Origin of the sequence: Sulfitobacter sp., assembly GCF_036961165.1 — a bacterium.
Taxonomy (GTDB): domain Bacteria; phylum Pseudomonadota; class Alphaproteobacteria; order Rhodobacterales; family Rhodobacteraceae; genus Sulfitobacter.
Window position 1 is genome coordinate 1 of the sequence record NZ_JBALVJ010000025.1, and the last position, 51,229, is coordinate 51,229.

Here is a 51,229-nt window from a genome sequence, read left to right on the forward strand (position 1 = left end):
TATCACGCTGGATTCATGTGGTGAATCCTCGGGGCACGATTTGTGCAACAAAGCCCCTATAAGTGAGAATGTGTCATTCTCGCCGCCGGATGTTGACATTAAGGTGATCGACTGCTCACCGTACCGAAGGACCCTTCTTTCACTTCTGATCAGATTGGATGTCATGGGTCAAAACACGAGACCAACTTCCCCCAATCGATCAGAGTGTCCCAAAAATGGTTCGAACTTTTGCCATTTAGGTCCACCAAGCGCTTTTACAAAGTAAAAGCGCATCGTCCCGACAGTGACTTTGCACAGCAAAGAACACGAAGAGGGCTAAATCCCATAACATCAACCGATCAGACCACCACTTCGCACAGCACTACTGCCTTCAAAATTGAACGGCTGGATGCGACACCGGAGCGCATCCAACCCGATGTGCGGTTAGGGCGAGATCAGGATCGCGCGAAAATCATTCACATTGGTGCCCGTGGGCCCAGGCACAAACAGCGCACCTGCCGCATCGAAAGCACCCCAGGCATCGTTGCGGCGCAGCGCGTTGGCCGGATCAATGCCTGCCGCTCGCATCCGCGTGGCAGTAGTGCCATCAGCAAAGGCGCCTGCGTTGTCTTCTGATCCGTCGATGCCGTCAGTATCAGCTGCAAGCGCCGTGATCCCCTGAACCCCGTCGATCGCCTGCGCAAAGCCCAGCAAAAAGGCTGTATTGCGCCCACCTCGCCCGTCCTTGTGGCGCAGGGTCACTGTTGTCTCGCCGCCCGACAGAATCACCACTGGCGCCTTAAAGGGGCGACCTTGCGCTATGACTTCACGCGCGATGGCCGCGTGCATCTGACCAATCACCTCGGCCTCCCCCTCAATCGCGTCCGACAAGATCACCGCAGGCATCCCTTGGGCTTCGGCTGCACGCGCGGCGGCCTCCAGCGAAATCCGGGCTGAGGCAACGACCCGCACTTCGTTGCGCGCAAAGACAGGGTCATCGGGCAGCGGCGCGGGTTGCAGCCGATCCAGAACGGCTGGCGGCAGGACCAGACCGCGCGCTTCGATCATTTTTAGCGTATCAGCCAGCGTGACTACATCCGGCACCGTGGGGCCAGATGCCACCTGCGCCGGATCGTCCCCCGGCACGTCCGAGACGACAAGGCTGACCACCCGCGCTGGATGCGCCGCCGCTGCAAGGCGCCCACCTTTGATGCCGCTGGCGTGTTTGCGGATTGCGTTCATCACGCCGATCGGCGCGCCAGATGCCAGCAGTACCTCGTTCAAGGCCTGCTCGTTAGCCAGTTCCAGTCCTTCTGGAGGGCAAGGTAGCAATGCCGATCCGCCGCCACAGACCAAGGCCACCACCAGATCGTCAGGCCCCAGTCCCGCCACCGCGTCAAACAACGCTTGGGTGGCGGCAAGGCCGGCACTGTCCGGAACCGGATGCGCCGCCTCCATCACGCGAATCTGACGTGTGGGGCAGGCATAGCCGTAGCGCGTGACAACCACCCCGCTTAACGGGCCATCCCAAAGATCCTCAAATGCTGCAGCAAGTTGCGCAGCACCCTTGCCCGCTCCGACAACGACGGTTCGTCCCTTAGGCCGCGCAGGCAGGTGTTGTGCCATTGCTGCATGTGCATCCGCCGCGGTGACAGCCGCCTCGAAAAGGCCTGTCAAAAAAGCCTGTTTCCCAGCATCAATCATTCCACGAACTCCGCCCGCAAGGCGACCTTTTGCACCTTACCCATCGTATTGCGCGGCAGCGCTTCCACCACGCGGTAATCACGCGGCTGTTTGAAGCGCGCAAGCGCGATAGCTGCTGCCGCTTTGATCGCGTCTAGATCAATCTGCGCACCCGCTTCGGGCACCAGCACCGCCAGTGGCACTTCGCCCAAATCTGCATGAGGCACGCCGATCACGGCGCTTTCCAGTACACCCTCCTGCGCGTCCAGCACCAACTCCAGCTCTTTGGGGTATATGTTGTAGCCGCCCGAAATAATCAGATCCTTGCCGCGCCCAACGATTGTCACGTAGCCGTCAGCGTCCTGCACCCCCAGATCGCCGGTGATGAAAAACCCGTCTGGCCGCATGTCTTCGGCGGTTTTCTCGGGCATATTCCAGTATCCCTGAAAAACATTCGGCCCGCGCACTTCGACCACGCCAGTCTCTCCGCGCGGCAGTTCCGTCCCGTCTGCATCTGCGACGCGAAGCTCCACATCCGGCAGGGGTAACCCCACAGTGCCCGCGCGGCGGTCACCCTCATAGGGGTTCGATGTGTTCATATTGGTTTCAGTCATGCCGTAGCGTTCAAGGATGCGGTGGCCTGTGCGCTGCTCGAACGCGATATGCGTATCCGCCAGAAGCGGCGCTGAGCCAGAGATAAACAACCGCATCTGCTCTGTCAGCGTGCGGTCAAACCGCGCATCGTCCAGCAGTCGAGTGTAGAACGTCGGCACACCCATCATGGAGGTCGCACGCGGCATCCACGCGATTAGCTGGTCGATATCGAGCTTTGGCATGAATACCATGGCCCCGCCCACCGTCAACATCACATTGGTTGCCACAAACAGCCCGTGCGTGTGAAATATCGGCAAGGCATGCAGCAACACATCATCGCGGCTGAACTGCCATAGCTTGGTCAGCGTGGCGGCATTGCTGATCAGGTTTTTCTGACTCAACATCGCGCCCTTTGATCGGCCTGTCGTGCCAGAGGTATAGAGAAAAGCAGCCAAATCATCCTCGCTCCGCGTGACCGTCTGGAATGTGTCCGGCTGCACATCCGCGCTGTCACTCAGACTACCGCCAGTCGCGTTCAGCGTGGCAAAGGCCGCACCGCTGTCCTGCGCCACGGCGTCCAACTCGGACACGCGCGTGGGGTCACCGACCAAAAGCGCCGCTCGGCTGTCGCTCACGAAATAGGCGACCTCGGCGGCTGTGTAGGCCGTGTTCAGCGGCAGAAAGATCGCGCCAAGCTGCGCACAAGCGGCATAAAGCGCCAGCATATCAGGGCATTTCTCAACCTGCACGGCCACTCGATCCCCAGTAGAGGCCCCATGCGCCCGCAACGCATGCGCCAGTTGTGCAGCGCGACGCACAAAAGCCGCATGGGTGATGATGCCCCCCTCTGGCAGCAACAAAAACGGCGTGTCTTTGTCAGCGTGCGGCGCAAACATCGTGTCATAAAGCGGATTATTCATCGTGCGGGCCTTCATATGATTTGCCCCACCTTAGCCCAGCCATTCGTCAGTGAAAATCACGCGATTTCGGGATCACACGTACATCACGCGGATGCTTGCGCCCGCCGCCCACATGACCGGGCAGCGGACGGGTGGCGTGATCTCCGCGCACCTGCGTTGCGGGAACCCGGTCTTGCGACAAAGCATCCAGCCGCTCGGTGCGGTCCTCAAGCCGGTCCGCGACTACGTGGATCACACGGCCATCGGTTTGCACCCGACCATGCACAACCAACAGCCGCGCCGTCATGATCAACGCGCGAAAATGCTCAAACAGTTTGGGCCAGATCACAAGGTTCGCCACCCCGTCCTCATCCTCTAGCGTGATAAAACAGACGCCTTTGGCACTACCCGGTTTTTGCCGCACCAGCACCAACCCCGCGAGAGAGACCCGCTGCCCGTGGGCCATGTGGATCAGGCTATAGGTGCCCGTGAACCCTTGCGCGCGCAACGAGGTCCGGAAAAAGCTCATCGGATGTGCTTTGAGACTTAGGCGCAGGGTCTGGTAATCCGCCACTACATGCTCTGCTTGCGCCATTCCGGGCAAGGCCACCTCCGGCTCCGGCCCTTCGCCTGCGGCTTCTGCATGTTCAAATATCGGCAGGCTGGGCGCATCCCGCAGCCCTTGCGCCTGCCACAACGCCTGCCGCCGGTCGATCCCGCAAGAGCGGAAAGCATCCGCTGCGGCCAGCTTGCCAATCATCCCGCGGTCCAGCCGCGCCCGCGCCTTGATATCTGCCACATCAACAAACGGATCGTTCCGCGCGGCCATCATGCGCCCCGCTGCTTCCTTGCGCATCCCGTCCACTAGCCGCAAGCCAAGACGAAGCGCGAACCCCTCTGCGCAAGGCTCCAACGTGCAATCCCAGTCCGAGTAATTGACATCGACGCCGCGCACTTCCACGCCATGCTCACGCGCATCCCGTACAATCTGGGCAGGCGCGTAGAACCCCATCGGCTGACTGTTGAGCAAGCCACAGGCAAAGGCCGCCGGATAATGACACTTCATCCAGCTTGAAACATAGACCAGCTTGGCAAAGCTGGCCGCATGGCTTTCGGGAAAGCCATATTCGCCAAAGCCCTTGATCTGGTTGAAACACCTTTCGGCAAACTCGCGGGCATAGCCCCGCTCAGTCATCCGCCCCACCATCTTTTGCTGTAAAAGCTCAATCGTTCCGCGCGAGCGGAAGGTGGCCATGGCTTTGCGCAGCTCGTTTGCCTCTTTCGGGCTAAACCGTGCGGCATCAATGGCTATTTTCATTGCCTGTTCCTGAAAGATAGGTACGCCCAATGTCCGACCTAGGATCTTGAGCAGCTCGTCCTGCGGATACTCGGGCCCCGGCGCAGGATAGGACACCCTTTCAATCCCCTGACGGCGGCGCAGATAGGGATGCACCATATCGCCCTGAATAGGGCCGGGCCGCACAATCGCCACCTCGATCACCAGATCATAGAACCGGCGTGGGCGTAGCTTGGGCAGCATCGCCATCTGGGCGCGGCTTTCTACCTGAAAGACGCCCAGACTGTCGCCTGCGCACAGCATGTCATAGGTGTCTGCATCATCACTAGGCACGCTCGCCAGATCATGCTGCACCTCGTAATGCGCCTCCATCAGATCAAACACCTTGGCGATGCAGGTCAGCATCCCCAGCGCCAGAATATCGACCTTGAAGATACCCAGCGCGTCGATGTCGTCCTTGTCCCATTCGATAAAGCTCCGCTCCGGCATCGCGCCGTTACCAATCGGCACCATCTCCGTCAGGGGGCGTTCGGTGAGGATGAACCCGCCCACGTGCTGGGACAGATGCCTCGGCATCCCCGTCATCTGACGTGCCAAAGCAATAACGCGGCGCAGGTAGGGGTCGGACAGGTCCATCCCTGCGTCTCTCACCCTCTCGTCGCCCATTTGCGCCTCAAAGCTGCCCCAGACAGTGCTGGCCAGTTTCGAGGTCACATCCTCGCTCAGCCCCATCGCCTTGCCCACCTCGCGAATGGCCGAGCGGGGGCGGTAGTGGATCACAGTCGCACATAGCCCTGCCCGATCCCGCCCGTATTTGGCGTACATGTACTGGATCACTTCCTCGCGGCGTTCATGCTCGAAATCCACGTCGATGTCGGGCGGCTCGTCACGCTCTTCGCTGAGGAACCGTTCGAAGAGCACATCATGTTCCTCGGGGTCGACGGCTGTAATGCCCAGACAGAAGCACACCACAGAATTGGCCGCCGATCCGCGCCCCTGACACAGGATGGGCGGGCTGGCCTCTTCGCGTGCAAAACGCACGATGTCGTTGATCGTCAAAAAATACCGCGCAATCTTTTTCGAGCGGATGAGATCGAACTCCTTCTCGATGATAGCGCGCACACGGTCTGTCACACCTTCGGGATAGCGCCACGCCGCACCCTCCCAAGTCAGGCGTTCCAGCTCTTCCATCGCGGTGCGCCCCTGCGGCACGATCTCATGCGGGTATTCGTATTTCAGGTCATCCAGACTGAAGCGGCAGGCGTCCGCCACAGCCCGCGTGGCAGAGATGGCATGGGGCCACTGCGCAAACAGGCGGCACATCTCGGCGGGTGGTTTGAGATAGCGCTCGGCGTTCGCCTCCAATAAAAAACCCGCCGTATCAATCGTTTTTCCGTGGCGGATACAAGTCATCACATCCTGCAAAGGTCTGCGCGCGGGCATGTGGTAGATCACATCGTTGGTTGCCAGTATTCCCAGCCCATGCACGCGCGCAATCCGATCTAGACGGTTGATCCGCGCAACATCATCACCACGATACAGATAGGCCGCCCCGATGTGCCGCAATCCGTGCAGCGCGTTGCAAAGCCGTCCCAGACCCGCCTCGAACACATCCAGATTTTCGGGCGGCATCACGATAAGCTGCACCCTCTCGCTCTGCGCGGCCACCATCTCCAACGTCAGATGCGTCTCGCCCTTGGCCTGCCAACCACCATCGGCATCCGCCATCTTCCCGCGCGACAGCAGCGTAGACAGACGGGCATAGCTGTCACGGTCCTGAGGATACGCCAGCATCTCGGTCCCGCACAGTAAGACCAAGCGCGCCCCGATCAACGGCCGCACCTTGGCTGTGCGAGCCTCTGTGTGGATGCGCACGACACCAGCCAGCGTGTTGTGATCAGCTACGCCAATGGCGTGGTAGCCAAGTATATTCGCCGTGGCAGTCAGGTCCGTTGCATCCGAGGACGCCCGCAAAAACGAAAAACACGAGGCCAGCCCCAGCTCCACGTAGGGGCCGGGATCGTTCCAGTGGAACGGATCATCACCCTCTAAGGTGTGACGTTTGTGTCCTTCTTGTTTTGGCATCAGATGGCAGCCTTTACCGTTCGTTACAGAGGTCTAAGCGCGCTCATCTGTGAGGGTACGGGATGGCGGGCGGGGCGTCGTCGCAGACGCGCGCAGCACAGCATCACCCGAAGACCCCATGCACAAACCAGCGCGCATCCCCGCCGCGCGCATCCCCGACGATGCCGTCGCGAAATAGCCAGAACCGCCGCCCGTCAGTAACCTCAACCTTGTAATAATCCCGCAACCGTGTGCCGCTTCGGTCCCGCCACCACTCTGGTGCAATCCGCTCTGGCCCCTCGAACCGCGTCATCAAAAACACCACACGCCGCCACGCAAACCGCGCCGGCGGCCCCTCGGGCACAGCATAAAGCACAGCGATCTCCTCGGGCGGATCAAACAGACGCAAAGGCCGCGCCCTAAGCATTTCTGGCGCGCCCTGCACGGCTCCGACAAGGGCGGGCACACGAGCCTCCACGCGCTCCGGCTTGTGACTCTCGATCCAAGCTGCCCATGTCACCTTGGTCGGCCCCAGCTTTGCTGCCAGCCGGTCCAGCAATGCAGCCACATCCGCACCCGCAGAACGGCCGCCATCCAACCGGTCCTGGTGCAGGGCCAAAGGCTCTGTTCGCAGAGCCTCCAGCGTCATCAGATCAAAGCCGAAACCGGGATCAATCCCGTCAAGCTTGCGCACCACAAGCCGCACAAAATGCGCCGGATCACGGCTGGCACTGGCAGTGGCCACATCACGCCAGCGCCATTCGCCATCCACACGGTAAATTGTTAATCGCAACCGTCGCGCGCCCCGTTCTGCGCGCGCCAGTTGTGCGGCCAGATCCCCCGCCAGCTCTTCGACCCACGGCAGCGGATCAATCACCGGCTCGGCCATGCGCACCCGCGCCAGCATCACCTGAGCATCCGGCGGCGCATCCAGCGGATCGGCACTGCGCCCCAGCGCGCGGTCCAGCAGCACCAGCGGATTGACCGCCTCTGCCACACCTGCAAACCGCCGCATCAACCCCACACGCGGCACGCCCTCAAGCGCGCCGATTGTCTTTAGGCCCAAACGCTCCAACAGCCGCACGGTATCACCGGGCAAGCGCAGCGCAGCTACAGACAGCGGTGCCAACGCTGCCGCCAGATCCTCTGGTCGGCAGATCACTCCCTGCGCCCCGAATCGCGCCAACATCTGGGCCGCACCACGCGTCGGGGCCAACGCCAAACGCGCGCGCAGCCCCTGCATGACAAAGCGGCTGTGCATGTCCCGCACCATCTGCGCCTCGCCGCCGAACAGATGTGCCGACCCGCGCACATCCATAAGAATTCCGTCCTGCTCAGCCACGGTCCATGGACACCAACGCCGCGCCCAATGGGCTAATCTTTCCAACAATACCTGATCCCCCTGAGGATCGGCCTGCTCTACGTGCAGGTCGGGATGGATTGCCTGCACATCCACCACCCGCGCGCCGACCATGATGCCGCGCCCCACGCCTGCAGCGTTCACCGCATGCACAACAGGTCCATGACTGCCCTGCGCCGCCAAAACCACCGGCACAGCCTCATCCGGCAGCGTGCGCTGCGCGGCTGTGATCCGCTTCCAGCGGTCCATCGCCAGATCGGGAAAGAAAACGGAGACGATTCTCGCGTTCTTCATAGCGTACTGCCCATGTGCCAGGGCTGCGTCCACGTGCCCGAAACAGTTCTGCCTCCCACACCGGCGCACCGGGGGCGGCAATATTGTAGGGATGCATTTCCGACGGCAAAGAGCCTATGCGCCACCGCTCGCGTGCCGCACTCAACCCCTCTGCAGCGCCGGACCGGATCAACCACACCGGCACACCCGACGCCTCGGACCGTATCGCCAACCGTTTGGTTGCGGTGAAATCCAACACCGGTGGCGCGCCATGCACCTCCCCCACCACAGCGGAGAGACCAGTACAGGCCGCGCCTTCCTCCATCGCCCAAAGCACATCGCGCGCATGGCTGACCTCGACGCGCAACAGCGTGACACCTTTCAGCGCCGGACCGTAAACGCGCCCGTTCTCCAGCCGCGAGGCGCGGTCCTGCACCCAAAGCACCGGTGCCTTGCTGCGCGGCAGACAGGACAACACAAACGCTGTCACCGCCGCATCGAAGGGCCGCGCCGACAGCGCGTCCTTCAACACCGCCTGTGCAGCATCGGGCGTAGGCATATCCGCCACACCACGCGTATCGCCCAGCCGTACCAGCTGGCCCAAAGAAGAATCGCTCATCATCCATCCCTCCACTTTGTTCTTTTTTTGTTCTACATGAAAAGCCCCAATTCAACACCCCCGTTTTGCAGCCCCTCACCTCCCTCTTTTGCAATCTCCGATAGCGGATTTCCGCTGCGTCTTGCGCTTCACGCAGGCCTGAACTTGCAAAATCACCCGTATACAAACGCGCCACAACCCATTAGGGGCAAGCCAACTCCATATTTTATCCGCTCAGGAACACCCCTTGATTCAAACGATCGCAGACGCACTGGCCGCTCAAGGCTATGATACAATGACACCCGTTCAGGACGCCGTAATCGCCCCTGAACTCGATGGCGCAGACCTTCTGGTATCCGCCCAAACCGGCTCGGGTAAAACCGTAGCATTCGGCATGGCCATCGCGCCGACGCTGTTGGGCAATGAGACACATTTTGGCCGCGCAGGCGCCCCACTGGCCCTCATCATCGCCCCAACACGCGAGCTTGCGATGCAAGTTAGTCGTGAGCTCACATGGCTTTACGGCAAAGCAGGCGCAATTGTCGCCACCTGTGTCGGCGGCATGGACACTCGGACCGAGCGTCGCACGCTGGACCGTGGCACGCATATCGTTGTCGCCACACCGGGCCGCCTGTGCGACCACATCAAACGCAACAACATCGACCTGACAGACATCCGCGCCGTCGTGTTGGATGAAGCGGACGAAATGCTCGATCTGGGCTTCCGCGAGGACCTCGAATTCATCTTGGGCGAATCCCCTGCCACGCGCCGCACATTGATGTTCTCCGCCACCGTGCCTGCAGCGATTGCCAAACTGGCAAAAGCGTACCAGCGCGATGCGCAGCGCGTTTCGGTCGTCTCGGATGGCAAACAGCACTCCGACATCGAATACCGCGCGCTCACCGTGAACCCGCGCGACACGGAAAACGCAATCCTGAACATCCTGCGCTTCTATGAAGCAAAGAATGCGATCGTCTTTTGCAACACCCGCGCCGCCGTCGCACGCCTCACCGCGCGCCTGACGAACCGGAATTTCTCCGTTGTGGCCCTGTCCGGTGAGCTGTCCCAGCAGGAACGCACAAACGCGCTACAATCCCTGCGCGATGGCCGTGCCCGTGTTTGTGTGGCAACTGACGTTGCTGCGCGCGGCATCGATCTGCCCAACCTTGAGCTGGTGATCCACGCCGATCTTCCCACAAACGCCGATACACTGCTGCACCGCTCTGGCCGTACTGGCCGCGCCGGTCGCAAAGGTGTCTCTGCGCTGATCGTACCGCCAAAAATGCGCTCCAAAGCGACCCGCTTGTTGGGCTGGGCCAAGCTATCTGTCGAATGGGCGCTGCCGCCTTCCGCCGCAGAGGTCAACGCCGCGGACGAAGAACGTCTGCTCAACGATGACGCATGGACCACACCCGCGCCAGAAGATGCAGCAGAGTTTGTCGAAACACTGGTTGAGCGCTACACACCCGCGCAGCTGGCCACCGCTTTTGTGAACCTGCACCGCTCGCGCGCCTCGGCGCCTGAGGAACTGTCGAACCCAGGCGATGGCAAAGAATCCGCCCCCCGCATGGAATTCGGCAAATCTGTCTGGTTCACCGTGTCTACTGGTCGCAATGACGGGGCAGAGCCGCGCACCTTGCTGCCAATGCTGTGCCGCGTGGGCGACATGACCCGCGATGACATCGGTGCGATCCGCGTACAGCCGCGCCATTCTTATGTAGAAGTCGCCGAAGGTGCCGTTCCGCGTCTGGTTTCAGCGCTGGGTCCGGATATGAAAGCCGAAGACGGCGTGACGTTGACCCGCCTTGACGGTGTGCCAGACTTTGGCCCGAAACCCCCGCGCCCGGATCGTGGAGATCGCCCTGATCGCGGCCCCAAGCCTGCCTACGACAAATCGTCCAAACCTGCCCACCGGGACAAACCGGCCTATGATCCGGACGGCGCAAAGCCCGCGTATAAGCCACGGGCACCGCATGATGACGTTCCGGCAGCAGAATACAAACCACGGACGGCAGACACCAAACCGCGCGGCGCACCAGCCAAGCCCAAGCGCGATGCTGCCCGCCCGCCCAAGTCTCACAAGACTGAGCGGACCCCGATGAAGGCAGGCGACAAGCCCAAGGCAAAGCCCGTGTGGAAAGACAAGCCACGCGAAGCTGGCGCAGGTAGTGACAAACCGGCGGCCAAGTCAGGCGCAAAAGCTGTGTGGAAAAAGCCAGCCAAGGACGCAGCCCCCAGCCGCGATGCAAAACCCGAAGGCGGCTACAACCGCGCGTCGGACGCTTCCAAGCGCTTTGTCCCGCCTGGCAAAGCGAAAAAGCCAGCCGCGCGCGGTGCTGATGCACGCCCCAAGGGTCCAAAGAAGTAAACCAGTTCCCGTGGGACTGTAGACACCAGACAATAAAGGCCGGAGCTAATCCTCCGGCCTTTATTGTTATTAAATGCTAAAGGGTGAAGCTCTTAGCCTTTACCCTTCCAAGGCACCAATATCCGCTCAGCTCCGCGCATCAGCATATCGATGCCAAAGCCGATCACGCCGATGAGGATGATCCCGAGAATAACGATGTCAGTGTTCTGGAACTTGGACGCGACCATGATCATCATGCCCGCCCCTTTCTCCGCCGCGACCAGTTCAGCCGCAACCACGGTGCCCCAACAAACGCCCATCGCTACCCGCGCGCCGGTGAAGATTTCAGGCAGGGAGTTGGGAATGATCACATAGCGCATGATCTGCCACTTACTTGCCCCCAGCGAATAGGCCGCATGCACCTTGGAGATGTTCACCCCCGACACACCCGACCGTGCAGCAATCGCCATGATCCAGAGTGCAGCAAGGAACAGCAGGATAATCTTGCCAGTCTCTCCGATGCCGGCCCAGATGATGACCAGAGGGATCAGCGCCAGTGGTGGAACGGGGCGCATGAATTCAACAATCGGATCAAACCAGCCACGGAACCAGTTGCTTAGCCCCATGGCATAGCCAAGCGGAATGCCCACAACCGCGCCGCAGATAAAGCCCGCGATCACGCGGAACAGCGACCAGCCCAAATGCCCCAGCAGCGAGGTTCCGCGAAAGCCTTCTTCCAGCACTTTGCCTGTCCGTTCGATCACCGCCTCTGGCGAAGGCAGGTACAATGGCTCCATTTGCAGTCCGTTGTCCGGCGCAAAATTCGGCGTGCCTTTGTCCGATATTGTGACCGAGCCGCCTTTGATCTCAACCGTGTCACCGGGCTGAACCGGCGTGCCATTGATCGCAACGATCTTGGCACCGTCTTTCTTTTTCACCTCATCGTTCTTGTCGAACGAGACAAGCTGGCTTCTGTACTGAGCCACTTTGATGCTGTCATTCTTCGCGAAACCCTCACCCGGTTCTATCGCAGGCTTTTCGGGGTTTTCTTCACGGTTATGCACAAGCACGGCAACCGTGGCTGTATCGCTCTCTCCATTGGCCTCAACCGTATATTCAAAGGATGTCTCGCCCGCGAAAGGTGCTGGCGCGTGCAGGAATTCCGGTAAGTATTTCGAGCCGGTAAACATCCCCCACAGCAAGAACAACGTCAGGATCGAAAGAATGCCCGCCGCGCGATTGGGACGCACAGCGCTTTCATCCCCGAACGTTACTGTCTTGAGCGCGGTGTACCCGTCCTTTCCGGTCCCGATGCGGGTGAAAATGAACGCAGCAACCATAAAGATGGCGACATAAACAGCCAGTACGAGAAAACCGGTCATGCTTTTTCCTCCGTGCGGCCCATGATTTCTTCTTCCATGTCCCAGATCATTCCCAGAATCTCCTCGCGCTTAATCGCAAAGTCGGGATGTTTTTTGACCTCACGCAGATCGGCGTCCACACCCAGTTCCGCAAACGGCAGGCGATATTCCTTGTGGATACGACCGGGGCGTGGCGCCATCACGATCAACCGTTCCCCCAAAAGCAACGCCTCTTCGACCGAGTGGGTGATCAGGATGATCGTCTTGCCCGTCTCTTTCCACAGTTTGAGCACAAGGCTCTGCATTTTTTCGCGCGTCAGCGCATCAAGCGCGCCAAGCGGCTCATCCATCAGGATGACATCGGGATCATTCGCCAAACAGCGGGCCAGTGCCACGCGCTGCTGCATCCCGCCGGACAGTTCGTAAACCGCTTTTTCCTTGAAATCTTGCAAACCCACCACATCCAACAGGTGGTTCACAATCTCTGTTTTCTCCTTGGACGGCATCCCCTTCATCGAGGGACCGAATCCGACATTGTCGCGGACGCTCATCCATTCGAACAACGCGCCTTGTTGAAAGACCATGCCGCGTTCGGCATCGGGGCCTTTGATATCGTGACCGTTCAGGGTCATTACACCCTCAGTCGGGGCCAGAAACCCCGCGACGATATTGAGCAATGTCGTCTTACCGCAGCCCGATGGGCCAAGCACACTCAGAAGTTCGCCTGCTTTGAGGTTGACCGACACATCTTTGAGCGCCTGTACCGATCCCCCGTTGGGCAGATCAAACCGCATCGACAGTTTATCTATGACAAGTCCGGACATGTCCCTGCTTTCTGGCCGCGGCTCACGGCCCTGCTGGCGGGGTTGGCCCCGCTTCGATTATTTGGAAAAAGCCCGGCACACAGACGCACGCCGGGCTCAACTAATCCTCTGCGGGATTACATGCCTTTGACGGCCATCAGCGGGCCTGTGTTCACAGTGCCTTCATAGCTTTCCAGCGCCTTGTCGATGGAACCACTGTCAACGAAGACCTGCGCCACGCCACCCATGAAGGTCTGGCTGCCGCCACCGAACCACTTGGCGCTCAGCTGCTCTTCCACTGACGGGAAGGAGAAACCGGCCATCGTCTCGGCGGTTGCTGCTTCATCCATGCCCGCATCCTTTGCGATCACAGGCAGCATTTTTGCGGCATCGTCGCCACCAGCATTCCACATCGCATTGGCGTCTGCCGTCACTTTGAGGAACTTCGCCAGCTCGTCACCGTTCTCGGAGACATAGGACGCTGGTGCGGATGTCACATCAAAGACCAGAATGCCCAGCTCTTCTTTCTCGGCACCGGTCAGCAGGATGTTGCCGGATTCCTTCATGCGGCGCAGCGCACCACCCCAGCCACACGCCATATCAACCGCACCCTGGCTCAGCGCAGCAGCGCCTTCCGCAGGGGCCATATCAACAACAGACATGCTGCCCACATCTACGCCAAAGTGGTCCATCTGCTTGAGAAAACCGTAGTGCGCAGCAGTACCAAGAGGCACTGACACTTTCTTGCCCGCAAGTTCGGACGCAGAATCCTTGTCGATCTCTAGGCCAGAGGCGACAACGCAGTTATCGTTCTCGGAGTAGGACACAGCCACATCGACGATCTGGATGTCTTGCCCGCCCGAAGTCGCCACAACGAATGGCGGCACACCTTGGCTTACGGAAATATGCACATCACCCGAAGCCATGGCTGCGGACATCGCCACACCGCTGTCAAAGCTGACCCAATTGATCTTTTTGCCCAGCGCTTCTTCGTAGGTGCCCATCTCTTTGGCGTACTGGAATGGCATCGGCCATTCGAGGAAATAGGCTACGGTGATTTCGCCATGGCTTTCGGCAAATGCGGCGGCGCCTGTCATGGACATCACGGCGCCAGCGACAAATGCGCTCACTGTTTTCTTCATCATTTTAAGTCTCTCCCAGTTACATTTTATTGCCCGGCTTTGTTTGCAAAGCTCAGGATGCGTGTTGCATATATCGCAACCGACGTAGGCATCCTGAGTGATGCCCCTGTCACTTGCAACTTTTTTCCAACAGTATCCGGCCACGATAGCGCGGCCGGACGGCTGTTCCTAACGGCCTGAACATATAGCTTAACGCACGTCGTCAAAGCGTTCTCGGGAAGGGCGTGCATTCCCAGATACATACCCAACGAACGCGCAGGCATTGCTGCCAAGCCCAAGCTTTCATCACTCTGACTGCTCCCCCCTGAAAACAAATGACCAGTTCACCTACCCGCATGAGTCCAGTCTGGAGCTGTGCGGCATGCGAACTGGTCTGCTGAAAAATAAGGCAGACCCATGAAATTCAAAGAGTAGCAGAAATAACCGGAAACCGACGGGATTTGCGGCTTTCACAAATGTGGACTTAATCATACCCTACCTCTGGCCCTATTTTTTTCGATTACTTTCCAGTCTAGTATGGTAATATTTGGCGCAAATAGCGCCGATTTCCCTATTCACCACTCCAGTCGAAAGGTCGCCATCATGGACGGTACATTCAACGAAAATGACATCTCCCGCGTGGTCGAGGCCGATCGCGCCCACATTTGGCACCATCTAAGCCAGCATAAAGCCTATGAAACAACGGATCCGCGGATCATCGTTGAGGGCAAGGGCATGCGCGTCTGGGACCAGCACGGCAAAGAGCATCTTGATGCTGTGTCGGGTGGTGTTTGGACCGTCAACGTCGGCTATGGCCGCGAATCGATTGCTAATGCAGTGCGCGACCAACTGGTGAAGCTGAACTATTTCGCGGGCTCCGCCGGCTCTATCCCCGGCTCGATCTTCTCGGAAATGCTGATCGACAAGATGCCAGGCATGAGCCGCGTCTACTATTGCAACTCTGGCTCCGAGGCGAACGAGAAGGGCTTCAAGATGGTCCGCCAGATCGCGCACAAGCGCTATGGCGGCATCAAGCACAAGATCCTGTACCGCGACCGCGATTATCACGGCACCACCATCGGCTGCCTGTCGGCTGGTGGTCAGGACGAACGCAACGCGCAATACGGGCCGTTCACGCCCGGATTTGTCCGCGTCCCACACTGCCTTGAGTACCGCTCCCACGAGCAGGATGGAGCGCCCGTTGAGGGCTACGGCGTCTGGGCCGCCAACCAGATCGAAAAAATCATCCTTGAGGAAGGCCCCGAAACCGTCGGCGCGCTGTGTCTTGAACCGGTGACCGCAGGCGGCGGCGTCATCACCCCACCAGATGGGTATTGGGAGCGTATCCGCGAGATTTGCGACCAGTATGACATCCTGCTGCACATCGACGAAGTGGTCTGCGGTCTGGGCCGCACAGGCACGTGGTTCGGCTACCAGCACTACGGCATCAAGCCGGACATGGTAACCATGGCGAAAGGTGTTGCCTCTGGTTACGCTGCCATCGCCTGCCTTGTGACCACCGAAGAGGTGTTCAACATGTTCAAAGACGATGCCGCCGATCCGATGAACTACTTCCGTGACATCTCGACCTTTGGCGGCTGCACAGCCGGTCCAGCGGCCGCTATCGAAAACATGAAGATCATTGAGCGTGAAAACCTGCTGCAAAATACCATCGACATGGGCGCCTATATGACTGGCAAGCTCGAAGAGCTTCAGGACAAATTCAGCGTGATTGGTGATGTCCGCTCGAAAGGTCTGTTCTTGGGGGCTGAACTGGTTGAGGACCGCGAGACCAAGGCTCCCATGTCAGAGAAAATGCTGCAGGCTGTGGTCGGTGACTGCATGCAGCAGGGTGTTGTTATCGGAGCCACCAACCGCTCCTTGCCGGGCAAGAACAACACGCTGTGCTTCTCACCTGCGCTGATCGCGACCAAGGACGATATCGACCAGATCGTTGATGCGGTGGACAGTGCGATGGGGCGTGTATTCGGCTAAGCGACCTGCACTCGGACATCGAAAGGCCCCGTCGCACGACGGGGCCTTTATTCGTTCAACTCATTATGCCGCCTGCGTGCTTTGCGCGCGGCGACACAACGCCTTTTGATCTCGCGTCTAGCTTGCACTCTCTTTCCCCACGAGCGCTTTCTTCATCAATTCCAACAACACGGCACGTTCCTCCGATGTAAGGCCGGGCAGTATCTCCTCCTGCAAGGCGATGACAACGGGCCGGAGCCGCGCCAGAAAAGTCGTGCCGTCCGCAGAGAGCGCAAGCCTAAACGCGCGGCGATCGTCGGGATCTGGCGCACGGCGAACAAGACCTTTCCCCTCCAACCGCTTCACCACACCACCGATTGTTGCACGGTCATACCCGATACGCTTGGCAAGCCCAGCCTGATCAAGCTCGGGGTGTTTTTCCAGCGTGTCCAACGCGGCAAACTGAACCGAAGTCACGTCATATCCCGCCTCTTTCATCCGCTCCTGAAACACCGCAGCCGATTGCTGGTTGAGCCTGCGAATAAGATGGCCGGGCATGAGGGATAGAGACGGGGCGATGGACATAACAGTGGTTCCGTTAAAAGTATGCATGCATACTACATTGACACAATCGCCACGCACAAGCTACATGATAAGCATACTTATCAATTAAGGGGATTGGCTTATGCAATACCATCTCAATGGTTTCCACAGTGGCGATCCCTCAGTCGCGCCCGAGACAGCACAAAGCGATCATGTGGACGTTCTGATTGTTGGATGCGGACCCGCCGGCCTCACCCTTGCAGCACAACTGGCCGCCTTCCCTGACATCTCCACCCGCATCACCGAACGTAAATCAGGGCCGCTTGAGGTTGGGCAAGCAGACGGCATCGCCTGCCGCTCCATTGAGATGTTCGAGGCATTCGACTTTGCTGAAAAAGTCCTGAAGGAAGCCTACTGGGTAAACGAGGTCGCCTTTTGGCGCCCCCAGGCCGATGGCAAAGGCCTGCACCGCGCAGACCGGATTCAGGATGTAGAAGATGACCTGTCCGAGATGCCCCATGTCATTCTCAGTCAGGCGCGCGTCCATGATTTCTATCTCGACGTGATGAAGAAATCGGCGCGTCGGCTTGAACCTGACTACAACCGCGAACTGGCAACTCTAACCCGTACCGACGACACCGAGTTTCCCGTCACCGCCACGTTCAAATGTCTCGACACCGGCGCAATCGAAACTCTGCGAGCGCGCTATGTTGTAGGCTGTGACGGTGCGCGCAGCGTTGTGCGCAGATCCTTGGGCCATACGCTTAAAGGCGAAGCTGGGCGCCAGCTTTGGGGTGTGATGGACGTGCTCGCGGTGACTTATTTTCCCGACATCCGCCTAAAATGCGCGATCCAATCGGCCGAGCACGGTAGCCTGCTGATCATCCCACGCGAAGGCGGCTATCTGGTCCGCATGTATATCGAGCTAGATGCGCTGAATGAAGACGAGCGCGCAGCAGACCGCAACGTGACTGCTGAAATGCTAACCGAAAAGGCGCGCGCCATCCTTGCGCCCTATACGCTGGACGTTAAAGAAGTGGCGTGGTGGTCCGCCTATGAAATAGGGCAGCGCGTCTGCGACGTCTTCGATGATGTGCCGCAATCCGATCGTAAAACCCGCACGCCTCGCATCTTTATTGCAGGGGATGCCTGCCACACACACAGCCCCAAGGCTGGACAGGGCATGAATGTCTCTATGGCCGACACCTTCAATTTGGGCTGGAAGCTGGCCGCTGTACTGCACGGCCAAGCGCAACCTGCACTGCTGCATAGCTATTCGCAGGAACGTCAGGCAAAGGCGAAAGAACTGATTGATTTTGACCGTGACATGGCCCGCCTGTTCAGCGCCAAACCAAAAAACACTGAAGAAGCCGCTCAGTTCCAGAGCTACTTCAAGAAACATGGTCGGTACACGGCGGGAGTCGAAACGCGCTATGAGCCCTCCAATATAATCTGCAAAGGCGCGCATCAAGCTTTGGCGCGCGGCCTCAAGGTCGGCATGCGATTTCATTCGGCGCCAGTGATCCGTCTCGGCGATGGCAAGCCGGTGCATCTGGGACATACGCTAAAGGCTGACGGGCGCTGGCGCCTGTTCGCCTTTGCCGGAGCTGGCGATACAGGCCAGCCCAATTGTCAAATCGCGCAGCTCTGCCAATATCTGCGCAACGATGTTGCCAGCCCGATCAAGCGCTATACGCCGCACGGCCATAACATCGACAGCGTGATTGATTTACGCGCGATATTCCAAACGGCGCATCAAGAAGTGCAGGTTGATAGCCTCCCTGATCTGCTGCTGCCCACGAAAGGCCGCTATGGCCTGATTGATTATGAGAAAGTGTTTTGCTCCGATCTTAAGAACGGTCCGGACATATTTGACCACCGCAGCATCGACCGTGCGCGCGGGGCTCTACTCATCATACGGCCTGATCAGTTCATTGCAGCTGTACAGCCAGTGGGAGACTTTGACACGCTCGCGAATTTCTTTGGCCGCTTCATGATCCCGCAATAGCGCGTCGGCACGCTCATTTCGCAAACCCTTAGGTCCAGATTGCGCCAGAGTTAAGTCCAAGCTATAATAAACATCATGGCCCTTCCTGTCGAAACCTTTTTTCTACAGCCTGACGCGCAAGGCACCCTGCAATCGCAGATCCAGCAGATGATTGCGCAAGGCATCCTGTCCGGCCGATTCCAGCATGGCGAAAAGCTGCCCTCAACACGCAAGTTGGCTGCCCATCTGGGGGTAAGTCGCATCACGGTGACCATCGCCTATACCGAGCTTTTGGCGAATGACTATCTGATGTCGAAAGGGCGTTCGGGCTATTACGTGTCGGAGAACGCACCAAGCCCGCCATCATTTTCACCCAGCCCTGATACGCTGGATGCGGTGGACTGGACCCGTGCCATCGGGCAACGTTTCAGCGGCGGCGTGACGCCAAGCAAGCCACAGGATTGGCCCAGCTACCGCTATCCTTTCGTGTATGGGCAAGCCGATCAGTCCCTGTTCGATCATGCAAACTGGCGGTTGTGTGCTTTGCAAGCGCTTGGGCAGCGCGACTTCACCTCGATGACTAGCGACTACTATGATCAGGACGATCCTCAGCTCATTGAATTCATTGCGCGCCACACCCTGCCCCGCCGAGGGATTACAGCAGCGCCAGAACAAATTCTGATCACTCTGGGCGCACAAAACGCACTTTGGCTTACCGCACAGGTACTGTTGACGCAGCGCCGCCGCGCGGCGCTGGAAGACCCCTGCTATCATGCTTTGCGCGATATTCTGGTGCAATCACGCTGTCATGTAACCCCTGTGCGTGTTGATCAGGACGGTCTGCCGCCCGAAGCGATCCCTCCTGACACCGACGTCATCTTTACTACTCCAAGCCACCAATGCCCGACCAATGCTACCATGCCGATGCCACGCCGCCGCGCGCTGCTGGCCCGAGCGCGTGAGATCGACGCGCTGATCGTCGAGGACGACTACGAGTTCGAAACCTCGTTCCTGCGCGCACCCTCCCCCGCGCTTAAATCGCTCGATACCGATGGGCGCGTGATCTATGTGGGCAGCTTCTCCAAATCACTTTTTCCGGGCCTGCGCCTTGGCTACCTTGTCGGGTCCGAGCCTTTCATCCGCGAAGCCCGCGCCCTCCGAGCATCAGTGCTGCGGCACCCGCCCGGACATATTCAACGCACCGCAGCCTACTTCCTATCGCTGGGCCATTACGATGCGCTGGTGCGCAAGATGGGCAATGTACTGCACGAACGACGCACAAAGATGGAAGAAGCCATCGCGGAATACGGTCTGAACATTGCAGGCCAAGGTGCGCATGGCGGGTCGTCATTCTGGATGCGCGCACCAGACGGCATAGACACGCGCATCCTTGCTGCACGCCTGCGCAATCGAAGTGTGCTGATCGAACCTGGACATTCATTTTTCGGCGGCGAAGACCAGCAGCGCAATTTTTACCGGCTTGGCTATTCTTCAATTCCGACAAGCCGCATATCGGAGGGAATGAAAGCCCTTGCATCAGAAATTGAAGCTATGACCCATAGTGGTCATATTCCGGTATGAAATCTGGCCCTAACCCTTTGGTGATAGACGCCGTAACCTATCCGACAACCAGATTCGTATTTATACAACCGAAGGATCACCTCCGATGAAGATGACCACCGAAGAAGCTTTCGTCAAAACGCTCCAGCGCCACGGTATCCAGCATGCGTTTGGCATTATCGGCTCTGCCATGATGCCGATCTCGGACATCTTTCCGAAGGCCGGAATTAAGTTTTGGGACTGCGCGCACGAAGGCTCCGCTGGTATGATGTCTGACGGTTACACCCGCGCGACAGGCAAGATGTCGATGATGATCGCGCAAAACGGTCCCGGCATCACCAATTTCGTCACCGCCGTGAAAACTGCCTATTGGAACCACACGCCGTTACTGCTGGTCACGCCGCAGGCCGCGAACAAGACCATCGGTCAGGGCGGCTTCCAAGAGATGGAGCAGATGAACCTGTTCGCCGATTGTGTGGCCTATCAGGAAGAAGTGCGCGATCCGACCCGCATCGCCGAGACGCTGAACCGCGTGATCATGCAGGCCAAACGCGCCTCTGCGCCTGCGCAGATCAACGTGCCGCGTGATTTCTGGACGCAAGTGATTGATATCGAAATCCCTGAAGTGGTCGAATTCGAGCTGCCTCAGGGTGGTGAGAACGCCGTGGCAAAAGCGGCTGAAATGCTGTCCACGGCCAAGTTCCCCGTGATCCTGAACGGCGCCGGCGTCGTGCTGGCAAAGGGCGGCATCGAGGCATCGCGCGTACTGGCCGAGAAACTGGATGCGCCGGTTTGTGTCGGCTACCAGCACAATGATGCTTTCCCCGGCAATCACCCGCTGTTCGCAGGACCGCTGGGCTATAACGGGTCGAAAGCGGGGATGGAGCTCATCTCCAAGGCCGATGTGGTTTTGTGCCTTGGCACACGCCTCAACCCGTTCTCTACCCTGCCGGGCTACGGCATTGATTACTGGCCGACAGACGCGAAAATCATTCAGGTCGATATCAACCCAGACCGCATCGGTCTGACCAAAAAGGTCACGGTGGGCATTGTCGGCGATGCAACCAAAGTGGCGTCCGCTATCACTGCCCAACTGGCCGATACCGCAGGCGATACTGACCGCGACAACCGCAAAGCTATGATCGCACAAACCAAATCCGCTTGGGCGCAAGAACTCACCTCGATGACGGACGAACAGGACGATCCCGGCACTACGTGGAACCAACGCGCTCGCGCAGATAAGCCGGACTGGATGAGCCCCCGCATGGCGTGGCGCGCGATCCAGCAGGCGCTGCCGCAAGAGGCGATTATCTCCTCCGATATCGGCAACAACTGTGCCATCGGTAACGCCTATCCTTCATTCAGCGAGGGGCGCAAATACCTTGCTCCCGGTTTGTTTGGGCCTTGCGGCTATGGCCTGCCGGCCATCGTGGGTGCCAAGATCGGACAACCACACGTGCCGGTCGTTGGCTTCGCAGGTGACGGCGCCTTTGGTATCGCCGTGAACGAATTAACAGCCATTGGTCGCGGTGATTGGCCCCCGGTCACGCAGGTCGTCTTCCGCAACTACCAGTGGGGCGCGGAGAAGCGTAACTCGACCCTGTGGTTTGACGACAACTTTGTCGGCACCGAGCTGGACACAGATGTGTCCTACGCCGGTATCGCGCAGGCCTGCGGATTGGAAGGCGTCGTGGCTCGTACGCAGGACGAACTGACAACTGCACTGGCGAAGGCGATCGACGACCAGATGAACAACGGCAAAACCACCCTGATCGAAGCGATGATCAATCAGGAGCTGGGCGAACCCTTCCGCCGTGACGCCATGAAAAAACCTGTATCCGTGGCGGGAATTGATGTTGCCGACATGCGTGATCAAGCAGTCTGATTTGTGCATTCAAAGGCAACAGATGATTGGGATAGGCTAATATGAGCGTCTTGCGCGATATTCGAAAACGCGCAGCCGAGCGGCCTGCACATATTGTCATGAGCGAGGGTCAAGACCCTCGGATCGTGGCTGGTGCGCTGGCCGCCCTTGACGCAGGCATGGGGCCGATCACATTGGTTGGTCCCGAAGCCGAAATTACCGCGCTACTGGCGGAATCCAACGCAACGAGCCGTGAAGGTCTGTACATTCAAGATACAGAGACATCCCCTCTGACAGAGCGCTACGCAGAGCTTCATTACGATCTGCGCCGCCATAAAGGCCTGAACAGGGCCATCGCGGCGCGGCAGTCCCGAGATCAGCTCATGTTTGCTGCCTTAATGGTTCACACAGGTGACGCAGACGGCACGATAGGTGGCTCAATCTCGACAACGGCCCAAACAGTCCGCGCCGCGTTGACGATGATCGGAAAAGCCCCCGATGCTGCGATCGTTTCTTCAGTTTTTTTAATGGAGTTCCCAGAAAATCACCCGTCTGGCCGCAAGGTCATGGTGTTCGGGGACTGCGCGCTTGTCATTGATCCGGACGCGGCTGAATTGGCCGCGATTGCTGCCCAGTCTGCCGACTCGTGCAAACATCTCACAGGCGATGACCCCCGGGTTGCCCTGCTTAGTTTCTCAACCAAGGGGTCGGCAAAGCACGAACGTGTGACCAAAGTGACTGATGCTCTGGCGCTTTTGCAGGCAGCGCATCCCGATCTGCCCGCCGACGGCGAACTGCAATTCGACGCTGCTTTTGTACCTGCGATCGGCGCGTCCAAAGCGCCCGGATCAACAGTGGCAGGATCGGCCAACGTGATGATTTTCCCCAATCTTGATGCCGGCAACATCGGCTACAAGATCGCCCAACGTATAGGGGGCTGTGACGCCATCGGCCCCATCCTTCAGGGCTTGAACAAGCCGGCCAATGATCTATCGCGTGGATGCAGTGCTGCGGATGTGACAAACATGATCGCCGTCACCACGGTACAGGCCGCACAATAACCCCGTCAGGAGAGACTTATGTCGCATAAACAACCCGTGCTGGACCTGAGCCCGAAAGTCTCCGACGAGATCAGAAAGACCACATGCTATATGTGTGCCTGCCGCTGCGGCATAAATGTGCACATGAAGAAGGACCCGCTCGGCGATCTCAAGGTCGCTTACATCGAGGGCAACCGCGATCACCCCGTAAACAAGGGTGTGCTTTGTGCCAAAGGCTCTGCCGGCATCATGCAGCACAACGCCCCGTCGCGCCTGCGCGCGCCGATGAAACGTGTGGGTGAGCGGGGATCAGGCAAATTCGAAGAGATCAGCTGGGACGAGGCCTATACCATCGCCGAAAGTTGGCTGCGCCCCATCCGAGATACGAACCCAGAGAAACTTGCCTTCTTCACAGGACGCGACCAGTCGCAAAGCTTTACCTCGCTCTGGGCCCAAAGCTTTGGCACACCGAATTATGCCGCACACGGCGGGTTCTGCTCGGTCAATATGGCGGCCGCCGGCATCTATACGATGGGCGGCGCATTTTGGGAGTTTGGTCAGCCCGATTGGGATCATACTAAACTGTTTATGCTGTTTGGCGTGGCCGAAGATCACGATTCAAACCCCATCAAGATGGGTATCGGCAAAATCAAAAAGCGCGGCGCGCGGGTGGTCGGGGTCAATCCCATCCGCACCGGTTACAATGCCGTGGCCGATGATTGGGTCGGCATTACGCCGAGCACTGACGGGCTGTTTATCCTGTCGATGATCCACTGCCTGATGCAGGCCGGCAAGATCGATCTGCACTATCTGGCGCAATATACAGACGCCGCTGTGCTGATCAACGGAGACGAAAAGTCACCTGAGTACGGCCTCAAGCTGCGTGATGCAGACGGCAAAGAGCAGGTTATCGACCGCACCACCGGCAAGCTCGCCCCGTTTGACCGCAAAGGCGTGAAGCCCGACCTTGCCGCCAGTTACCGCGCCAAAGGCATCACGCACCGACCCGTCTTTCACCAGATGGCCGAGATGTATCTTGATGATCAATACGCCCCCGAAGCCGTGGCAGAGCGTTGCGGCATCTCTGCCAAACGCATCCGCGCGCTGGCTGCCGAACTAGCACGCGTGGCGTTCGAAGAAGCATTCGAGCTTGATCACGAATGGACCGACTTCCGCGGAGAGCACCACAAGACGATGACAGGTCGCCCTGTATCCTTCCATGCGATGCGCGGGATTTCCGCCCACGCAAACGGCTTCCAAACCTGCCGCGCGCTGCATACGCTGCAAATCCTGCTTGGTACCGTTGAGGTGCCGGGCGGCTTTAGGTTCAAGCCGCCCTACCCCAAACCTGCAACAGCCCACCCCAAACCGCACTGTAAAGCTACACCGGGCGCACCGCTTGATGGTCCGCACCTTGGTTTTGTGCACGGCCCCGATGATCTGGCCCTCAAGGAAGACGGCAGCCCTGCGCGTATCGACAAGGCTTTCACGTGGGAAAACCCGATGTCCTCTCATGGCCTGATGCATATGGTCATCTCGAACGCTTATGCGGGCGATCCCTATAAAATTGACACGCTTTTCATGTATATGGCGAACATGTCGTGGAACTCTTCCATGAACACGACAGGCGTCACACAGATGCTTACCGACAAGGACGAAAGCGGCGAATACGTTATCCCGCGCATCATCTATTCCGATGCCTACAGCTCTGAAATGGTCGCCTATTCCGATCTGATCCTGCCCGACACCACCTATCTTGAGCGGCACGATTGCATCTCTCTGCTGGACCGCCCCATTTGCGAGGCGGACGCCATGGCAGACGCGATCCGCTGGCCCGTGGTAGAGCCTGACCGGAACGTCAAAGGCTTCCAGTCCGCGCTATGTGATCTGGGTGCCCGCCTTGGTTTGCCCGCCTTCACCAATAAGGACGGCACCCAGAAATACGCCGATTACGCCGATTACATCGTCAACCATGAACGCCGCCCAGGTGTCGGGCCGCTGGCCGGTTGGCGGACGGGGGCAAATGGACTGCAAAACGGGCGCGGCGATGTGAACGCTTCCCAGCTCGATAATTACATCGCCAACGGCGGCTTCTTCGTCGAGCACATTCCCGAAGGCGCGAACTACTACAAACCGTGGAACGCCGACTATCAAGATTGGGCAGTGAAGATGGGTCTTTATGATAGCCCGCAGCCCTACCTTTTTACTCTCTACTCAGAACCAATGCGCCGCTTCCAGCTGGCCGCCGAAGGCCACGGAGAACGGCAGCCCCCAGACCACCTGCGCGCACGCATCCGCGAAACGATGTCCCCCCTGCCGATCTGGTACGAGACCGACCAGCAGGGTAACGAGGGCTTCACTATTACCGCACTCACCCAGCGGCCCATGGCGATGTACCATTCATGGGGTAGCCAGAACGCGTGGCTGCGCCAACTGCATGGTCGTAACCCGATGTATTTTCCGTCCAAACTGATGCGCGCGCATGACCTGAACGATGGCGACTGGGCCGAGATTACATCACCCCATGGCTCCATCACCGTGCCTGTAATGGAGATGGCTGCGCTAAACGAAAATACGATCTGGACATGGAACGCGATAGGCAAACGCAAGGGGGCTTGGGCACTGGACAAAGACGCGCCAGAGGCCACCAAAGGCTTCCTGCTCAATCACCTGATCCATGAACTTCTGCCCCCCAAAGGGGACGGGCTCCGCTGGGCCAACTCTGACCCGATAACAGGACAGGCCGCATGGTTTGACCTGAAAGTCGCCGTCAAAAAGGTCGACGCTCCTGCAGATGCAGAATCCCAGCCAAGCATGCCGCCGATCAAATCCCCCGTTGGCCAAGGTCCGTCAGCGCTTAAATGGAAAGTTGGAAAATGACCGCACCGCGCTGCACCCATACCGTAACCGGCTGGCAGGACGTACCGCTGTATGTGCCCGAATACGGTAATCCTGACGGCATACCCGTTGTCCTTATCCACGGCTGGTCACAGTCGCACCAAAGCTGGACGCGCCAGCTCTCCGGCCCATTGGCCGAGCATTGCCGCCTGATCGTACCTGATCTGCGCGGCCATGGCCTATCGGGAAAACCGGACGCTACTGAAGCCTATGACAACTCGGCCCCGTGGGCGGGCGATCTGCATGCCATCATTGAAACCCTCGCGTTGAAACGTCCGCTGCTCATCGGCTGGTCCATGGGCGGCTGGGTGGTGCAGGATTATCTGCGCGTACAGGGCGATAAGGCAATTTCCGGCTTCAGCCTGATCGGCTCTTCCGGTTCAACTGGCCGTTACAGCCCGGTCGAGGCGTTGGAGCGGCGAGAGAACGATAGCGCCGTGCGCGCCACAGATATGTATGGAGAGGAATTGGGAGCGAACCTTGTCGCGACAGTGGCGTTCCTAAAGGCATGCTTTGCTACGCCACCCGATCCCGATGATCTAGCGATCATGACTGGCTTTAATATGCTTTGCCCACCGCATGTGCGGTTGGCCTCGCGCAAACGGCATGAGGATTACGGCCCCGATCTGGCCAAGACATCCGTGCCTGCGCTGGTGCAATGGGGCGTGCATGAACGGCTTGCCGTTTCACCGATGCCGGAGAAAACCGTCGAAATCCTTCCAAACGGGCGGGCGATCAAATACGCCCACAGCGGCCATGCGCCGTTTTGGGAAGAGACCGAAGCCTTCAACGCTGATCTGCTGGCCTTCGCCCAAAGCTGTTATGCAAAGGACCGGACCTGATGACGACGCTCCCGACCCATACCGACAAAAAGCTTGGACTGGTAATTGATCTGGACACCTGCGTGGGCTGCCACGCTTGCGTGATTTCCTGCAAAGGCTGGAACACTGAGAACTACGGCGCACCGCTGTCAGATCAGGACCCCTACGGTTCCGATCCGTCAGGCACGTTCCTCAACCGTGTGCACAGCTACGAAGTGCAGCCAGAACAGGGTGCAGCCCAGCTGATCCACTTCCCCAAATCCTGCCTCCATTGTGAGGACGCCCCCTGCGTCACCGTTTGCCCGACTGGCGCGAGCTATAAGCGCGTCGAAGACGGCATTGTGCTGGTAAACGAGAGTGACTGCATCGGCTGCGGCCTTTGTGCATGGGCCTGCCCCTACGGCGCACGCGAGATGGACGCAGCCGAGGGCGTGATGAAGAAATGCACGCTGTGTGTGGACCGCATTTATAACGAGAACCTGCCAGAGGTGGACCGCACCCCGTCCTGTGTGCGCACCTGCCCTTCAGGCGCGCGCCACTTCGGCGATCTTGGCGATCCGGACTCGGATGTCAGCCAGTTGGTCGCAGCACGTGGCGGCATGGACCTGATGCCAGAGCAAGGCACGAAGCCGGTGAACAAGTACTTGCCGCCGCGCCCCAAAGACCAGCTCTCGGGGGACGAGGCACAGATAGATGTTCTGGCCCCATTCCTTGAGCCGGTCGCGACCGAGGCCACAGGATTTCTGCGCTGGCTCGACAAGACACTGGAGAAACTCTGATGCATCCCGCCCCCTCCGTCATCTTCTTCTCAACCTTTTCGGGCCTCGGTTTTGGCCTGCTAGTATTTCTGGGCCTAGGCATGCCAGCGAGCACAGGGTTCAGCGCCTTTGCGTTTTTCACCATCGCCTATCTGTTTGCAGTGGGCGGTTTGATCTCGTCGACCTTCCACCTCGGCCATCCCGAACGGGCGCTCAAAGCGTTCACACAATGGCGGAGCAGCTGGCTGTCGCGTGAAGCATGGTGCGCGGTGGCCGCGCTGGTGCTGATGGCGATCTACGGCGCGGGTTTGGTGTTTTTTGCTCAACGCTGGACGGTTTTAGGTCTGTTAGGGGCTGCCGCGTCACTGGGCACGGTGTTCACAACATCGATGATCTACGGCCAACTCAAGACCGTCCCACGCTGGTACAGCGTTTACACGCCCGCCAACTTTCTGTCGCTCTGCCTTGCGGGCGGCGCGCTTCTGTCGGGGCAGGTGATCCCGGCAGTAGTCCTGCTGGCCGTTGCTGGCGGCATTCAAGTGGCCACTTGGTGGCGCGGTGATAGCGCTCTGGCAACTAGCGGCACGGACATGGCATCGGCCACCGGCCTTGGCAATATCGGGAGCGTGCGCGCGTTTGAGCCGCCCCATACCGGCACCAACTATCTGCTGCGCGAATTCGTCTATATGATCGGGCGTAAGCACGGCCAAAAACTGCGCATCATCGCGATTCTGTTGATGGCCGTGTTGCCCGTCATTTTCCTGCTGATCCCATTCAACCACTGGATTGCCCTGCTTGCAGTCATCTCTCATATTACCGGTGTGCTAACCGCGCGCTGGCTCTTTTTTGCGCAGGCAGAGCATGTCGTTGGTCTGTATTACGGGAAGCGATAACTACGGTTGACATAACATTACGCGATGCAACCCCCGCAGACACCCAAGCCATGTCCGACCTCACCTACCGGTCCAAGAAATCGAATGGCTATGACGACGATCTGATGCGCTATTTCAGGGAGGGTCTCATGATCACGCCTGATCGGCTAACGCAGCTCTGTTTCTGGATCGCGGAAGTTGACAACGCCATGGTCGGATGCAGCCCGATAGAGCCCATCGACAACACAACAACCGAAGTGGGCAATTTCTTCATCGATCCAGCCCACAAGAGCCGCGGCATCGGCAGACATTTGTGGTATGAGCTGCGCAGCACCGCCCAGATTCAGGGCCTCACACGCGTGGCCGTGCGCGCGGAACCCGCTGCGCAGCAGTTCTTTCAAAGCGTCGGCTTCAAGGCTTGGGGTGAAGCTTTTTCGCGCCACTTGCCCGGGAAAATGGGCTCGTATATGGTCTGTGACATCTAGAGCGGCAGACGCTTTTCAATCATCCGCGCCATGATCGAGGCGCCAACAGGCAAGATGTCGGGGTCGAGCGTGAAGGACGGATTGTGCAGTGGCACCGTTCCCGCATGCCCCACCACGCAATAGGCCCCCGGTACAATCTTGAGCATATCGGCAAAGTCTTCGGATCCCGTAGCAGGATTATCCTTACTGAAGATATTCTCAGGGCCCACGATCACAGCCGCAGCTTCCAGATAGGCATCCGACAGGTCATTGTCGTTGATCAACACGTCAAAGACGTTGCGCAACTCCAGCGTGATTTGCACGTCGTGCGCCAAAGCACACCCATCGCATAGGGCCTGCATGCGGCCCGCTGCCAGCGTGTAAATCTCGTCTTTGAAGTAACGGATTGTGCCTGCAAGCGTCGCCACCTCTGGCACCACATTATAGCCCACACCAGCATGCAGTTGCGTCACAGACAGCACGCAAGTGTCCAGCGGGGGGACGTTCCGGCTGAGAATTGTTTGGGACTCTGTCGCGAGGCTGGCTGCGATGATCAGCGCATCCCGCCCATCCGAGGGGCGCGCGGCATGGCTGCCTTTGCCCGTCACCGTGATGTCAAAGAAGGCCGCGCCCGCCATGGCGACCCCTTTGCATATCCCCACCTTGCCCGGCTGGCCGTTGGGCATGTTGTGCATCCCGTAAATCTCATCACAGGGGAACTGCTCGAACAAGCCGTCCGCAATCATCTGGCGCGCCCCGCCTAGGCCCTCTTCGGCGGGCTGAAACACGATCACAGCAGTGCCATCAAACTCCCGCGTGGCGGCCAGATGTTTGGCTGCGCCCAACAGCATGGTGGTGTGCCCGTCATGGCCGCAGGCGTGCATGATGCCATCATTTTTCGAAGCATAGTCCAAACCCGTAATCTCGTGGATCGGCAGCGCGTCCATATCCGCGCGCAGCCCAACGCGGCGGTTACCCTTCTGCTTACCGTGGATCAGGCCGACAACACCCGTCTTGCCCAACCCGGTAAAGACTTCGTCTACGCCGTAGTCGCGCAGCTTCTGTGCCACGATGTTACTGGTGCGTTCTTCGGTGAAACCGATTTCAGGGTGAGCGTGCAGATCGCGAAATATCGCGGTCAACTCGTCAGTGCTTTGGGAAATCAGGGGCAGGATGTTCATCGGGAAGGCTCCGGACATAACGGGTTTAACCCCACCTTATGTCCGAATATTCCCGATGTGTAGGGCGCTGTTTTTACAGCAATCCCGCGTGCTTTAGGCCGGCATCAACCAGCTTGCGCGTCTCATCGCTGAGGCCCGTGAGCGGCAGGCGCACTTCTTCGGAACACAAATCAAGGCGTGACATCGCGTATTTTACGCCCACCAGACCCGGCTCGGTAAAGATTGCTTGATGCAGCGGCATCAACTGATCCTGAATCTCAAGCGCTTTAGTGTAATCGCCCGCAGAACACGCCGCTTGCAACTGCGCGCTAAGCTTTGGCGCCACGTTCGCCGTGACCGAAATACAGCCAACACCGCCTTGGGCGTTAAAGCCATGGGCAGTGGCGTCTTCACCCGACAGCTGAACAAATTCTTTGCCGCAGGTAATGCGCTGCGCAGAAACCCGCGCCAGATCGCCTGTGGCATCCTTGACGCCGACAATGCGTGGCAGCTTGGCCAGCTCACCCATCGTTGCGGGGCTCATATCGATGACCGAACGGGGCGGGATGTTATAGATGATGATCGGCAGTTCGCAGCAATCATGTACAGCCGTGAAATGCGCAATCAGGCCGCGCTGGGTCGGCTTGTTGTAGTAAGGCGTGACCACAAGAATTCCGTTAGCGCCAACTTTTTCAGCGTGCTGGGCCAAGCGGATGCTTTCCAGCGTGTTGTTGCTACCGGCACCCGCAATCACCGGAATCCGGCCCGCTGCTGCTTTGACAACTTCTTCGACGACCATCTCATGCTCGCGGTGGGTCAACGTGGGCGATTCGCCCGTAGTACCCACTGGAACAAGGCCGTTAGAGCCTTCACCCACATGCAATTCGACAAGTTTCTTCAGCGTTTCAATATCCAGCTCGCCGTTGCGAAACGGCGTGACGAGGGCAGGCATAGAACCTGAAAACATGTGCACGCTCCTTTATGTGCTGGAGACCGAAAGGCCACCTGGGATGAAGGCCCTCCATTGAACGGAGAGACCGGAGGAAGACCGCCTGCACGCGGACACGTGAATTGAACCCGCGCGCATATAGTCTATGTTGCAAGGCTGTACTGTGAGCGAGGTAGGAAATGCAAGCCATGAGACACTATCTGACCGCCCTGTTGCTGGTCTGTGCCATGACTTCAACTGCCACTGCCGAACAACGTCCGCGCCCGTTGGGCTGGGCAATGGACGCCTTACGGGGCGGTGATCTTGCAGCGGCGGAGCGCATAGCCGAGCGTGACGGCCCCGTCGCACGTGATGTAATTGTCTGGCACCGCCTGCGCGCAGGCGCGGGCAGTTTTGCCGAGCTGACCGATTTTCTTAAGCGCCGCGCAGACTGGCCCGGGATGGACTATCTGCTGCGCCAGTCAGAGCCGAAGGTGCTGAAACAAAGCGACGAAGAAATCATCACCTTCTTTGATCAATACCCCGCCCAAACGCCGATGGGTTTGTTGGCCCACGCAAAGGCGCTGAGCGCAAAAGGGCTTACTGGTCCGGCGCAAGCCAACGTGGTGCTTGCATGGCGGACCATGCGAATGAACGCCAATTCGCAAGCCGCCTTTCTGGCCGACTATGCAGAGCTTTTGAAACCCCATCACGATGCGCGGCTGGATGCGATGGTCTGGGAGCGCGAATATGACGAAGCGCGCCAGATGTACGGCGTCGCCAGCAAAGAAGCCGAGCAAGCAGCCGAATCGCGCATCGCCTTCTACCGGCGCTTGGACAGCGCGGTGGATACTTACGAAAACCTGCCAGTCGCGCTCAAGATCACTGGCGGCGTGAACCATGCGCGATTCGAGTGGCGTATTCGCAAGGGGCGCGAAGCAGATGCAAAGGATCTGATGCTTGAAGCCTCGCGCAGGGTTGAGGGGCTTGGCAATCCAGCCGCTTGGGGCAATCGCCGACGCGCGCTCGCCCGTGACGAGATGCGCTCAGGCGATCCGAAACGCGCCTACGATATGGCCTCGCAGCATTGGCTGACCGAAGGGTCAGATTTTGCTGACTTGGAATGGTTGTCTGGCTACATCGCGCTGCGCTTTCTCAACGACCCTATACGCGCGCTAAAACACTTCAAGGCGCATGACGGTGCGGTAGAATCCCCTATCAGCCAAGGGCGTGCTGGATATTGGCAGGGCCGCGCGCTGGAAGAAGCGGGCGACAACGAAGGGGCTAGTGCCGCTTACGCGATGGGCGCCAAGTTCCAGACTTCGTTCTACGGCATTCTGGCCGCTGAACGTGCCCGCATTCCTTTCCCTGAAAAGCTGCGCGGGAAGCCCCCGGCACAGGACTGGCGCACAAGCCCGCTGGCACAGGCACCCCTATTCGAGGCCGGACTACTCTTGCAAGCCTCCGGAGAGATGGACCTTGCAGAACGCTTCTGGACCCATCTGGCCGATCAATTGCTTGAGCCTGATTTGGAACTGCTGGGACAAGCGGCCATTGATGTTGAGCAACCCCATATCGCGGTGATGATCGGCAAACGCGCTGCCCGCCGCGGGCTTGAGATCGCATCTGCCTATTACGCACTTCACCCCGCCGGTGAAGCGAACCTTCCGATGGCCCCCGAAATGACCCTTGCCATCGCCCGCCGCGAGAGCGAGTTCGACCCTGTCGTGCAATCCTCCGTGGGTGCGCGTGGGTTGATGCAGCTGATGCCTGCCACTGCCAAGGAAGTGGCCCAAACACTTGGCATCCTGCCCCAGCACACAATTGACAGGCTCACCGCAGATCCGGTCTATAACGCACGCCTTGGCACGCAATATCTGTCCGAACTTGCAGGCCGCTTTGACGGCAACGTGGTGATGATGTCCGCAGGGTATAACGCCGGCCCAAGCCGCCCGATCCGCTGGATGGAGCAATTCGGCGATCCGCGTGACGGCGACATCTATGTGGTGGACTGGATCGAAATGGTTCCCTTCCGCGAGACGCAGAATTACATCATGCGCGTGACAGAAAGCCTGCCCGTTTACCGTGCGCGCCTTGGCCGTGATCCGCTGCCCATCCCCTTTTACGAAGAACTGACCGGCTCAACGTTGAAGGCGTTCGCGCCAAAAGGTGAATAGGCCTGCCGCTACGATAATCACACAGCCGATGGCGACGTTGGCGCTTACGGTTTCACCAAACAAGGTAACGCCGATGGTCGCGGCAAACACCAACTGGAGATAGGCAAAAGGCTGCACTGCGCTAGCCTCAGCCACCTCATAGCAGCGGATAAGCAGCCAGTGACCCGTCACACCGGTAAAGCACAGACAGACCATCCAGACCCAGTCGCGACCGTTCATCGGCTCCCAGAACCACAGGCCCAGCGCCGTCATCGCGACCGCCCCCACCGTGCCGGTCCAGAAAAAGCTGGTCGCCGTACTGTCGCGCCGCCCAGCGTAGCGGGTGAGCAGGCCATAGACTGCAAACATCGCCGCGGCGAGCAACGGGATCAGCGCGCGGATATCAAATACTTCACGACCGGGCTGCAGGATGATGAGCACCCCTATGAAGCCCACGCCAATCGCCGCCCAGCGCCGCCAGCCCACACGCTCCCCCAGAACCGGGCCGGACAGGGCCGCGACCAGCAGTGGGTAACAGGTGAACACCGCATGGCTTTCGACCAGCCCCAAAATCGTGAAGGCCGCAACCATCACACATATCTCCAGTGACAGGAGCAATCCTCGAGTGATCTGAATCAGCGGTTGTGTCGTCCTCGCCGCCACCAGAATTCCGCCAGCGCGTCGCTTGGCGATGGCGATGACAAAAGCCGCGAAGAACCAGTAGCGGATCATCACGATCATCAGCACGTTATACTCGCCCGCCAGATGCCGTGAGAGACCATCTTGCACCGCAAATACGAGCGTAGTGGCAATCATCAGCATGATGCCCAACGGGATATTGTTGCCCTGGCTCATGTCAGTACGGCCCGTGTCATGTGTCGCTTGCGGCCATAGCCCTGCACGCGGTTCACATCAAACCCTGCATCCTGCAATCCGCGCCGGACAAAACCCGCAGCCGTATATGTCGCCGCCGTCCCGCCAGCTGCTGTGTGCCGCGCCACCTGCGCCATCAACTCTGTCGACCAAAGTTCCGGGTTCTTAGCCGGTGAAAATCCGTCGAGAAACCATGCATCCGCGCGGCCCTCCCAATCGGGCAGAGTCTCGCGGGCGTCCCCCAAGACAACGCGCAGTTCAAAATCGGGGCCATCCAGATTGGCGGGAAAAAATTCGGTCTGCATCAAATCAGCCGGCAACCCTTCGAACGCGGACAAGGCGGCGTGCAGATCAGCCATTGCCATCGGGTAAGCCTCAAAACTGGTAAAGCGCAGCTTGCCGCCACACCCACAGGCGCGAAAAACCTGCAATGCCATCAGAAAATTCAGCCCCGTGCCAAAGCCAAGCTCGGCCACGTGAAAGTCATCCGCAAAACGCGCTGGAAGGTCGTTACCGGCCAAAAATACATGACGCGTTTCATCCATGCCATTTTCAAGGCTGAAATAGGGATCGTCAAAACGCGTTGATACTGGCACCAGCCCGTCTCGCCATTCTATCTGTGCCGTCTGGTCCTGCACGCCCATGCCCTGTACCTGTACCTGTAATTCTGGCGCAATCTGCGCCATCAAGGAGGCAGGAGCAATGACCGAAATCACCATTCGTGGCGCGGGTATATTTGGCCTATCGGTCGCTTGGGTCTGCTGCCAGAGAGGAGCCCGTGTGCAGGTTATTGATCCGCACGGACCCGCAGCAGGCAGTAGCGGTGGCATCGTCGGCGCGTTGGCCCCGCATGTCCCTGAAAACTGGAATTCGAAAAAGGCATTTCAGCTGGAAAGTCTGCTAATGGCCGAAGAGTTTTGGGCTGATATCGCAGCCGTCGGTGGCAAGAACCCCGGCTATTCACGCAGCGGCAGACTGCAGCCCATTGCCGATCCCGCAGCCCGTGCGCTGGCCGAACGCCGTGCAGGGACCGCACGCGATCTATGGCACGTTCACGCGACATGGGAGGTTATCCCCGCACCGCAAGGCGACTGGCAACCAAACAGCCCCGACGGTCACCTGATCCGCGATACCCTCAGCGCGCACCTGCATCCTCGTCAGGCTTGCGACGCACTTGTCGCCGCACTGCGCAGCCACGGGGTAGAAGTTGTACCGGAAGCCGCCGACAAAGGCGCCGTCCTTTGGGCAACGGGTGTGGCTGGTCTGGAGGCGTTGAACCTTGGCCGCCCCCGTAGTGTCGGCAACGGTGTTAAGGGGCAAGCGGCCCTGCTGCGCTATGATGCAGCAGGCGCGCCGCAACTTTTTGCAAGTGGCGTGCATGTCATCCCGCATCTGGACGGCACAGTTGCCATCGGATCAACCTCAGAGCGCGACTATGACGACCCCGCCAGCACCGACGCGCAGCTTGACGATGTCGTCGCGGCCGCACGCGCGGCGGTACCTGCGTTAAAATCCGCGCCAGTCATCGCCCGCTGGGCCGGTGTGCGGCCGCGCGCGCGTTCCCGTGCGCCCATGTTGGGCACGTGGCCCGAACGTGCAGGGCATTTCATTGCAAATGGCGGTTTTAAAATTGGCTTTGGCATGGCGCCCAAGGTTGCCCATGTCATGGCGGACCTCCTGCTGGATGGAATCGACGCCATTCCAGACGGCTTTCGCGTGGAAGACAGCCTGTGACGCCGCGCCTAAGGAGCCTCGATCACTTGGTGCTGACTGTGGCTGATATCCCGACAACACTGTCGTTCTATACACAGATACTTGCCATGTCTCATGCACCTTTCACCGTTGCAGACGGCAGCACCCGCCACGCGCTACGTTTTGGCGATATGAAGATCAACCTGCACCAGCATGGGGCGGAGTTCGAACCCAAGGCGCGGCAGGTCCAAACCGGTTCTGCCGATCTGTGCTTTCTAAGCGATACGCCGCTGGACGTTTGGCAAGCGCACCTGAAAGCTCACAGCGTTCAAATAGAAAACGGTCCGGTGCACCGCACAGGTGCCACCGGACCGATTATGTCGCTTTATCTTCGTGATCCCGATGGCAATATTATCGAAATCAGCGTTTCCGCTTAACGGGCAATCTCTGCGCGCAGGGCCGTCATCAGTTCGGTCAGTTCCTTGACGTAGATCTCTCCGACCAACTGGCCATTGTCGTCAAAGGCTTCATAGCTGGCGGCAACGTGAATCTCCGGCCCTTGCAGGATACGTGGACGGAACGGCACCATAAAGCTGCGCAGGATCAGCTGCGCACGCTCACCACCCGCGCGGCCTGCTGCCGCTGACATCACCGCAACCGGCTTATCGCCCCACGGTTTGATCTGCGAACGGCTGATCCAGTCAAGCGCATTTTTCAGAACCCCGGACGGCCCCTTGTTATATTCCGTAGTAGAAATGAGAACCGCATCCGCGTCAGCAATCTGCTGGGCAAGCGCATCCACGGCCGCAGGCACGCCGTACGCGTCCTCCTCATCACCATTGTAGAGCGGCAGGTTGAGGTCCGCTTGGGAATACTCTGCCCCGCCGAACAGCCGCGCTGCCTCGGCCAAAAGCAAGGAATTGTGGCTGCCTTTGCGCAGGGAGCCGGAAATGCCGAATAATTTTACAGGTGCCATCGAATTGATCCTCGTTCGAGTGATGTGTTGGCCTTTAATGTGAGGCTGTTGCGGCAATGCTCAAGGGCGGCTGGCGCGCAGGCGCTGTGCGGGCATGCAAAGAGCGCACAAAATAAAAGCCCCGGGGCCCTTCGGCGCCGGAGCTTTAGAAGTGTATCGCTGCCAAATTAGCTGGCGTTTGGCAGGATCACAATTTCCACACGACGGTTTTGCGACTTGCCTTGCGGGTTCAAGTTGCTTGCAACAGGCTGGCTTTCGCCGCGACCAAAGGCCTGAATACGCGTAGGCGAAACGCCGTTGTTGATCAGCACAGAAGAAACCGCGTTGGCGCGGCTTTCGGAAAGCTGCTGGTTGAACGAAGCTTCACCATCGCTGTCGGTGTGACCGATGATCTGGATGGTTGAGTTCTGGTAGGCCTGCAGGTTGCCTGCAACGGCACCAAGATCACGCTGTAGGTCAGGACGTACATTGCTGGAACCAGTCGTGAACAGGATGTCCTGCGGCAGGGTCACGATCAGACGGTCACCTGTGTTGTTGATAGTGACATTGTCATTACCAAGGCTCGCGCGCAGATCGCGCTCTTGCTTGTCAAGGATCGCACCGGCGCCGGCACCAAGAGCACCGCCAATCAATGCCCCCTTCAGCGCGCCCTGGTCACGGTTGCCGTCACCCTTGGACAGGGCACCAATGACGGCACCGGCACCGGCACCAATCAATGCGCCATTCTTGAGACGTTGGTTCGGATCGCCCTGTGGCGCCATGATAGAGCCGTTAGGATTTGTACAAGCGCCCAAAGCAACTACAGTCGCCATTGCGGCCAAAGCTGGGAATTTCAAAATAGTCATATTTTACTGCCTTACTGTTTCGGCTCCGTTCGGGCGAAGCATCTTTTAGGTGAACGCAACATAAGACGTAAAGGTTCCCGACAAAATGCCGCATTACGGGGAATAAGCGACAACTCGCGCACCCTGCGCAGCGTCAGCGGCTCTCCGCGCGTGCCGCTTCATAGCCAAGCATCGCCCGCTTGATCGGTAGCCCCCAGTGATAGCCACCCAGTTCCCCCGATTTGCGCAGCACGCGGTGACAGGGGATGAGGTAACCAATCGGGTTGCGCCCGACGGCAGTCCCGACCGCGCGCACGGCTTTGGGCGTGCCAATGGCCTTAGCAATCTCACCGTAGGTTGTGACGTGTCCCTCCGGCAGCTTTAGCAACGCCTCCCATACTTTAATCTGGAATGGCGCCCCTATAAGGTAGAGCGGCGCACGTTCCAGTGTCCGGTCCATCCCGAATGCTGCCAGTACCCAAGGGCGCAGGCGCTCTGGATCTTCGGCGAAGGTTGCTGCTGGCCATCGCGCCAACAAATCGTCCATTGCGGCGTCTTCGCCCATCTCGGCTGCCAAAGACAGACCGCAGATCCCCTTGTCCGTGCCCATCACCAGAACCGCACCAAAGGGGCTATCAAACCAGCCCCAAAGAATCTCTAGACCCGCGCCACCACTGGCGTATTCGCCGGGGCTCATGGCCTCCCAGCGCACAAACAAATCGTGCAAACGCCCCGTACCAGAAAGACCCGCCACATGCGCCGCTTCTAACGTGGTAAAACGTGCGCGCAGCAGCGCCTTGGCATGGCCCAGCGTCAGGTACTGCTGGTATCGCTTCGGCGAAACGCCAACCCACGCCGAGAACACCCGCTGGAAATGCGCCGTGCTCATACCTAACTGCGCGGCGAGCGCGTCTAGCGACAGCGTCTCCTCCGCGCTGTCAATCAGCGCAATGGCACGCGCGATTACGCCGTAATGATAGGCGTTCTGAGGGGTATCCGAGTTTTGCATCATCTGTGTCATGAAGCCACAATATGCCCCTGCCCGCTTGCACGCGACCCGAAACATGCGCATACCTTCGGCCCATGGAAAAAGCGTCAAAACAGCTCGATTATCACACCATCCGTGCCATCATGGAGCGGTTCCAAGAAGCAGAGCCTGAACCAAAAGGCGAGTTGGAGCATCTGAACGTCTATACGCTGGTTGTGGCGGTCGCCCTGTCCGCGCAGGCCACGGATGCCGGCGTGAACAAAGCCACCCGTGCGCTGTTCCAGATCGCCGATACGCCGCAAAAAATGCTCGATCTGGGGCTGGAAGGGCTGACCGAACACATCAAGACCATTGGCCTGTTCCGCCAGAAGGCGAAGAACGTCATCAAGCTGAGCCAGATACTGGTCGATGAATATGACGGTGTGGTCCCGAACTCCCGCGCGGCATTGCAATCCCTGCCCGGCGTCGGGCGCAAAACCGCGAATGTGGTTCTGAACATGTGGTGGCACCAGCCGGCCCAAGCGGTAGACACGCATATCTTCCGTGTCGGAAACCGGACCGGCATCGCCCCCGGCAAAACCGTTGAGGCAGTCGAACGCGCCGTTGAAGATAATATCCCCGCTGATTTCCAGCTCCATGCGCATCACTGGCTGATCCTGCATGGCCGCTATCACTGCAAGGCTCGCAAACCCCAATGCCGGACCTGCATCATCAGAGATCTATGCGAATACAAGGACAAGACAGAATGAAGACGTACGACCTCGTAGGGATCGGCAACGCAGTTGTGGATGTCATCAGCCATTCCGATGACGCATTCCTTGATAACATGAGCATTGAAAAAGGCATCATGCAGCTGATCGAGCAAGACCGCGCTGAGCAGCTGTATGGCGCGATGGACGACCGGCTGCAAACACCCGGTGGCGCGGTGGCAAACACAGTCGCTGGCGTTGGCGCGCTGGGGCTGAACACCGCCTTTATCGGCCGCGTAAACGATGACGGTCTGGGCCACTTTTACGCCGATGCGATGACTGACAATGGCATCGACTTTGTGAACCCGCCTGTCGCTGACGGTGACCAACCCACTTCGCGCTGCATGATCTTCGTCACTCCGGACGGGGAGCGGTCACTGAACACCTATCTAGGCATCTCAACCGGCCTCACCTCGGATGATGTCCCTACCGAAGTGGCAGGCAATGCCAAGCTGATGTTCCTTGAGGGTTATCTTTTTGACCATGACGCCGGCAAAACCGCCTTTCGCGAAGCAGCACGGGCGGCAAAAGCTGGCGGCGGGATGGCGGGCATCACCATCTCCGATCCTTTCTGCGTGGAACGGCACCGCGCCGATTTTCTGCAAATGATCGAGCACGAGCTGGATTACGTCATCGGCAACGAGGCCGAAATTAAATCACTGTTCGAAACAGACGACCTTGAAGAAGCGATGACCCGCACCTCCGCCCTTTGCCCCCTGATGGTCTGCACCCGCAGTGGTGATGGCGTAACGCTCATCCGTGGATCTGAGCGCGTGGACCTTCCCGCGCCTGCACGTATCACCCCTGTCGACGCAACAGGTGCAGGCGACCAATTCGCCGCAGGCTTCCTCTACGGTCTTGCTACGGGCCGCGATCTTGAGACATGCGGGCGCATGGGCAACCTATGTGGAGCCGAGGTGATCTCTCATGTCGGCCCACGTCCCGAAGCCGACATGATGGAAATCTTCCGCCGCGAGGGGCTCGTCTGATGCTTGAAGATGGATTCTACGATGTGCCACCAAACAAGCTGGCTGTGATTGTCACGCACCTGGAGATGCACGCGCGGCCCGAAACGAAACAAGTGACGCTGCCGCTAGGCCTCACATTCCGGCAAGTGACCCCCACATTGGAATGGTACCGCGATGTCTTTACCCGCGTCGGCACAATGGACTGGCTTTGGTACGGACGGCTCAAACTGTCCGATACAGCGCTTCAGGCCATCCTTGATGATCCGGCAATCGCCTTTTTCACCCTGTCCATAAACGGTGTTGACGAAGCCTTGCTAGAGCTTGATTTTCGGACGGCTGACGAATGTGAGCTGGTCTATTTTGGCCTCACCTCAAATCTCATCGGCTCCGGCGCGGGGCGTTATCTGATGACTCAGGCGATCACTCGCGCATGGGATGCCGACATCCGCCGCTTTCATGTGCACACCTGCACCAGTGATAGTCCGCAGGCGTTGGAGTTTTACCGTCGCTCGGGATTTACCGCCTACAAGCGCGAAGTTGAAATTGACGATGACCCGCGCATATCTGGGGTCACCCCCCAAACTGCCGCGCCCGCTATCCCGATTATCTGAGAGGTTTGCAGTCTTTCCCGACAAAGCAGTCCTTTACTGCGCGGATCATCTTTGCCGTGGGCGTTTAAAACAACTAGCCCCCGCACGGGTTTGTCGCGACTATCCCGCCGTCCACGCCCAGTTCTACAAATGCTAAAACGTCCGAGCCTTCTTTGACGTTTGCGCACCACGGGCCGAAACAGGCGACCGCCAATGTCACCGGCTTGCTATACGGTGTTGAGAACCCGCTATAGGATAAAGACTTTCCCGTCAGTTTCGCCTTGATCCACGTCATCTTTGGCGTCGCATGCTGGTTATTCAAGTCCACTTTTGGCAACCGACGCGCATTAAAAGATAGACGCCCCCGCACAATCACAAACCGCGCCTCAGCCGCCTGCGCCTCCAAGAATGCCGCCTCAACCGAATGCGGCATGCACGACAATGCCGTGGCCGTGACAGGTGTACATGCAATGAGCGCAGCAAAGAGCGCGGCTTTCAAAGCAGTTCCCCGAATTCTTCCAGAACCCGCGCGTAGACTTCCCGTTTAAACGGCACGATCCCCTCCAGCATCGCTCCCGCCTCCAGCCAACGCCACTCGCTGAATTCCGGCTCTGCCGTCTGGATGTTCACCTGATCATCACGCCCCTGAAAGCGCAGCAAGAACCACTTTTGCTCTTGCCCGCGAAAGCGGCCCTTCCAGATATTCGGGACCAGATCATGCGGCAAATCATAGGGTAGCCAGCCGGCCGTTTCCGCCTCGATCCGCACCAGATCGCGCGTAACGCCGGTTTCTTCCTCAAGCTCCCGCAGCGCCGCTTCGCGCGGGTCTTCGCTCGGATCAACTCCGCCCTGCGGCATCTGCCAAGCCTCGACATCGCGATCAAGCCGCTGCCCCACAAACACCTCGCCGGACGCATTGATCAACATAACCCCGACACAAGGCCGGTAAGGTAATTTTTCGATTTCTTCCGGTGTCATGCGTGCGTCCATTCCTGTGATCCCGTTCCAATGGATCCTACAACACTCCCACATAGACCGGAAGCGCCCCCCACGCTGACGCGGCGTTTTTAATGACAAGGCGACGGCGCAACGCCATGCTGCGTCAAAACTCATAACCGAACAGGGTCCCATCATGTCCAGCTATCCCAATATGCTTGCCCCCCTTGATCTGGGCTTTACCACTTTGAAGAACCGCGTGCTCATGGGGTCCATGCACACCGGTCTGGAAGAGACGAAAGACTGGAACCGTGTGGCCGAGTTCTATGCCGCGCGCGCCCGTGGTGGTGTGGCCCTCATGGTGACTGGCGGCATCGGTCCCAACCTCGAAGGGTCCGTCCTGCCCGGTGCGGCCATGATGGTCAGCGATGATGATGTCGTGAACCACAAGATCGTCACCGACCGCGTGCACGAAGCAGGTGGCAAAATTGCCATGCAAATCCTGCACGCCGGCCGCTACGCCTACGGCCCCAAATGTGTGGCCCCTTCAGCTATCAAATCCCCTATCTCCCCCTTCCCGCCCACCGAATTGGACGCCGCAGGCATTGAAAAACAGATTGCGGACATTGCCGCCTGTGCCGGCCGCGCCAAAGAGGCCGGTTATGACGGGGTCGAGGTCATGGGCTCGGAAGGCTACTTCCTGAACCAGTTCCTCGTGACCCACACAAACAAACGCACCGATGAATGGGGCGGCTCCTACGAGAACCGCATGCGTTTGCCTATCGAGGTCGTAAAACGCGTACGCGAAACCGTTGGCCCTGATTTCATCATCATCTACCGCCTGTCGATGATTGACCTCGTACCCAACGGCTCCACCTTCGAGGAAGTCGTGCAGCTGGCACAAGAGATCGAAAAAGCGGGTGCGACCATCATCAACACCGGCATCGGCTGGCACGAGGCGCGCATCCCGACTATCGCCACCTCCGTACCGCGTGCAGCCTTCGCATGGGTCACGAAAAAGCTGATGGGCAAAGTCTCCATCCCGCTCATCGCGTCAAACCGCATCAACACCCCCGATGTCGCAGAGGAAGTCCTCTCTACCGGTTGCGCTGATATGGTCTCCATGGCCCGTCCAATGCTCGCCGACCCCGATTTCGTCATTAAGGCCGCAACCGACCGCGCCGCGCAGATCGCCCCTTGCATCGGCTGCAACCAAGCCTGCCTTGACCACACGTTTGGCGGAAAAATTTCCACCTGCCTCGTCAATCCCCGCGCCTGCTATGAGACAGAACTTGTATTGGAGCCGACAACCGCGCCCAAAGCCATCGCCGTTGTGGGCGCTGGTCCAGCAGGCCTGTCCGCCGCCATTGCAGCGGCCGAGCGCGGACACACCGTTACCGTGTTCGACCGCGCATCGGAAATCGGTGGCCAGCTCAACCTCGCCAAACAGGTCGCCGGTAAAGAAGAGTTCTGGGGCTTTGTCGATTGGTACCGCACCATGGTTGCGCACCACGGCATTGAGGTAAAACTGAACACCGAAGTCTCCGCCAACGACCTTACCGGTTTTGACGAAGTCATCATCGCCACCGGCGTCATCCCCCGCGATCCACAGATCGAAGGACAGAACCGGGATAACGTGTTCAGCTATATCGAAGTGCTGAACGGCACCGCCAAAATTGGCGATAATGTGGCGGTCATCGGTGCGGGCGGCATTGGCTTTGACGTTTCCGAACACCTTGTGCATGACGGCGAAAGCACAACGCTCAACCTGCCCGAATGGATGCACGAATGGGGCGTGGCCGACACAGCCGAACACCGCTCCGGCCTCGCACCCGAAGGCCCGCAGCCGACCAAACCAGCGCGTGCCGTTACTATGATGCAGCGAAAGCCCTCCAAACCGGGCAAAGGCCTTGGCAAAACCACCGGCTGGATTCACCGCGCGTCCTTGACCATGAAAAACGTCCAGATGATCGCCGGCGTCAACTATGAACGCATCGACGACGAGGGTGTGCACATCAGCTTTGGCGAGGCCCGCGAAAAGCCGCAGGTCATTCCGGCAGACACCGTCGTGCTCTGCGCTGGCCAACTCTCGGACCGCTCGCTTGCAGACGCGCTCGAAGCTATGGGCAAAACCTGCAACGTCATCGGTGGCGCAGATGTCGCCGCCGAGCTCGATGCCAAACGCGCCATCAATCAGGGCACAAGGCTCGCTGCCGCGCTCTGATCACCTTTCTTTTTGGCTGAAAATACCCCGGGGGTCTTTTTCCTCCGGGCAAGAAGGGCCTGGACCGCAAACCCTGCTTGCAACACGCACCAAGCACGTCAACAATGGCACAACCCACAGACAAAGGACGCGCCATGCCGATCTGCGTTTTCGACATCGCCGACGACGGCAGTACCACCGTCCCCAGCAACACGGATCTCACAGGTCCTGCACGCTATCGCTGGTGGCATTTCGATCTTTCCGATCCACTGCTTGCCCAATGGTGCGAAAGCCATCTGCCGGAAATCCCCGCAGGTGCCTTGCTACAGTCGGAAACCCGTCCACGCTGTGACAGCTTTGACGGGGGGTTGATCCTCAACCTGCGCGGCATCAACATGAATGACGGGCAACCCGCTGAGGAAATGGTCTCGATCCGGATGTGGGTCACGGACGCTGTGGTGATCACCGTCCGCCTGCGACGCGTCTTTGCCATAGAAGACATCCGCCAAAGCGCACAGGCACAAATGGCCCCGCCCAATCCGGCCGGGTTCATTTCCGAACTTGTCACGCGCTTGACCGGCCGCGTGCAATCGGAGGTCGCCAGCATCGCAAAGCTGACAGAGTTCTTCGAAGCTGATCTAGAGGACGACGAAACACCCATCCCAAATGAGCTGACCCAAAGCCGTCGCCGCGTGATCCGGCTGCGTCGCTACCTTGATCCCCAGCGCGCGGCGCTGAACAAGCTTGCCACCGAAGCGCTCATGCCGCCCAAAAGTCAGCCTGCCTTGCGTGAGCTGGCCAACCGCACCACAATGGCTGTCGAAGAGCTGGACGCCCTACGCGACCGCCTTGTTGCCGTTCAGGATGACCACGATCTGGATGTTGCCCGCAGACAGGCGCGCAATAGCTTCCTGCTATCGGTCGGTGCGGGGATATTCCTGCCCATCAGTTTCCTGACGGGCCTGTTCGGGGTGAACGTTGGCGGCATGCCCGGCATCAACAGTCCATGGGCATTCCCCATCCTGTGCATTTCGATGACTGTGCTGGCGCTTATCCTTGTTTTTGCCATTCGCCGCATGCGGTGGATCTAGAATCAGGACCTGAAACACACTGTTCTCTTGTTTCCTGCCTTGCAACGGTTCTGCTATTACCTTGCTACTGTCTCACCCCTGCCCAGATTGCGCCCCATTCGGCCTTCATAGCTCTCCCTTGAAATATGAATAAAAGGGGACGGCAAATGGACCGCCTGTCAGAAATGGAAGCGTTCGCCACTGTGGTGGATCAGGGGGGCTTTACCGATGCCGCCAAGAAGATGGGGATTTCTAAATCCGCTGTCTCGAAACACGTCTCTTCGCTAGAGGCCCGCCTTGGTGCGCGCCTGTTGAACCGGACCACACGCCGTGTGTCCCCGACAGAAATCGGTCTTGCCTATTATGACCGCGCCCGCCGCGTGCTTAATGATGCAGGAGAGGCCGACGCGCTGGTCACATCCATGCAATCTGCGCCTTCGGGTCTATTGCGAATATCGGTCGCGACTGATTTCGGGGTGAACCACCTTTCACCCGTGTTATCAGAGTTTCTTGGCGACTTCCCGGACATCACCGTCAACATGGTTCTCAACAACCGCTATGTTGAGCTGATCTCGGAAGGTTTCGACATGGCTGTGCGCATCGGAGAGCTGGAAGACAGCACTCTGCGGGCCCGCAAGCTCACCGAAACAACAAAGCGCATGATCGCGTCACCCGGCTATTTCGACAAATACGGCCGCCCCGAGAAAATCGACGACCTGAACGATCACAAGCTGCTGCATTACTCAAACCAGTCCAGCGGCAACGTCTGGAAACTGACGGCGCCCTCCGGCGAAAAGCGTCAAGTGCGCACCGCCGGTTGGTTGTCAGTCAACGACGGGCAATCCTTGCTCAACGCGGCGATCTCCGGTCTTGGCATCGCCTACCTGCCCAGCTTTCTCTATTCGGAAGCTATGGAAAAAGGCCTGATTGAAGACGCAATCCCCGATCTGCCGCTTGAGACCCAAGGCATCTACGCGGTCTATCCGCCCGGACGCTTCACCCAACCGAAAGTTCGCGCTTTCATCGATTTTCTGGTCCACACTTTCGCCGAAAAAGGCCCGAGCGACTGGTAAGCCAGATACCCGACACCATTTCCCTTGGTGCACTTCCCCCGGTTTCGCGAAAGCGTTTCCAGGGCTTTTTCTTTTTAAGCAACCGCAAGCGATCTACTCTGCCAGTACCACTGCTTCAACACGCCGGTTCGCTTCACGGCCCTCTTCTGTCGTATTGGATGTGTACGGTGCGAGAAATCCCATGCCTTGCGATTGCAACCGTGCAGGGGCGATGCCGTAGACCTCAATCATGCGCTGTCTGACCGATCGCGCCCGACTGACTGACAGGGCAATATTCCCATCCAAGCTGCCGACATTATCGGTGTGGCCCACCAGTGCGATCCGCATGTCAGGGCGGGCGCGCATCGTTTCCGCCAGTTCAGCAAGTACGTCAAACGGGCCCTGTGCCAGATCTGACGTGCCGCTCTCAAAATCAAGGGCTGCAAGGACAGCGTTGCCGTCTCTGGATAGGGCTTGTGCAACACTCCCCGTCTCTGCAGGATTTGCAGTATCAGGTGCTGCGGCCTGCGGAACAGATGCCACGGCCTGCACAGCAGAATCTTCGGCTACAACGCCAGCCTGAATGATCTGTATAAAAGACGCCCCGCTGGAGGCGCTTGCAATGATCGTCACCGCCTGTTCGGGCGCCTCCTGCGGCCCCCGAAGCGCGGTCAGCGCATGATAGCTGCGCAGATTCACGTACATATTCGGCGCGGGCAGCACTTCAGTCTCGAACCGGAAGTCATAGCCGCCACACACCTGTGCCTCACAGTCCAGAACAACGCGGAACCCCTCTGCATCCAACTGCGCACGCAGAGGCGCGATCAGTTGCAGCGGCGTCAGGTCCGCCACGTCAACGCGCCACGCGCTGCGTAGAACCGGCCCCTCAATCACGCGAACCGGGAGAGTTCCCTGCACATATGGCGCGATGGGTGCTGCGAACTGATCTTTCACGGTATCGCGGGTAATCATTTGGCGCGCACCTGTTGGCAGACGCAACTCAACCGCGTGAGCTGCGCCTCCCAACAAAATCAATAGCGCGCCAAGCTTCCACCTCATCTGGATTGAGCGTGATAGGCTTTGTTCGGACGCATGTCAGAGGCGCTAGCCACGCGGTTAGTCATGTTGAAGAATGCCGCAACAGACCCAATATCCCAGATATCGCGATCGGAGAAACCAACTTCACGCAAAGCAGCGCGATCGTCTTCTTCGATGATCTCAGGTGCCTCGGTCAATTTGACAGAGAAATCCAGCATCATCCGCGTTTTAGGATCGAGGTCGGCAACACGGTAGTTCATGACCATCTGCTCGCCCAAAACTGGATCACCAGACAGTTCACGCACCGCCGCACCATGCGCCGTGAGGCAATAGAAACACTTGTTCACAGCCGAAACCACAACTGCGATCATCTCGCGCTCCAGCTTGCTGAGATTGCTGTCGCCGAGCATCAAGTCATTATAGAGCGCCGTGAACGAGTTGAGTTTTTCGATATCAAAGGCATAGGCCTGCAACACGTTCGGGATCATCCCGAGCTTTTCCGTGCAAACTTCAAAGTACTTTTGCGTGGCAGGTGGCAGAGGATCAACCATTGGAAGGTCAAGGGCGGTGGGGGCGTCATCAGCCATGATAGGCTCCTTTATTCGGGGTATTGGCGGTAATGATACGTGCCGACGGGGGTAAAGCCCAGCTTGGTGTACAGTGCGTTGGCGGGTTTGTTCTGGGTCACACAAAGAACCGCCAAATGGGTCGCGCCCTGCTTGGCCGCCCAGAACGCGGCGGCGCGCATCATCCATTCTGCAACGCCCTGTTTGCGTTGGTTGGTCAGAACCTCGACGGCGTGAACCATAGCAACACCGTCGTGCACGGCAGCAAAAGCCACGCCAGCGGGCTTTTCATTCCAGCGCGACAGGATGCCTGTTTTCACCTGCGCCCGCTCCATCACGGCCAGCCTTGCAGGACCGATACCACCTTCGGCCCAAATTTCGGCCATGATTGCCAGCGGTTCCCAAATATTAAAGCAGGTCACGCGCGGAATGGGTTTATCCATCAGCGTCTCGATCGGCGTGACATAAAGCATCACCTCGTCGATCAGGTCATATCCGCGCGCAGCCAACGCGGCGTCCAGCACATTGTCACCATCACGGATCATGAACAGGGGACGGTGGCCTTGGCTGCGCATGGCGGCTTCGGCCTCGTCAATGTCTGCATCCGTGAACGGCCCATTCGCCGTAGCGCTTGAGACCCGCTTGCCGCCTCCTGCACCATCTCGCAGCGTCCATGGCCCGTCTTGCCAGCTTCGCGCTGGAGGCCACGTGGCCTCGGTCACATCGTAGAGCTTTGATGCATCGGGGCTCATGCGAAGGCCGCCGTCAGTTTTGCCATCGCCTCGTCCAGCAAGCCCTCGTCCTGCCCACGCACCACGATATTCGCACCATAGCTGCCGTCACGCATGAACGGGTAGCTGCCCATAGAAAGCGAAGGGTAGGCTTGGGCCAATTCGCCCAGCGGACCGGCAATGTCACCCTCACCACGGTGGACCGTCAGGGTCTTGCTAATAACCGGCGCGCCCCCCGTCAGCGTCGGCAGCACGCTAGCAACCATCGCTGTGAACACGCTGGGCACGCCGGCCATCACATGCACGTTCCCGATGGTAAAACCGGGCGCCGAGGAAACAGGATTTTCGATCAAGGTCGCGTCGGCAGGGATACGCGCCATGCGCAGCCGCGCCTCGTTCAACTCGGTACCCGACTTGTCATAATGGGCCTGAAGGATCGCACGGGCATCGTCGCGCACGTCAATGCTTTGCCCGAAAGCTACCGCCATACAATCGGCCGTGATGTCGTCATGGGTCGGCCCGATCCCGCCCGAAGTGAACACCATGTCGTGCGCTTCGGACAACGCCTGAACAGCAGCGATGATCGCATCACGGTCGTCTGCGACGATCCGCACCTCCGCCAGCGTGATCCCCGCTTCGGTCAATTGCCCTGCGAGGTGGTACATATTCGCGTCCCGCGTCCGTCCCGAGAGTATCTCATCCCCGATCACCAACATTGCCGCAGTTGGATTCGTCATTACGCCTCTCCTTGAGCCTGTGTTGTTTACGGTATAGCCCCATGCCATGCGCTTTCAAACCGATCTTGTTCCCGCCCGCCTTATCCGCCGTTACAAACGCTTTCTGGCGGATTGTCGGCTGGAAGACGGGCGTGAGATTACCGCCCATTGCGCCAACCCCGGCTCAATGATGGGGCTGGCGGAACCAGATACCAAGGTTTGGCTTGAGCCGAACGATGATCCGAAAAAAAAGCTTAAATTCGGCCTGCGTCTGGTGGATCACGAGAACGGCCACCTGACCGGCGTCGATACATCGCTGCCGAACCGCGTCTTGCGCAGCGCCTTGGAAGCACGCGAGGTAGCGGCGCTCAGCGCCTATACGTCCGTGCAGCCAGAAGTAAAATACGGCACCAATTCTCGCGTCGATTTTCTGTTGAAGGCGCAAGGTTTGCCCGATGCCTATATCGAAGTGAAATCTGTGACGCTGTGCCGTAATGCGCCGTTGGCTGAATTCCCCGACAGCGTGACCGCCCGTGGGGCAAAGCATATGGCAGAATTGGCCAAGGTCGCACGCGCTGGACACCGCGCGATCCTGCTGTATCTCGTCCAGCGAACCGACTGCACCCATGTTGATATTGCCGCCGACATCGATCCGACATACGCCGCCGCCCACGCTGATGCCGCAAAAGCAGGCGTTGAAACTCTGTGCATCGGCACCCACATCACGCCAACAGGCATCACACTTGCAGGGCCTCTGGCCCTCGGCCACCCGCCGCGCTAGACAGGCGCCACCAAAAGATGGAGACACCGTTGACAAACATCCATAAAGGTCGCACGACAAAAGACGGCATCCGTATTCACGAGGCCGCGGATTTTGCAGGGATGCACGCCGCAGGCAAGCTTGCCGCGACGATCCTTGACGAGATCGCCGAGCACGTCTTTGTGGGTCAAACCACCGACAAGATTGACCGAATCATCGAAGAAAAGGTCAACGCAGCCGGCGCGAAATCCGCGACCATCGGCTATAAGGGCTATCAGCATGCCAGCTGTATTTCCGTCAATCACGTGGTCTGCCACGGTATCCCCGGTGACAAAAAACTCAAAGACGGCGACATCCTGAACATCGATGTGACGGTGATTGTGGATGGCTGGTTTGGCGATACCTCGCGCATGTATGTGGCCGGCAAACTGTCACGCAAGGCAGAGCGATTGATCGACATCACCCATGAGGCGCTGATGCGCGGGATCGAAGTGGTCAAACCCGGCAACACATTTGGCGACATCGGCCACGCCATCCAGACCTTTGTAGAAGGTCACCGTATGTCTGTTGTCACAGACTTCTGCGGCCACGGTCTGGGCAGCGTCTTCCACGCACCGCCAAACGTTTTGCACTACGGAAGGCCGGGGACAAAAGCCGTGCTGGAGCCGGGCATGTTCTTCACGATTGAGCCTATGGTGAACCTTGGCCGCGCTGAAACCAAAACCCTCGCCGATGACTGGACTGCCGTGACCCGTGATAAATCCCTGTCAGCCCAGTTCGAGCACTCAATCGGTGTGACGGAAGATGGATACGAAATCTTCACCCTCTCCCCCGCCGGTAAATTCCACCCGACTTACTAACCCCACCTGTCAGTGGCTGGCGCATGAAGCCCACCGCGCGGTTCTGAACCGTCTGCGCGACCGCTTCGGCAGTGCGGCAGGCAAGCTTGCGACACAGTTCGATGTTTCGCGCATCGCGGTGATGAACCACCTGCGCTTGCTGACCGAGGCGGGGCTCGTGGCCAGCCCCAAAGAATGGACCTGTCACGGTTTCGTGCCGCCCCCGGTGCTCGTTTAAGCCACCTTCCGTTCGA

General features: G+C 58.9%; 45 protein-coding genes. 23 read left to right on the forward strand and 22 right to left on the reverse strand.

The window, feature by feature from the left end; translation table 11 throughout:
- Positions 1-423 precede the first annotated feature (423 nt).
- From V7730_RS12000 to V7730_RS12020, 5 genes are all read right to left on the reverse strand, one after another.
- The gene (locus tag V7730_RS12000) at positions 424-1,683 is read right to left on the reverse strand and encodes a glycerate kinase type-2 family protein (RefSeq protein WP_335747832.1); all 1,260 of its coding nucleotides are present in this window, start codon (positions 1,681-1,683) and stop codon (positions 424-426) included.
- Positions 1,680-3,176, reverse strand: a complete 1,497-nt coding sequence (locus tag V7730_RS12005; protein ID WP_335747833.1) for a malonate--CoA ligase — start codon at positions 3,174-3,176, stop codon at positions 1,680-1,682. The genes V7730_RS12000 and V7730_RS12005 overlap by 4 nt, the downstream gene beginning before the upstream one ends.
- A gap of 46 nt (positions 3,177-3,222) precedes the next feature.
- Positions 3,223-6,537, reverse strand: coding sequence for an error-prone DNA polymerase (locus tag V7730_RS12010; protein WP_335747834.1), 3,315 nt, complete (start codon positions 6,535-6,537; stop codon positions 3,223-3,225).
- A 103-nt stretch (positions 6,538-6,640) separates the two neighbouring features.
- Complete coding sequence (locus V7730_RS12015) at positions 6,641-8,170, reverse strand: Y-family DNA polymerase (protein ID WP_335747835.1); 1,530 nt, start codon at positions 8,168-8,170, stop codon at positions 6,641-6,643.
- Complete coding sequence (locus tag V7730_RS12020; RefSeq protein WP_335747836.1) at positions 8,076-8,771, reverse strand: ImuA family protein; 696 nt, start codon at positions 8,769-8,771, stop codon at positions 8,076-8,078. The genes V7730_RS12015 and V7730_RS12020 overlap by 95 nt, the downstream gene beginning before the upstream one ends.
- A gap of 223 nt (positions 8,772-8,994) precedes the next feature.
- Here V7730_RS12020 and V7730_RS12025 point away from each other — a divergent pair, with 223 nt between their 5' ends.
- On the forward strand, positions 8,995-11,115 hold the full coding sequence (locus V7730_RS12025) for a DEAD/DEAH box helicase (RefSeq protein WP_335747837.1): 2,121 nt from the start codon (positions 8,995-8,997) through the stop codon (positions 11,113-11,115).
- 92 nt (positions 11,116-11,207) lie between these two features.
- On the opposite strand, the gene V7730_RS12030 is transcribed toward V7730_RS12025, so the two are convergent.
- The 3 genes from V7730_RS12030 to V7730_RS12040 all read right to left on the reverse strand — a co-directional run bounded on the left by V7730_RS12030 (position 11,208) and on the right by V7730_RS12040 (position 14,400).
- On the reverse strand, positions 11,208-12,476 hold the full coding sequence (locus V7730_RS12030) for an ABC transporter permease (RefSeq protein WP_335747838.1): 1,269 nt from the start codon (positions 12,474-12,476) through the stop codon (positions 11,208-11,210).
- Positions 12,473-13,279, reverse strand: a complete 807-nt coding sequence (locus V7730_RS12035) for a taurine ABC transporter ATP-binding protein (protein WP_335747839.1) — start codon at positions 13,277-13,279, stop codon at positions 12,473-12,475. The genes V7730_RS12030 and V7730_RS12035 overlap by 4 nt, the downstream gene beginning before the upstream one ends.
- A gap of 116 nt (positions 13,280-13,395) precedes the next feature.
- A complete protein-coding gene (locus V7730_RS12040; protein ID WP_335747875.1) occupies positions 13,396-14,400 on the reverse strand; it encodes a taurine ABC transporter substrate-binding protein in 1,005 nt (334 codons plus the stop codon).
- Positions 14,401-14,982: 582 nt separating this feature from the next.
- On the opposite strand from V7730_RS12040, the gene V7730_RS12045 reads away from it, so the two are divergent.
- Positions 14,983-16,374, forward strand: coding sequence for an aminotransferase family protein (locus tag V7730_RS12045; RefSeq protein WP_335747840.1), 1,392 nt, complete (start codon positions 14,983-14,985; stop codon positions 16,372-16,374).
- Positions 16,375-16,491: 117 nt separating this feature from the next.
- Here the strand turns inward: V7730_RS12045 and V7730_RS12050 are convergent, their stop codons facing one another.
- A complete protein-coding gene (locus V7730_RS12050) occupies positions 16,492-16,965 on the reverse strand; it encodes a MarR family winged helix-turn-helix transcriptional regulator (RefSeq protein ID WP_335747841.1) in 474 nt (157 codons plus the stop codon).
- A gap of 73 nt (positions 16,966-17,038) precedes the next feature.
- Here V7730_RS12050 and V7730_RS12055 point away from each other — a divergent pair, with 73 nt between their 5' ends.
- From V7730_RS12055 to V7730_RS12095, 9 genes are all read left to right on the forward strand, one after another.
- Entirely contained in the window at positions 17,039-18,904 is a 1,866-nt protein-coding gene (locus V7730_RS12055) for an FAD-dependent monooxygenase (protein ID WP_335747842.1), read from the forward strand.
- Between the two features lie 75 nt (positions 18,905-18,979).
- Positions 18,980-20,464 (forward strand): MocR-like pyridoxine biosynthesis transcription factor PdxR, encoded by a 1,485-nt coding sequence (gene pdxR, locus V7730_RS12060; RefSeq protein ID WP_335747843.1) that lies wholly within the window; start codon positions 18,980-18,982, stop codon positions 20,462-20,464.
- Between the two features lie 85 nt (positions 20,465-20,549).
- The gene (xsc, locus tag V7730_RS12065) at positions 20,550-22,328 is read left to right on the forward strand and encodes a sulfoacetaldehyde acetyltransferase (protein ID WP_335747844.1); all 1,779 of its coding nucleotides are present in this window, start codon (positions 20,550-20,552) and stop codon (positions 22,326-22,328) included.
- A 41-nt stretch (positions 22,329-22,369) separates the two neighbouring features.
- Positions 22,370-23,368, forward strand: coding sequence for a phosphate acetyltransferase (gene pta, locus V7730_RS12070; protein WP_335747845.1), 999 nt, complete (start codon positions 22,370-22,372; stop codon positions 23,366-23,368).
- Positions 23,369-23,386: 18 nt separating this feature from the next.
- Complete coding sequence (locus V7730_RS12075; RefSeq protein WP_335747846.1) at positions 23,387-26,227, forward strand: molybdopterin oxidoreductase family protein; 2,841 nt, start codon at positions 23,387-23,389, stop codon at positions 26,225-26,227.
- Positions 26,224-27,087: an alpha/beta fold hydrolase gene (locus V7730_RS12080; protein ID WP_335747847.1), complete on the forward strand. Its 864-nt coding sequence runs from the start codon at positions 26,224-26,226 to the stop codon at positions 27,085-27,087. The genes V7730_RS12075 and V7730_RS12080 overlap by 4 nt, the downstream gene beginning before the upstream one ends.
- Complete coding sequence (locus V7730_RS12085; protein ID WP_335747848.1) at positions 27,087-27,845, forward strand: 4Fe-4S dicluster domain-containing protein; 759 nt, start codon at positions 27,087-27,089, stop codon at positions 27,843-27,845. Before V7730_RS12080 ends, V7730_RS12085 begins: the two co-directional genes overlap by 1 nt.
- Positions 27,845-28,717, forward strand: a complete 873-nt coding sequence (locus V7730_RS12090; protein ID WP_335747849.1) for a dimethyl sulfoxide reductase anchor subunit family protein — start codon at positions 27,845-27,847, stop codon at positions 28,715-28,717. The genes V7730_RS12085 and V7730_RS12090 overlap by 1 nt, the downstream gene beginning before the upstream one ends.
- Positions 28,718-28,767: 50 nt before the next feature.
- Entirely contained in the window at positions 28,768-29,181 is a 414-nt protein-coding gene (locus tag V7730_RS12095; RefSeq protein ID WP_335747850.1) for a GNAT family N-acetyltransferase, read from the forward strand.
- Here the strand turns inward: V7730_RS12095 and V7730_RS12100 are convergent.
- Positions 29,178-30,359, reverse strand: a complete 1,182-nt coding sequence (locus tag V7730_RS12100; RefSeq protein ID WP_335747851.1) for a M20 aminoacylase family protein — start codon at positions 30,357-30,359, stop codon at positions 29,178-29,180. The genes V7730_RS12095 and V7730_RS12100 overlap by 4 nt on opposite strands.
- 55 nt (positions 30,360-30,414) lie before the next feature.
- The gene (dapA, locus tag V7730_RS12105; RefSeq protein WP_335747852.1) at positions 30,415-31,287 is read right to left on the reverse strand and encodes a 4-hydroxy-tetrahydrodipicolinate synthase; all 873 of its coding nucleotides are present in this window, start codon (positions 31,285-31,287) and stop codon (positions 30,415-30,417) included.
- A 161-nt stretch (positions 31,288-31,448) separates the two neighbouring features.
- Between dapA and V7730_RS12110 the strand changes: the two genes are divergently transcribed.
- Complete coding sequence (locus tag V7730_RS12110) at positions 31,449-33,425, forward strand: lytic transglycosylase domain-containing protein (protein WP_443070215.1); 1,977 nt, start codon at positions 31,449-31,451, stop codon at positions 33,423-33,425.
- Here the strand turns inward: V7730_RS12110 and V7730_RS12115 are convergent.
- Both V7730_RS12115 and mnmD read right to left on the reverse strand, forming a co-directional pair.
- Positions 33,390-34,259: a DMT family transporter gene (locus V7730_RS12115; RefSeq protein WP_335747854.1), complete on the reverse strand. Its 870-nt coding sequence runs from the start codon at positions 34,257-34,259 to the stop codon at positions 33,390-33,392. The genes V7730_RS12110 and V7730_RS12115 overlap by 36 nt on opposite strands.
- A complete protein-coding gene (gene mnmD, locus V7730_RS12120) occupies positions 34,256-34,921 on the reverse strand; it encodes a tRNA (5-methylaminomethyl-2-thiouridine)(34)-methyltransferase MnmD (protein ID WP_443070217.1) in 666 nt (221 codons plus the stop codon). The genes V7730_RS12115 and mnmD overlap by 4 nt, the downstream gene beginning before the upstream one ends.
- A 58-nt stretch (positions 34,922-34,979) precedes the next feature.
- Between mnmD and V7730_RS12125 the strand changes: the two genes are divergently transcribed.
- The gene (locus V7730_RS12125) at positions 34,980-36,011 is read left to right on the forward strand and encodes an NAD(P)/FAD-dependent oxidoreductase (protein WP_335747855.1); all 1,032 of its coding nucleotides are present in this window, start codon (positions 34,980-34,982) and stop codon (positions 36,009-36,011) included.
- 26 nt (positions 36,012-36,037) lie between these two features.
- Positions 36,038-36,406, forward strand: coding sequence for a VOC family protein (locus V7730_RS12130; protein ID WP_335747856.1), 369 nt, complete (start codon positions 36,038-36,040; stop codon positions 36,404-36,406).
- On the opposite strand, the gene V7730_RS12135 is transcribed toward V7730_RS12130, so the two are convergent.
- The 3 genes from V7730_RS12135 to V7730_RS12145 all read right to left on the reverse strand — a co-directional run bounded on the left by V7730_RS12135 (position 36,403) and on the right by V7730_RS12145 (position 38,790).
- Positions 36,403-36,945: an NADPH-dependent FMN reductase gene (locus V7730_RS12135; RefSeq protein ID WP_335747857.1), complete on the reverse strand. Its 543-nt coding sequence runs from the start codon at positions 36,943-36,945 to the stop codon at positions 36,403-36,405. The two genes, V7730_RS12130 and V7730_RS12135, sit on opposite strands and share 4 nt — an antisense overlap.
- 167 nt (positions 36,946-37,112) lie before the next feature.
- A complete protein-coding gene (locus tag V7730_RS12140; RefSeq protein ID WP_335747858.1) occupies positions 37,113-37,790 on the reverse strand; it encodes an OmpA family protein in 678 nt (225 codons plus the stop codon).
- A 133-nt stretch (positions 37,791-37,923) separates the two neighbouring features.
- Positions 37,924-38,790: a bifunctional helix-turn-helix domain-containing protein/methylated-DNA--[protein]-cysteine S-methyltransferase gene (locus tag V7730_RS12145; protein WP_335747859.1), complete on the reverse strand. Its 867-nt coding sequence runs from the start codon at positions 38,788-38,790 to the stop codon at positions 37,924-37,926.
- A 62-nt stretch (positions 38,791-38,852) separates the two neighbouring features.
- Between V7730_RS12145 and nth the strand changes: the two genes are divergently transcribed.
- From nth to V7730_RS12160, 3 genes are read left to right on the forward strand one after another with little or no spacing between them, the layout of a single operon-like run.
- The gene (gene nth / locus V7730_RS12150) at positions 38,853-39,506 is read left to right on the forward strand and encodes an endonuclease III (RefSeq protein WP_335747860.1); all 654 of its coding nucleotides are present in this window, start codon (positions 38,853-38,855) and stop codon (positions 39,504-39,506) included.
- The gene (locus tag V7730_RS12155) at positions 39,503-40,495 is read left to right on the forward strand and encodes an adenosine kinase (protein ID WP_335747861.1); all 993 of its coding nucleotides are present in this window, start codon (positions 39,503-39,505) and stop codon (positions 40,493-40,495) included. The genes nth and V7730_RS12155 overlap by 4 nt, the downstream gene beginning before the upstream one ends.
- Positions 40,495-41,085, forward strand: a complete 591-nt coding sequence (locus V7730_RS12160; protein WP_335747862.1) for a GNAT family N-acetyltransferase — start codon at positions 40,495-40,497, stop codon at positions 41,083-41,085. The genes V7730_RS12155 and V7730_RS12160 overlap by 1 nt, the downstream gene beginning before the upstream one ends.
- A 73-nt stretch (positions 41,086-41,158) precedes the next feature.
- Here V7730_RS12160 and V7730_RS12165 read toward each other — a convergent pair whose 3' ends face one another.
- Together V7730_RS12165 and V7730_RS12170 are read right to left on the reverse strand one after the other, a co-directional pair.
- Complete coding sequence (locus V7730_RS12165; RefSeq protein WP_335747863.1) at positions 41,159-41,563, reverse strand: hypothetical protein; 405 nt, start codon at positions 41,561-41,563, stop codon at positions 41,159-41,161.
- Complete coding sequence (locus tag V7730_RS12170) at positions 41,560-42,042, reverse strand: RNA pyrophosphohydrolase (protein ID WP_335747864.1); 483 nt, start codon at positions 42,040-42,042, stop codon at positions 41,560-41,562. Before V7730_RS12170 ends, V7730_RS12165 begins: the two co-directional genes overlap by 4 nt.
- Positions 42,043-42,196: 154 nt before the next feature.
- On the opposite strand from V7730_RS12170, the gene V7730_RS12175 reads away from it, so the two are divergent.
- The 3 genes from V7730_RS12175 (at position 42,197) to V7730_RS12185 (ending at position 46,346) form a co-directional block, all read left to right on the forward strand.
- On the forward strand, positions 42,197-44,224 hold the full coding sequence (locus V7730_RS12175; RefSeq protein ID WP_335747865.1) for an NADPH-dependent 2,4-dienoyl-CoA reductase: 2,028 nt from the start codon (positions 42,197-42,199) through the stop codon (positions 44,222-44,224).
- 104 nt (positions 44,225-44,328) lie between these two features.
- A complete protein-coding gene (locus V7730_RS12180; RefSeq protein ID WP_335747866.1) occupies positions 44,329-45,294 on the forward strand; it encodes a CorA family divalent cation transporter in 966 nt (321 codons plus the stop codon).
- A 146-nt stretch (positions 45,295-45,440) separates the two neighbouring features.
- Positions 45,441-46,346, forward strand: coding sequence for a LysR family transcriptional regulator (locus V7730_RS12185; RefSeq protein WP_335747867.1), 906 nt, complete (start codon positions 45,441-45,443; stop codon positions 46,344-46,346).
- Positions 46,347-46,439: 93 nt separating this feature from the next.
- On the opposite strand, the gene V7730_RS12190 is transcribed toward V7730_RS12185, so the two are convergent.
- The 4 genes from V7730_RS12190 to V7730_RS12205 form a co-directional block, all read right to left on the reverse strand.
- Positions 46,440-47,297: an OmpA family protein gene (locus V7730_RS12190; protein WP_335747868.1), complete on the reverse strand. Its 858-nt coding sequence runs from the start codon at positions 47,295-47,297 to the stop codon at positions 46,440-46,442.
- Positions 47,298-47,380: 83 nt separating this feature from the next.
- Positions 47,381-47,950, reverse strand: a complete 570-nt coding sequence (locus tag V7730_RS12195; protein WP_335747869.1) for a peroxidase-related enzyme — start codon at positions 47,948-47,950, stop codon at positions 47,381-47,383.
- A gap of 11 nt (positions 47,951-47,961) precedes the next feature.
- Positions 47,962-48,681, reverse strand: coding sequence for a GNAT family N-acetyltransferase (locus V7730_RS12200; protein WP_335747870.1), 720 nt, complete (start codon positions 48,679-48,681; stop codon positions 47,962-47,964).
- Positions 48,678-49,397, reverse strand: a complete 720-nt coding sequence (locus V7730_RS12205; RefSeq protein ID WP_335747871.1) for a competence/damage-inducible protein A — start codon at positions 49,395-49,397, stop codon at positions 48,678-48,680. The genes V7730_RS12200 and V7730_RS12205 overlap by 4 nt, the downstream gene beginning before the upstream one ends.
- A gap of 46 nt (positions 49,398-49,443) precedes the next feature.
- Between V7730_RS12205 and sfsA the strand changes: the two genes are divergently transcribed.
- The 3 genes from sfsA to V7730_RS12220 are packed head-to-tail and all read left to right on the forward strand — an operon-like array spanning position 49,444 to position 51,213.
- Positions 49,444-50,157 (forward strand): DNA/RNA nuclease SfsA, encoded by a 714-nt coding sequence (sfsA, locus tag V7730_RS12210; protein WP_335747872.1) that lies wholly within the window; start codon positions 49,444-49,446, stop codon positions 50,155-50,157.
- A gap of 29 nt (positions 50,158-50,186) precedes the next feature.
- Positions 50,187-50,996 (forward strand): type I methionyl aminopeptidase, encoded by an 810-nt coding sequence (map, locus tag V7730_RS12215; RefSeq protein ID WP_443070216.1) that lies wholly within the window; start codon positions 50,187-50,189, stop codon positions 50,994-50,996.
- Positions 50,941-51,213: a winged helix-turn-helix domain-containing protein gene (locus V7730_RS12220; RefSeq protein WP_335747874.1), complete on the forward strand. Its 273-nt coding sequence runs from the start codon at positions 50,941-50,943 to the stop codon at positions 51,211-51,213. Before map ends, V7730_RS12220 begins: the two co-directional genes overlap by 56 nt.
- Positions 51,214-51,229: the final 16 nt, after the last annotated feature.

Bases quoted from the DNA above. Each gene is read 5' to 3' on its own strand.
- V7730_RS12180 (WP_335747866.1), top strand. From the start codon at position 44,329: ATGGCACAACCCACAGACAAAGGACGCGCCATGCCGATCTGCGTTTTC.
- V7730_RS12185 (WP_335747867.1), top strand. From the start codon at position 45,441: ATGGACCGCCTGTCAGAAATGGAAGCGTTCGCCACTGTGGTGGATCAG.
- sfsA (WP_335747872.1), top strand. From the start codon at position 49,444: ATGCGCTTTCAAACCGATCTTGTTCCCGCCCGCCTTATCCGCCGTTAC.
- V7730_RS12020 (WP_335747836.1), bottom strand. From the start codon at position 8,771: ATGATGAGCGATTCTTCTTTGGGCCAGCTGGTACGGCTGGGCGATACG.
- V7730_RS12145 (WP_335747859.1), bottom strand. From the start codon at position 38,790: ATGACACAGATGATGCAAAACTCGGATACCCCTCAGAACGCCTATCAT.
- V7730_RS12035 (WP_335747839.1), bottom strand. From the start codon at position 13,279: ATGTCCGGACTTGTCATAGATAAACTGTCGATGCGGTTTGATCTGCCC.
- V7730_RS12040 (WP_335747875.1), bottom strand. From the start codon at position 14,400: ATGAAGAAAACAGTGAGCGCATTTGTCGCTGGCGCCGTGATGTCCATG.
- V7730_RS12075 (WP_335747846.1), top strand. From the start codon at position 23,387: ATGTCGCATAAACAACCCGTGCTGGACCTGAGCCCGAAAGTCTCCGAC.
- V7730_RS12045 (WP_335747840.1), top strand. From the start codon at position 14,983: ATGGACGGTACATTCAACGAAAATGACATCTCCCGCGTGGTCGAGGCC.
- V7730_RS12155 (WP_335747861.1), top strand. From the start codon at position 39,503: ATGAAGACGTACGACCTCGTAGGGATCGGCAACGCAGTTGTGGATGTC.
- dapA (WP_335747852.1), bottom strand. From the start codon at position 31,287: ATGTTTTCAGGTTCTATGCCTGCCCTCGTCACGCCGTTTCGCAACGGC.
- V7730_RS12140 (WP_335747858.1), bottom strand. From the start codon at position 37,790: ATGACTATTTTGAAATTCCCAGCTTTGGCCGCAATGGCGACTGTAGTT.
- V7730_RS12175 (WP_335747865.1), top strand. From the start codon at position 42,197: ATGTCCAGCTATCCCAATATGCTTGCCCCCCTTGATCTGGGCTTTACC.
- V7730_RS12160 (WP_335747862.1), top strand. From the start codon at position 40,495: ATGCTTGAAGATGGATTCTACGATGTGCCACCAAACAAGCTGGCTGTG.
- mnmD (WP_443070217.1), bottom strand. From the start codon at position 34,921: ATGGGCGTGCAGGACCAGACGGCACAGATAGAATGGCGAGACGGGCTG.
- V7730_RS12055 (WP_335747842.1), top strand. From the start codon at position 17,039: ATGCAATACCATCTCAATGGTTTCCACAGTGGCGATCCCTCAGTCGCG.
- V7730_RS12200 (WP_335747870.1), bottom strand. From the start codon at position 48,681: ATGAGCCCCGATGCATCAAAGCTCTACGATGTGACCGAGGCCACGTGG.
- V7730_RS12115 (WP_335747854.1), bottom strand. From the start codon at position 34,259: ATGAGCCAGGGCAACAATATCCCGTTGGGCATCATGCTGATGATTGCC.
- V7730_RS12195 (WP_335747869.1), bottom strand. From the start codon at position 47,950: ATGGCTGATGACGCCCCCACCGCCCTTGACCTTCCAATGGTTGATCCT.
- V7730_RS12090 (WP_335747849.1), top strand. From the start codon at position 27,845: ATGCATCCCGCCCCCTCCGTCATCTTCTTCTCAACCTTTTCGGGCCTC.
- V7730_RS12010 (WP_335747834.1), bottom strand. From the start codon at position 6,537: ATGCCAAAACAAGAAGGACACAAACGTCACACCTTAGAGGGTGATGAT.
- V7730_RS12085 (WP_335747848.1), top strand. From the start codon at position 27,087: ATGACGACGCTCCCGACCCATACCGACAAAAAGCTTGGACTGGTAATT.
- V7730_RS12110 (WP_443070215.1), top strand. From the start codon at position 31,449: ATGCAAGCCATGAGACACTATCTGACCGCCCTGTTGCTGGTCTGTGCC.
- V7730_RS12205 (WP_335747871.1), bottom strand. From the start codon at position 49,397: ATGACGAATCCAACTGCGGCAATGTTGGTGATCGGGGATGAGATACTC.
- V7730_RS12080 (WP_335747847.1), top strand. From the start codon at position 26,224: ATGACCGCACCGCGCTGCACCCATACCGTAACCGGCTGGCAGGACGTA.
- V7730_RS12005 (WP_335747833.1), bottom strand. From the start codon at position 3,176: ATGAATAATCCGCTTTATGACACGATGTTTGCGCCGCACGCTGACAAA.
- V7730_RS12030 (WP_335747838.1), bottom strand. From the start codon at position 12,476: ATGACCGGTTTTCTCGTACTGGCTGTTTATGTCGCCATCTTTATGGTT.
- xsc (WP_335747844.1), top strand. From the start codon at position 20,550: ATGAAGATGACCACCGAAGAAGCTTTCGTCAAAACGCTCCAGCGCCAC.
- V7730_RS12170 (WP_335747864.1), bottom strand. From the start codon at position 42,042: ATGACACCGGAAGAAATCGAAAAATTACCTTACCGGCCTTGTGTCGGG.
- V7730_RS12095 (WP_335747850.1), top strand. From the start codon at position 28,768: ATGTCCGACCTCACCTACCGGTCCAAGAAATCGAATGGCTATGACGAC.
- V7730_RS12135 (WP_335747857.1), bottom strand. From the start codon at position 36,945: ATGGCACCTGTAAAATTATTCGGCATTTCCGGCTCCCTGCGCAAAGGC.
- V7730_RS12220 (WP_335747874.1), top strand. From the start codon at position 50,941: ATGGATACGAAATCTTCACCCTCTCCCCCGCCGGTAAATTCCACCCGA.
- pta (WP_335747845.1), top strand. From the start codon at position 22,370: ATGAGCGTCTTGCGCGATATTCGAAAACGCGCAGCCGAGCGGCCTGCA.
- V7730_RS12125 (WP_335747855.1), top strand. From the start codon at position 34,980: ATGACCGAAATCACCATTCGTGGCGCGGGTATATTTGGCCTATCGGTC.
- V7730_RS12100 (WP_335747851.1), bottom strand. From the start codon at position 30,359: ATGTCCGGAGCCTTCCCGATGAACATCCTGCCCCTGATTTCCCAAAGC.
- pdxR (WP_335747843.1), top strand. From the start codon at position 18,980: ATGGCCCTTCCTGTCGAAACCTTTTTTCTACAGCCTGACGCGCAAGGC.
- V7730_RS12000 (WP_335747832.1), bottom strand. From the start codon at position 1,683: ATGATTGATGCTGGGAAACAGGCTTTTTTGACAGGCCTTTTCGAGGCG.
- V7730_RS12015 (WP_335747835.1), bottom strand. From the start codon at position 8,170: ATGAAGAACGCGAGAATCGTCTCCGTTTTCTTTCCCGATCTGGCGATG.
- nth (WP_335747860.1), top strand. From the start codon at position 38,853: ATGGAAAAAGCGTCAAAACAGCTCGATTATCACACCATCCGTGCCATC.
- V7730_RS12190 (WP_335747868.1), bottom strand. From the start codon at position 47,297: ATGATTACCCGCGATACCGTGAAAGATCAGTTCGCAGCACCCATCGCG.
- V7730_RS12050 (WP_335747841.1), bottom strand. From the start codon at position 16,965: ATGCATACTTTTAACGGAACCACTGTTATGTCCATCGCCCCGTCTCTA.